A 55,060-nucleotide genomic window follows, 5' to 3' on the forward strand; every position below is an offset into this window, starting at 1 on the left:
ACCGCTTCGATCGATCGGCTCGCGCCGCGCGCGACGTTGCCGACGATGAGCGCGACGGCACCCGCTGCGGCGACACCCGCGGTCCACAGCAGGAATCGTCTCCGGTCCTCGTCGTCGGGTCCGAGCCCTGCGACCGGACGCAGTCGGGCGATCAGGAGGCGCAGGACGACCACTGCGACGAGACCGGCGACCAGCCCGGGCAGCCAGGCGAACGGCCCCGCGCCGGGGCGAACCATCGCCGCGACGACGGCGAGAGCACCGAGCGCCCCCAGGACCACGGCACCGACACCGGACCGTCGTCGCTCCAGGATTCCCGCGACAGCGGCGACGACCACGAGCACCACGGCGATGCCCACGATCAGGGCCGCCTTGTCACCGGTGCCGAACAGCGCGATGGCGGTGTCCTTCGCCCAGCTCGGAGCGAGGTCGATGAGCCCGCTGCCGATCACGGCGAACGGGCTCGCACTCGGCTCCACCACCGCGGCGACGAGTTCCGCCAGGCCGACGGCGAGGAACGATGCGCTCAACCCCGCTGCGGCGGCGCGGAACGTGTCCTCCCTCGTCGCACGCGTCGGGTTCGTCATGACCTGAGGGTAACGCGGCGGACGTTCCCGGATTCCCCGCAATTCTTACGAACCGCAGTCGTGGCGATCTCAGGCACCCGCCCCGGAGCGGGCAGCGAGGGCGGCCTGGTAGAGGTCGCGGGAGGAGAGACCGGTCAGCGCGGCGACCTCGGAGGACGCGTCCTTCAAGCGCACGCCTTCCGCGACCAGCCTCTGCACCTGCGCCAGAGCATCTGCCGGGGAGGCGTCCCGGCGCGCGGCTCCTTCGACGACGACGACGATCTCGCCCTTCACGCCGCTCTCGGCCCACTCCTGGAGCTCGGCCGCGGTGCCACGGCGGACCTCCTCGTACAGCTTCGTGAGCTCACGGCACACCGCGATCCTCCGCTCGTCACCGAACGCAGCGCCCATGTCGGCGAGAGCGCTCGCGAGCCGGGCCGGAGACTCGAAGAAGACCATTGTGCGCGGCTCGGCGGCCAGGGCGCGGAGGGTCGATCGCCGCTCCCCCGGCTTGCGCGGGAGGAACCCCTCGAACGTGAAGCGGTCGGTCGGAAGTCCCGAGATCGCGAGCGCCATCAGCACGGCGCTCGGACCGGGGATCGCGGTGACGGTGACCCCCTGCGCCACGGCCTCGGCCACCAGCCCGTAGCCGGGGTCGCTGACGGTCGGCATTCCTGCATCGCTCATAACCACGATGTCGGTCTCCGCCGCGAGCGCAGCCAGTTCGGCGGCCTTCTGCTTCTCGTTGTGGTCGTGCAGTGCGATCAGACGAGGACGATTGTCGATCTGCAGTGCCTTGAGCAGACGCTGCGTGGTGCGGGTGTCTTCCGCGACGACGACCTCCGCGTTCTCCAGCACCTCCACGAGGCGTCGCGACGCGTCGCCCAGGTTTCCGATCGGGGTGGCGGCGAGGATGATCACCCGCCCAGCTTAGGCGCGCCGGATGCAGCTCCCCCGAAAGGGGCGTTGTCTAGGCTGGAGCGGTGACCGCGCCCGACCCGCTCCTGCCCGCCCCCGAGGCGCGGCTGACGCACTACGGACGGTTGCGGGACCGGCTGCTGCAGGACCCGGACTGGGGCGGCGCGATCCGGTGGCTCGCGCCGCTGGTGATCACCGCGGTGGCGGCGGTGCTGCGCCTGGTCGGCGTGTCCCACCCGCATGAGCTCGCCTTCGATGAGACCTACTACGTCAAGGACGCCTGGTCCCTGTGGACGCTCGGCTACGAGGGCACCTGGGGTGGCGAGGCGAACGAGGCGTTCGCGACCGGGCAGAACCTCCCGCTCTCGGATGCGGGCTCGTTCATCGTGCATCCCCCGCTCGGCAAGTGGCTCATCGCGCTGGGCATGGCGATCGGCGGGCCCGAGAACAGCGGCGGATGGCGTCTGGCCACCGCGATTCTCGGAGCGGGCTCGGTCCTCCTCGTTTATCTGATCGCGCGGCGTCTGAGCGGATCGGTGGTCGTGGCATCCGTCGCCGGAACGCTCCTGGCGATCGACGGCCTGAGCATCGTGATGAGCCGGATCGCGCTGCTCGACGGCATCCTGACGTTCTTCGTCCTGCTCGGCGTCCTGTTCGTCCTCATCGATCGGCAGCGCACGATCCCGCAGCTCGAGCGACGCGATCCCGAGACGCCCGACCCGTTCTGGGGGCCGGTGCTGTGGCGCCGGCCGTGGCTGATCGCCGCCGGTGCCGCCCTGGGTGCGGCTTCTGCCGTGAAGTGGTCAGGCTTGTACGTCCTCGCCGGTTTCGGCCTCTACGTCGTGGTGACCGACGCGTTGGCGAGGCGTCGAGCCGGCGTGGTGCTGTGGCCGACCGCCGCCGCGTTCCGGCAGGGGCCGGTCTCGTTCGTCCTGTTCGTCTTCCCCGCGCTGGCCGTGTACCTGGTCAGCTGGACGGGGTGGCTCCTGACCTCGGGGGGCTACGACCGGCAGAGCGACCCGAACCCGCTGCTCGCGCTGTGGAAGTACCACGAATCGATGCTCGGCTTCCACGTCGGCCTGAGCCGCGGACACCCCTACGCGAGTCCCGCCTGGGAGTGGCCGTTCCTGCTGCGCCCGACGGCGGTCTGGGTGGATTCCGATCCCACCGGCTGCGGCACGGACCACTGCATCGGCGTGATCTCCGCCGTCCCGAATCCGCTCATCTGGTACGGCGGGGTGGCGGCAGCGGTGTACCTGCTCTACCGGCTGGTGCGGAGCTGGATCACCCGACAGCCGATCGCGCCCGCGCTGACCGTCCCCCTGGTCGGCCTGGCGGTGACCTACCTCCCGTGGCTGATGTTCCCCGAGCGCACGATCTTCCAGTTCTACACGGTGGTGATGATGCCGTTCCTCGTGCTCGCGCTCGCCATGACGCTGCGGATCATCGCCGGACGACGCGAAGACCCCTTGTACCGTCGGCAGTCCGGCGAGCGCACGGTGCTGATCTTCCTCGCGTTCGTCGTTCTCGTGTCGGTGTTCTTCCTGCCGCTGTGGACCGGTATGAGCGTGCCGTACCAGTTCTGGCTGCTGCACAACTGGCTGCCCGGCTGGGTGTGAGCACCGCGCTGTCGATCCACCGAATCACCGGGCGCTAGGCTCGCCGCATGGGCAGCCCCTCCGGATTCGAGTTCGCGGTGCGCGGTGACGACGTCGTCATCCGCCATCGCGGCGTCACCGCGACCGTACTGCGCGGCGCACGGGCCCAGGAGTTCCTCGCGCAGGCCGCGAGCGGCGACGCGCAGCTGCTGATGGCGCGCGTGACCGGGAACTACCGCCGCGGCAACGAGCGCACCGCCCGCCGGCATCCGCGCAACCAGAACTGACCGTCACCGCCCGATCGACACCTCGGCCGGGTCGCTCACGGGCAACCGGCACACGAACGCGCGGCAGTCATAGGCGCATTCCTCCACCGCGTCCTTGCCCTCGAACAGGCTGAATCCGGCATCCGTGAACGCCCGCGCCTGATCGGGCGCGACCACGGCGACGACTTCGGCATCCGCACCCCTGCCGGCGAGGCCGAGCGCACTGTCGCGCGCTCCGGTGACCACGACGAGTTGGCGCGGCGGGATCGCGAGGCCCGCAGCCACCCGCAGCAGGGTGCCGTGGGCGAAGGGCTGCTCCAGCGCCCGCGCGGCCAGCAAGCTCACCGTCGACACGGCAGCGGCGCGATACCGGTCCCCCGCTCCCAGCCACCAGGCGGTCAGTGCGGCACCGGCCACGGCCGCGGCATCCGAGGGCAGGTCGCCGTCGGTCTGGTCGGGCGAGGTCGCGATCCCTTGGGCCGACAGCAACGGATCCTCCCCCGCTGTGCCCTCCAGTGCGTCGTCGAGGATCCCGCGGGCCGCCACCGCCCAGGTCGCCTCGCCGGTGGCCAGGGCCAGAGAGAACAGACCGTCGGCGAGAAGGCCACGATCCGCCGCGGTCGCAACCGCGGCAGAGGCCCGCCCCTCGAAGGACGCGCGGACGAGAGCGCCGTCGGCATCGCGGTTGACCCGCAGCACCTCGTCGGCGGCGGACGCGGCGGCATCGATCCAGCTCCGCTCTCCGAAGGTCGCCCCGGCCCGGGCGAGCGCACCGATCGCGAGGCCGTTCCACCCGGTGATCACCTTGCCGTCGACAGCGGGCCGCGCAAGGCCCGCACGTTCGGGCAGCGCACGCCGGTAGTACCCGCCCTCGCTGCGAGCGCCCTCGACCCACGACTCCGAATCCTGGGCGGCACCGAACCCGCCGCCGTCTCGCTGCAGGACCCCGGTCAGGAATGACACGATCCCGCGGACGACGTCCTCCTCCCCCGCGTCGCGCGCGACGTCGAGCAGCTGCGCGTTGTCGGTCAGCATCCGCTCGTAGTGCGGCACCGTCCAGTCGCGCTGGGTGGCGTAGCGGAAGAACCCGCCGTCGGCATCGCGCAGGTCCGATCGGGTCATCGCGGCGAGCGCGCGCCCCGCTGACGCCCCCGCCTCCGGAGCACCCTCCCGCACGAGCGGATGCTGCAGGAATCGCAAGGTGGTGGCGACGGGGAACTTCGGGGCGCCGCCGAAGCCACCGAACTGCTGATCCTCCCGCCGGGCGATCGACTCCGCAGCCGTCGCGATCGCGACCACGTCCGGGAGTTCGGAGGGCGTGGCCTCCGCCGCACGGGTGAGCGCATCGGTCACGGCATCCGCCGACTCCTCGGCCTGCACCCGCCGCAGCGCCCAGGCCTCCCCGACCGCGATGAGGACGTCACGGAACGCCGGCATCGGCGGCTGAGCCTCCGGCGGCCAGTAGGTGCCGGCGAAGAAGGTGCGCCCGCGCGGGGTGGCGAAGACCGTGAGCGGCCAACCGAGGTTCTGGGTGAACGCCGAAGCCGCGGCCATGTAGGCACCGTCGACCTGCGGATGCTCCTCGCGATCAACCTTGACCGCGACGAAGCCCTCGTTGATCCGCGCGGCGGTCGCCGGGTCGGCGAACGATTCGCGTGCCATCACGTGACACCAGTGACAGGTCGAGTAGCCGATCGAGATCAACAGCGGCACATCGCGTCGCCTCGCCTCCGCGAACGCTTCCTCGCCCCACGGGTACCAGTCGACGGGGTTGTCGGCATGCGCACGGAGGTACGGGCTGAGGGTGTCGGCGAGCCGGTTGGTCATGCCTTCACGCTACGCCGCGCGACGGTGACGCGGTCAGCCGACCAGCAGCTCCACCGGACGGGAGGCCGCGTAGCCGACCAGAGGCAGGGCACGATCCGCGGCCAGTGCGATGCGGGCGCGCAGCACGTCGGAAGCGATCTCGTAGCCGTCGAAGTCCGTGTTGCTCGCGTACACCCCGAGCGGAAGCGTGAGCGCCTGGAAGAACGCGAACAACGGCCGCAGCTGGTGCTCGATGATCAGGGCGTGCTTCTCCCCGCCGCCGGTCGCGGCGAGCAGCACGGGCTTTCCCACGAGGTCGTATTGACCGACGAAGTCGAACAGGTGCTTGAAGAGCCCGGTGAACGAGGCTCGGTAGACGGGGCTGCCCACGATGAGCAGGTCGGCGGATTCGATCGCCTGCAACTGCGCTTCGATCTCCGGCGCCAGCTGGTCACGGTGCAGCGCACCCGCCAGCCCGGGGCCGATCTGCGTCAGCTCGATGAGCTGCGCCTCGACGTCGGCGCGCTCGGCGACGGCGGCCGTGATCGCGCGGACCAGGGCGGTGGTCTTGCTGGGCTCGTGCAGGGATCCCGACACGGCGACGACGCGGAACGGAGCTGTCATGCCTCGACGGTACTCACGACGACGCCCCCTGTCGCGCACGGCGACACGGGGCGTCATCTGGGCCCGAGAGCCCCGGTATCACGGGGTCAGTTGACCTCGTCCGGGTGCGACCCCACGCGGCCTGAGCCGTCGAGCGGGTCGAGGGCGTCGATCGCCGCGACCTCAGCGTCGGTCAGTTCGAAGCCGAACACGTCGAGGTTCTCGCGCAGGCGCTCGGCGCGCACCGACTTCGGGAACACGATGATGCCCTTCTGCAGGTGCCAGCGCAGCACGGCCTGTGCCGGGGTGACACCGTGCGCCGCGGCGGCATCCGCGACCGCGGGCGTCCCGAACAGGTCGTACTTGCCCTGCCCGAGCGGACCCCATGCCTCGATGCGCACGCCGTTGGCGTCGGCCCAGGCGACCACGTCGCGCTGCTGGTAGGCCGGGTGCAGCTCGATCTGGTTCACTGCGGGAACCACGCCCGTCTCCTTCACCGTGCGCTCCAGGTGGGGCACGAGGAAGTTCGAGACGCCGATGCTGCGGGTGAGGCCCGCGTCGCGCAGCTCGACCAGCTTCGCGAACGCGTGCACATAGTCGTCCTTAGCCGGCGTGGGCCAGTGCACGAGGTACAGATCGACCTTCTCCAGACCGAGCTTCTCGAGACTCTCGGCGATGGCCGCGCGCGGCTCCTCGTCGTGGTGGCGGTCGTTCCAGAGCTTGGTCGTGATGAACAGGTCGTCGCGTGCGATGCCCGAGGAGGCGATGGCGGCGCCCACGCCCTCTTCATTGCCGTAGATCGCCGCGGTGTCGATGTGGCGGTAGCCGATTTCGAGCGCCTCGCTCACCGCACGCTCGGTGTCTGCCGGCGGCACCTTGAAGACGCCGTAGCCGAGTTGCGGGATGGAGTTACCGTCGTTCAGTTCGAGTGCAGGAATGCTCATCGCCCCAGCCTAGGACCGGTGTGGGACAGTGCGGCCCGGATGAACAAAGGAAGTCAGTCGAGCCCGTGGAGCGACGCGGACATCGCCCGGAACGCCGCGACGGCGCGCGCCGCAGGACGAGGTCCTTCCGGGTCGGCCGCCCACTGCTCGAGCCCCACGCGCACGGCGTCCGTCGCCACCGCGGCCGCCAGCCTCGCGTCCCACTCGGCGACGCCGCGCTCCTGCAGGATCACGCGGAGCCGCCGCTCGGAGTCGTCGTTCACGCGCAGCCACACGTCGCGCAGCGCCGCGTCGTCCTCGAGCCCGCGCAGCACACTGAGCATCGTCTCGAGTTCGAGCCCCTGCCCTTCGCCCTCGATGAGCTGCGACTCGATGACGGCGGGAACCTGCTCCCGCAGCGCTCGTGCGTCGACCTGCGCGAGGGCCTCCTGCCATCGCTGCGCGCCGATCGTGAGGATCGGCGTGATCGCATCTTCCTTGCGGGCGAAGTACCGGTAGAAGGTGCGGACCGAGACGCCGGCGCGAGCGGCGATCTGCTCGGCGGTGACTCCGGCGACGCTCTGCTCGGCGAACAGCCCTGCGGCGGCCGATGCGATGTCGCGTTCGGTCGCGGCCTTGCGACGTTCGGTGAGGGTCGAGGTCTCCACAGTCACAGCGTACGGGAATGCCTCGAGCTCTTGACAGGTTGAGCCTTTTTGGCACATCGTGCCATCTAGGCATAATCTGCCCAAAGATCGTCGACAACACGACACCACCAGAAGGGAAGATCATGAACCGCTACGAAGGACGTCGGGCGCTCGTCACCGGCGGAGGATCGGGCATCGGGCAGGCCACGGTGCTGCGCATGCTCCGCGAGGGCGGCAGCGTCGTCGCCGCCGACGTCAGCCCCGCCGGCCTCGAGGACACGGTGGCCAAGGCCGGCCCGCTCGCCGACCACCTCACGACCGTCACGATGAACATCGCCGACGAGGCGTCCGCCGTCGCGGGCGTCGCCGAGGCCGTCACCGCCCTGGGCGGGCTGGACGTCCTGGTGAACGCCGCCGGCATCCTGCGTTCCTCGCACACGCACGAGACGACCCTCGACCAGTTCGAGGAGGTCATCCGTATCAATCTGGTCGGCACTTTCCTGGTGATCCGCGAGGCCATCCCCGCGCTGATCGAGGGGAACGCGTCCGCCGTGGTCAACTCCAGCTCGACCTCGGCCGGTTTCGCGCACCCGTACATGGCCGCCTACGCGGCCAGCAAGGGCGGGGTGCAGTCGCTGACCCACGCCCTCGCTGCCGAGTACGCGAAGAACGGCATCCGCTTCACCGCGGTGCAGCCCGGCTCGATCTCGTCGGGCATGACCGACGGCTCGGGCCGGAGCAACCAGAGCAACGGCCCCGGCCTGCCCGCGGACGCCGACATGAGCCTGTTCATGAAGCTCTCCCCCGCCATCGGCCAGGGCTTCGCCGGACCGGAGTCGGTCGCCGGAGTCGTCGCGATGCTCGCGAGCGAGGACGGCGCCTTCATCACCGGCACCGAAGTGCGCATCGACGGCGGCACCCACTTCTGAGAGACCGCGGGCGGGGCGCGCCGGACCCGATGACGGCTCGCCCCGCCGGCACTCGGACCGCTACGGGGCTCAGCGCCGCGGGACCGCCGCCATCGCCGCGGCGCCGCGGCCGACCAGCCGCTCCAGCGGACCCCGCCCGAGGAACATCGACCAGACGGTCGTCGCCAGGAGCAGTCCGACCGCCGTCGCCGCCCAGAACGCGTTGCTCGAGAAGAACGTTCCGGGGCCCCCGATCACGACGATCGACAGGACGTGCGCGCTGTATGCCGTCAGTGGCATGGAGCCGAGCGCGCCCAGCGGGAGTGCCACCCAGCGCAGTGGGCGGCTCAGCAGCAGGCACAGTGCGATGACCGCGAGCGCGAAGCCTCCGGAGCCGAGGATCTCGGCCGTGCCGCCGCTGTGCGGCCCGGCCGCGAACACCGCCGTGAGCACGGCGCCGAGCGGATCCGTCTCGGCGAGCGCCTGCGGATAGTCCCCCCATCCGCTCGGCGCTCCGAGAAGGCTGTCGGAGCCGGTGATGCTGCCGCTGCTGGATCCGACGATGCCGGCGCCCTGTCCGATCGCCCCGAGCCCGTCCCCGACCACGGCCAGACCGACCCCGACGCCGAGCGCGATCACGGCGGTGTGCACCCGCTCCACCCGGAGGCGTCCGAGCGCCATGCCTCCCAGCACCAACGCCAGCCAGACCGTGATCGGATAGGTGCCGTACAGCACGAAGCCGATGCCTGACCCGAAGGGGTGCAGCATCACCGCGTTCAGGAAGGAGAGCAGCGCGGGCCCGAGGAGCGCGAGCACGGCCGCTCCGGTCAGCAACTGCCAGGGCCGCCAGCGCAGGAACGGGATCACCGCGACGTACAGGAGCCCATAGAGGGTGAGGATGATCGCGATCGGGGTGTTCAGCATCTCCAACGCCAGGCCGATCACGAAGATCACCGCACCCCGGCCGATGAGATTCAGTCGGATGCCGGGGATGCGCTCGCGCTCAGGCAGCGTGCTGCGCCCGGTCATCAGCGCGATCGAGACTCCGGCGAGCACCGCGAACAGGATCGACGAACGCCCGTTCACCAGAGAGGTCCACGTCGACGGTTCGAACCAGTCGAACGAATCGGTCTCGCCGATGTGCGCTCCGACCATGCCGAGGATGGCCAGGGCCCGGGCGACATCGAGGCCGAGGATGCGCGGAGGTCGCCCGAACTCGCGGAACCACCGGACGGGAGGCAGTGCGTTGATCACCCGTTGATCGTAGGGGGCCGAACCCGTCATACGATGGAGGGCTATGTCCTCCCCTGTGATCTCCTACCCGCCGGAGCTGCCCGTCAGCGCAGCCAGGGCCGAGATCGCCGACGCCATCCGCGACCACCAGGTCGTGATCGTCGCGGGTGCCACCGGATCCGGCAAGACGACCCAGCTGCCGAAGATCGCCCTCGAACTCGGGCGGGAGCGCATCGCCCACACGCAGCCACGCCGCCTCGCGGCCCGCACCATCGCAGAGCGTGTCGCCGAAGAGCTCCAGGTCGAGCTCGGCACCCTGGTCGGCTACAAGGTGCGTTTCACCGACAAGGTCTCCGATGCCACCCGCATCGCGCTGATGACCGACGGCATCCTCCTCAACGAGATCCACCGCGACCGACTGCTCACGCGCTACGACACGATCATCATCGACGAGGCGCACGAGCGCTCCCTCAACGTCGATTTCCTCCTCGGCTACCTCTCACGCATCCTGCCCGAGCGCCCCGACCTCAAGGTGGTCATCACCTCGGCGACGATCGATCCGGAGAGCTTCGCGAAGCACTTCGCGGCGGCCGACGGCACCCCGGCTCCGATCATCGAGGTGTCCGGGCGCACCTATCCCGTGGAGATCCGTTACCGCGGACCGTCGGAGGACCCCGACGACGACGATCAGGCCGGCGACCCGGAGGACGAGGTGTCGGCGATCGTCTCGGCGCTGCGCGAGCTCGACCGGGAGGCGCCGGGCGACGTGCTCGTGTTCCTGCCCGGCGAAGCCGAGATCCGCGACGCGGCCGACGCCGTTCGCGGCGCCTACGCGAACGACCGCGCCCCCACGGAGGTGCTTCCGCTGTTCGGACGCCTCTCCGCCGCAGATCAGCACCGGGTGTTCGAGCGCAGTCGGGTGCCTGGCGTGCGCCGCCGGGTGATCCTCGCGACCAACGTCGCCGAGACGAGTCTCACCGTTCCCGGCATCAAGTACGTGATCGATACCGGCACCGCCCGGATCTCGCGCTACAGCAACCGATCCAAGGTGCAGCGCCTGCCGATCGAGGCGATCTCGCAGGCCTCGGCGAACCAGCGCTCGGGCCGCGCGGGCCGCACCAGTGACGGCATCGCGATCCGCCTCTACTCGGAGGAGGACTTCGACCGGAGGCCGGAATTCACCGAGCCCGAGATCCTGCGGACGTCACTCGCATCGGTCATCCTGCAGATGCTCTCGCTCGGCTTCGGCGACATCAGCGCCTTCCCGTTCCTGACCCCGCCCGACTCCCGCGGTGTGAAGGCGGCGTTCGACCTGCTCACCGAGCTCGGCGCAGTCGAGCCCTCCCGCCGTGACGGCTCCCCGCACCTCACGCGCACGGGGCGTGAGATCTCGCGCATGCCGATCGACCCGCGGTTCGCGCGGATGCTGATCGAGGCGGGACGCACGGGATCGGGCGGCTCGGTCACTCGCGACGTGCTCGCGATCGTCTCAGGAATGACGATCCAGGACGTGCGCGAGCGGCCGGAGGAGCGCCGCGAGGAGGCCGACCGCCAGCACGCACGCTTCGTCGACCCGACGAGCGACTTCCTGACCTTGCTGAACCTGTGGAATCACCTGCGCGAGCAGCAGCGCGAGCTCGGCTCGAGCGCGTTCCGCCGACTCTGCCGCTCCGAGCACCTCAACTACGTGCGGGTGCGGGAGTGGTTCGACGTGCACCGTCAACTCCGCACCCTCGTGAAGACCCCCGACCGCCCGCGCGACGAGACCGGGACGAGCGACCCCGACGCCATCCATCGCGCCCTGCTGTCCGGCCTGCTCTCGCAGATCGGCATCCTGGACGAACGCACGGCACCCGCCGGCAAGTCGCACTCCCCCGCGAAGGAGCCGAAAGGCCGCCGCATCGCGGAGTATCGGGGCGCCCGCGGCATCCGCTTCTCGATCTTCCCCGGGTCAGGGCTGCGCAAGAAGAGTCCTCGCGCGGTGATCGCCGCCGAGATCGTCGAGACCTCGCGCACGTTCGCCCGCACGGTCGCCGCGATCGACCCGGCCTGGGCCGAACCCCTGGCGGGCGACCTCGCCAAGCGGCAGGTCACCGAGCCCCACTGGTCGAAGGATGCCGGGGCCGCGGTCGCCTTCGAGAAGGTGACGCTGTTCGGGCTCGAGATCATCCCGCGACGGCGCGTGCAGTTCGCGCGCATCGACCGGGCGGCGTCGCGCGAACTCTTCGTACGGCATGCGCTCGTCGAGGGCGAGTGGGATCCGACGCGCATCGACAAGCGGGTGAGTGCGTTCTGGCGCAGCAACGCCGAACTGCGCAAACGCCTCGAGAAGCTCGAGGAGCGTGAGCGCCGTCGCGACATCCTCGCCGGCGACGAGGCCGTGTTCCGGTTCTACGACGAACGCATCCCCGCCGAGGTGTTCGATGTGCGCTCCTTCGAGAGCTGGTGGCGCGATGCCATGGCCACCACGCCGAAGCTGCTCGTGATGCGCGAGAGCGACCTGATCGACGACGAGGAACGCGCGGATCAGCGCGAGTTCCCGACGCGGTGGACGCAGGGCGACCAGGTGCTCGGTCTCGCGTACCGGTTCGAGCCGGGCGCCGACGACGACGGCGTCAGCGTGGTCGTTCCGTTGCCGCTGCTCGCACAGATCGAGGACCGCGGTTTCGACTGGCAGGTTCCGGGGCTGCGCGCCGAACTCGTGACGGGGCTGCTGCGCGCGCTCCCCAAGGCGATCCGGCGCCATGTCGTCCCCGCCGCCGACTGGGCCGAGAAGTTCGGCGCCGAGCTCATCGAGGAAGGCCCGGAGTCGCACGGCGGACTCCCTCCGCGCACGCTCAAGGAAGCGCTCGCCCGACGGATCCAGCCGCTCGCGAACCAGCTGGTGTCCGCGACCGACTTCGACGACGAGCGGGTTCCTCCGCACCTGCGCATGAACTTCCGCGCCGTGGACGAGCGCGGGAGGATCGTCGGCTCCGGCCGCGATCTGCGGGCGCTGCAGACGCGACTCTCCGACCGTGCGCGCAGCAGCGTCGCCCGTTCGATCGCCGCCCCTCCCCGATCCGGGAGCTCCGGTGGAGGTCGCGGACCCGAACGCGTCGCCGCGGCTCCGGTTGAGCAGACCGGACTCACGGGGTGGACCTTCGGAGACCTGCCCGAGGTGCTCGACACCCGGGTCGCCGGCGGTGTCGTGCGCGCCTATCCCGCCATCGTGGACCAGGGCAAGAGCGTGTCGGTGCGGGTCGAGTCGACCCCGGAGGCCGCTGCCGCCTCCACCCGCGACGGCGTGCTGCGCCTGGTACTGCTCGGTGTGCCCTCACCCTCCTCGTATGTGCAGGAGCACCTCACGAGTCAGGAGAAGCTGGCACTCGCCGCCTCGCCGTACCCGTCCGCCGCCGGCCTCATCGAGGACTGCCGGGCGGCCGTCGCCCGCAAGGCGATCGAGCGTGTCGTGCCGGACGGGATCGTGCGCAACGCGGCGGACTTCGCGATGGTGCGCGACGCGGTCTCGGCCACGCTCGTCGATGATCTCTTCGCGTGCGTCTCGCTGGTCGCGCGCATCCTCACCCGATCCCGCGACGTCGAACGCGGCATCAAGTCCCAGAATTCGCTCGCGCTGCTCGGACCGCTCAACGACATCCGCACCCAGCTGAGCGGCCTACTGCATGCCGGTTTCGTCTCCGCCGCCGGCGTCGACCGTCTCGCACAGTTCCCCCGCTACCTGGAGGGGATGCTCGACCGCCTGAAGACCCTCGCCAGCGAGCCGGGGAAGGACCGCGCCCGCATGACCGAGTACGAGCGCATGGCGAACGCGTTCGAGGACGCCGGCGGCACGATCCCCCTCCGCCGCGACGCGACGCCTTCGCTCGTCGAGGTGCGCTGGCTGCTGGAGGAGTACCGCGTGAGTGTGTTCGCGCAGCGCCTGGGTACCGCGCAGCCGGTGTCGCCGCAGCGCATCATGAAGGCGCTCTCGGGTCGCTGACCCGCGAGCACGGGCGCCTGGCGCGGGCCCGGCGCGGGTGTATCGCCCCGTCCTGCGCACGCGATGTGAAGGAGATCTCCTGATCCGAAGGACCGATTCAGGCAAAGGCTCCTTCGAACCACGTGATCTCCTTCATCTCACGCGGCCGGGAGGCCGGGAGGCGCTCTCCGTGAAGGTCGCGGGTAGCCTGAACTCATGGCTCGCGCGATCGTGTACACCGAAATCGGCTCCCCGGACGTCCTGCACCTGATCGAGATCCCCGACCCGGTTGCGGCCCGCGGTGAGGTCGTCGTGCGGATCGAGGCGGCGGGTGTGAATCCGATCGACGCGAAGCTCCGCGGCGGCAAGCGGCCCTCTGCGCCGATCATCGAGCCGCGTCCGGTCGGCTTCGACGGCGCCGGGGTGATCGAGGTGCTCGGCGAAGGCGTCGACGATCTCCGGGTCGGCGACCGGGTGGCGATCCGAGACGGGGTCGGCACGTACGCCTCCGCACTCGCCGTCCCCGCGGAGAACCTCGCCCCTCTTCCGGACGCGGTCACGATGGCCGAGGGCGCCGCGATCGGCATTCCGGCAGGAACCGCCTACCAGGCCCTTCGCTCTCTCGATGTCGTCGCCGGCGACGTGCTTCTCGTGCACGGAGGCTCGGGGGCGGTCGGGCAGGCCGCCGTGCAGTTCGCCGTCGCCTGGGGCGCGACCGTGATCGCGACCGGAAGCCCCGCCCGCCACGACCAGCTACGCGACCTCGGCGCGCTCCCCGTGGCCTACGGCGACGGGCTGATCGACCGGATCCGCGACACCGCCACCTCCGCCGTCACGGTGGTGCTCGACTGTGCCGGCACCGACGAGGCGATCGAGACGTCCCTCGCGTTGGTGTCCGACCGCGACCGTATCGCGACGATCGTTCGAGGACCGGATGCCGCGTCGTTCGGCATCCGCGCCTTCTCCGGCGGCTCACCGGTGCCGCTCACCGACCAGGAGCTCGCATGGCGCGCCGAAGCGCTGCCTCAGACGATCGCGCGCCTGGAGACCGGGGACTTCACGGTCGAGCTCGGGCCGCAGTTGCCGCTTGCCGAGGCGGTGCGGGCCCATGAGCTCCTGGAGTCCGGCGCCGCCTCCGGAAAGATCATCCTGGTGCCGTAGGCGGGCCGCTGTCGATCGGGGCGCATGCCCGTGAAGAATGCGGCGTCGCGTCCGCGGCACCCCGTACGCTGAGACCATGACAGGTCTTCGGTGGGGAATCCTCGCGACCGGCGGTATCGCCGGCGCATTCGCGTCCGATCTGCGAACCGCGGGGCTCGACCTCGTGGCCGTCGGGTCCCGCTCGCAGGAGTCGGCTGACGCCTTCGCCTCGCGCTTCGACATCCCCCACGCCCACCCCTCGTACGACGCTCTCGTCGTCGACCCCGACGTCGACATCGTCTACGTCTCGACGCCGCACCCGATGCACCACGAGAACGCCCGGCTCGCACTCGAGGCCGGCAAGCACGTGCTGGTCGAGAAGGCGTTCACCCTGAACCGCGCCGAGGCCGAGGATCTGCAGGCACTCGCGGCCGAGCGGGGACTGCTCGTCATGGAGGCCATGTGGACGCGCTATCTGCCGCACATGGTGCGCATCCGCGAGCTCATCGCCGAGGGTGCCCTGGGCGACATCCGCGCGGTCAGCGCGGATCACACCCAGCTGTTGCCCACCGACCCGGCGCACCGGCTCAACGCCCTCGAGCTCGGCGGCGGTGCCCTGCTCGATCTCGGCATCTATCCGATCTCCTTCATCTGGGACATCCTCGGCGCTCCGACCAGCATCCGCGCCGTGGGTAGGCTCATCGACACGGGCGCCGATTCCGAGGTCGCGACCGTGATGACACATGAGGGCGGTGCGGTCTCCACCAGCCTCTCGTCGTCCCGGGCAGCGGGCCCCAACGTCGCGAGCATCCTCGGCACCGCGGCCCGCATCGACATCGACACGGTCTGGTACAGCCCGACCACGTTCCGCGTGATCCTCCCGGACGGCACGGTGCAGGAAGAGTACGTCTCCTCGGTCACGGGCCGCGGCATGCAGTATCAGGCTCATGCCGCCGAGCGCCTGGTGCGCGACGGGATCCTCGAAGGCGACATCCTGCCGATCGCCGAGAGCGTCGCGATCATGGGCGCGCTCGACGAGATCCGTGCGCAGATCGGCGTCCGCTACCCCCGTGAGGAGGCCTGATCATGGCCGAGACCACCGATGCCCGCGTCGCCGTCTATCTCGACTTCGACAACATCGTCATCTCCTGGTACGACCGCGTGCACGGGCGCAACGCCTATGGCAAGGACCGGCAGCGCATCACCGAGAACCCGAACGATCCGGAGGTCGTCGACCGTCTCGGCCGCGCGATGATCGAGGTCGGGGCGATCATCGACTACGCCGCGTCTTTCGGCACACTGGTGTTGACGCGCGCATACGCCGACTGGTCGTCGCCGGTGAACGCCGAATACCGCTCGCAGCTCGTGGCCCGCGCGGTCGACCTCGTGCAGCTCTTCCCTGCCGCCGCCTACGCCAAGAACGGCGCCGACATCCGGCTCGCCGTCGATGCGGTCGAAGACATGTTCCGGCTGCCCGACCTCACGCACGTCGTGATCGTGGCGGGTGACAGCGACTACGTGCCGCTCGCGCAGCGCTGCAAGCGGCTCGGTCGCTACGTGATCGGGGTCGGGGTGTCGGGCTCGACCGCGAAGTCGCTCGCGGCGGCCTGCGACGAGTTCGAGTCCTACGACTCGCTGCCCGGAGTCGTGCGCCCCGTCAAGACCACTCCCCCGCCTGTCGCGGCGAAGGCAGAAGCCGTGGTCGAGGCCACCGCCGATGCCGCCGACACTGCCGAGGCGAGCACCGATACGGCCAAGGCCAAGACCCCGCGCCGGGCCAAGTCGAAGGCGGCGGCCCCTGCTCCGACGAAGATCGATGAGCAGGGCGAGGCGACGCAACTGCTCGAGCGCGCCCTCCGCCTCGGTCACGACAAGGCGGATGCCGACGAATGGCTGCACAGCTCCGCAGTGAAGACGCACATGCGCCGCATGGACCCGTCGTTCAGCGAGAAGGCGCTCGGCTACCGGTCGTTCTCCGACTTCCTGAAGTCGCGCGACGACATCGCCGAGCTGGAGGAGACCGGACACGAGCGTCTGGTCCGCCTCCGCGAGCCCGCCGTCTGACAGCGCGCGGGCTCCGCCGAGTTCGTCACTGGTTGCGAAACGCCGCGTCGAAAGACGCCGCAGGAGGCGGCCACAGCAGGGAGCGCACGAAGCCGAGCGCTTCGGCCGCTCCGTGCAGACGATCCATCCCGGCGTCCTCCCACTCGATCGAGATCGGACCGCCGTAACCGATGGCGTCGAGGGCGCGGAAGGCGTCCTCCCAGGGCACATCCCCATGCCCGGTGGAGACGAAGTCCCATCCCCGTCGCGGGTCTCCCCACGGGAGATGCGAGCCGAGCACCCCGGCCCGACCGTTGTGCGGTCTCATCCGGGTGTCCTTGCAGTCCACGTGGTAGATGCGGTCCGCGAAGTCGACGATGAACCCGACCGGATCGATGTTCTGCCACATCATGTGCGACGGATCCCAGTTGAATCCGAACGCCTCACGGTGATCGATCGCCTCGAGAGCACGCACACTCGACCAGTAGTCGTAGGCGATCTCCCCGGGGTGCACCTCGTGCGCGAACCGCACGCCCTCACCGTCGAAGACGTCGAGGATCGGATTCCACCGTTGCGCGAAATCCTCGAATCCACTCTCGATCACGGATGCCGGCACCGGCGGGAACATCGCCACGTAGGGCCAGATCGATGAGCCGGTGAACCCGACCACCGTATCGACGCCGAGCTTGCGTGCGACGCGGGCCGCGCGCTTCATGTCCTCGGCAGCGCGTTGCCGCACCCCCTCCGCATCACCGTCGCCCCACACGTGATCGCGCAGGATCGCCTGGTGACGGAAGTCGATCGGCGCATCGCACACCGCCTGTCCGGCGAGATGATTCGAGATCGCGAAGACCTCGAGTCCGTGGCGATCGAGGATCTCCTTGCGCGAGGCCAGGTAGGCGTCGTCCTCGTCGGCTCGGCGCAGATCGAGGTGGTCCCCGGAAGCGGCGACCTCGAGACCGTCGTAGCCCCATCCCGCCGCGAGACGCGCGACCTCCTCGAAGGGCAGATCAGCCCATTGGCCGGTGAACAGGGTGACCGGGTGGCTCGTCATGGATACTCCTTCGTATCGTTGCGGGCGTGTCGCGTGTCGGTGGTCAGGCTCCGAAGGCTCGGAGGGCGGCGATACTGCGGGAAGCGAGTTCGTCCTGGCTCGGGGCGAGTGGGCGCCAGACGGAGGCAGCGACCGCGATCGTGGCGTTCTCGCCGGTGAAGCTCTCCAGTCCGAGCGGACCTCGATAGTCGGCGTCGTCGAGCGCCTGAAGAATGCCCGGCCAGTCGGCGTGGTCGTCACCGACGGCGCCGCGGTCGGTGCCGCAGACCTGCACGTGCGCGATCGCCGACCCCGCAGCGCGGATCGCATCGGCCGGCTGCTTCTCCTCGATGTGGAGATGGTAGGTGTCGAGTGCCAGACCGACACCGGCGCCGAGCAGCGGGCTGAGCGCGTCGAGACTCTGCTCGACCGTGTTGAGCACACTCGTCTCGTAGCGGTTCAGAGGTTCGACGGCCAGCGTCACTCCCCTGTCGGATGCCTCGTCAGCGACCACCGCGAGGTTCTCGCGCACCTCAGCGACCACCGCGCGGCGCTCATCGGCGTCCATCCGCCAGGCGACTCCGGTCGGCGCGTAGAACGGTCCGGCCACCACGTCGGCGCCGACCGTCGTCGCCGCCGCGATACACGCACGAAGATAGTCCTGAGTGGCCCCGACATCGCCGACGCGGGCGACCAGCGAGCGACCGGGCCCCATCGCGCCGACCACGATCGCACCGAGTCCCCCCGCGTCGAGCACATCGCGAGTCCGCTCAGGGTCCCAATCGCCGACGTTCTCGAGCGGCAGCTCCAGAGCGTCATAGCCGAGGTTCGCGGCTTTGCAGGCGAGTGGTCCGAGAGTCGCATCCGTCAACGGAGACGTCCACACCCAGGTGTTGACGGCGATCGTGCGGGGCATCGTTGTCCTCTTGCTCATGACCGTGTTCTCCCACCCTCCCATTCCGCGGATGCGGAGCGGAAGGGCGGGAGAGCACATCGGTTACGGGATCTGCCGTTCCTGCCAGACGGTGGGGTAGCCGGGAAGGTTCTCCCCGCCGAACTTGGCGTAGTGGCCGTCGGGCATGCCCTCGTTGGCTTCGAGGTAGTCGTCGAGCTCGGGCGCCGTGATCGGCTTCTGCGGGAGCACCCACTCCTTCGGGACCTCTTCGCCGGCGAAGATCATCTGCGCGGCGAGGAGCGGGGTACGCCACTGGAAGTTCGAGTACACCGGGGCCAAGCCCGTGAGACCCGTGTCCTTCCACTTGCGCAGGAAGCTCATCTCGTCTTCACCCGTCATGACGGGGTAGTCCGCGCCGGCGTCTTCGAACGCCTCGATGGCCGCGACCGCTCCGTCACCGGCGTCCATCCAGATGCCGTCGACATCTCCCTTGGCCAGCTCGTCACTGATGATGCTCTTGATCTCAGCCGGGTCCGCGCCCGTGAAGTGGTCCACGGCGTCGATCCCCGCCTCGTCGAACAGCTTCTTCGCTCCAGCCCAGCGGTGCTCGAGCACGTCCACGCCCGGGAGGATGCGCAGTGCCACGACCTTGTCGCCCTCTTCGAGGTTGTCGATCAGGAACTCGGCGGTGTCGATACCCCAGGCGAAGCCGCCGATCGGGTGGATGAAGGTGACAGGGCAGTCGGTGTTGACGCCGCGGTCGAAGACCACGACCGGCTTGCCCGTCTCACACGCCCGCTCCACGGCCGGGGTCATGGCCGCCGTGCTGTTGGGCGAGATCAGGAACACGTCGCAGTTGCCCTCTGAGATGAAGTAGTCGATGTCGGCGATCTGCGTGTCATCGGAGTCCTGCGCGTCGCGCGTCTCCATCTCGCTGATCGCTCCGTCGGCCTGCAGCGCCTTCAGCTGTTCGTTCATCGTGATCCAGCCGGTCTGGCGCCACGGGTTCGAGATCGACGCGTTGGCGAAGCAGGCCTTCTTGGCCCCTTCGGCGGCAAACTCGGAGGTGTCGACCATCTCTGCGTTGATGTACTGCAGATAGGGTTCGTCGGCGGGACCCTGCGGATCGACGCCGCGCTCCTCGTCCTGCTTGTCGAAGAGCTCCTGATCGAACCACTCCGTCGTCTCCGCTGCCGCATCGGGGTTCTCCGAGTCGGCCGGCGCCACGGACGGGTCGGTCGTGCACCCGGCGAGCGCGATGAGGCCGAAGAGAGCCACCCCTGCGGTGGCGATCTTCATTGATCGTCGCATTGTTAATCTCCTCTGGTTTCTGTGTGGATGGTGCTGGTGGAAAGGGGTTCTGCGGGAGGGACATCGGAAGACTGCGGACTTCGTCGCCGGCGGGCACGGAACGCGACGGCGGAGTAGGCGACGGCGGCGATGATGATGACGCCCTGGACAGCGTCTCGGAGCGTGGACGGGACCCCTGCGATGTTGAGCAGCATGAACAGGGCCTCGAGGGCGAAAGCTCCGGCGACGGCACCGACGATCCAGCCGCGACCGCCGCCGAGGACCACTCCGCCGAGCACGACCGCCGTGATCGCCGTGAATTCGTAGCCGCGACCGACCGACGGGTGCACACCTGCGTAGCCGACGAGGAGTACCGCCGACAGCGATGCCGACAGCGACGAGATGATGAAGGCACGCGTCGTCGCCCAGGCCCGACGCGCTCCGGCGTAGTCGACCGCGACCGCGTTGTCGCCGACGGCGATGAGCGTCTTTCCCAGCGGACGCTTCGTGATCCAGATGCCCAGCGCCAACCAGACGATCAGCAGCAGCACCGCCCACGGGATGAAATCGAGGAACGGCACGTCGCGGATCCCGCCACGACCGATCTCCCGGAAGCTGTCGGCGGGATTGCCCGTGGCCGCGCCTCCCGTCCACCACATGACCCCGCCGAGGAGGGCGAGCATCATTCCGAGGGTGACGATGAACGAAGGCACCTTGAGCCGGGTGGTGATCAGTCCGTTGACGAGCCCGACGGCCACGGCGAACACGATCATGAGCAGCAGCACCGGAATCGTGCGGGCGTCGTCCTGCCCGACCAGATTCCCGGCGATGATGACCTGTGCCGTGATGAGCGATCCCTGCGACAGATCGAACTCGCCGGCGATGATCACGAAGTACTGGCCGATCGCGACGATGGCGATCGGTGCGACCCGCTGGAGGAACCGCATGAACTGTCCCGGTTCGGCGAAGCTCGGGTTGAGGATCGTGACCGCCACGAGCAGGATCGCCAGCAGCAGGAACACCGCCCCACGGGGGCTGACGAGTGTGCGCAGCGTATTCATGCGCGCCCTCCTTGCGAAGCGGAGCCGGCATCGGGAGTGGTCTCGACGAGCTGCGATGCGGCCGCGGCCATCTCCGCGTCCGCAGCCTTCGCGGCGTCATCACCGCCGGTCCGTGTACCACCGGCGCCGAATCGCGGGCGCCGTCGGATGATCGAACGACGGCTGTACACGGCGACGGCGGCCACGATCACGATGCCGCGGACGACATCCTTGAAGAACGGATTGACCTGCATCACGCTCATCACGTTGTCGACGACGGCCAGGATCGCGACGCCGCCGATCGTGCCCCAGACCGAGCCGCGCCCGCCGAGCAGGAGCGTGCCGCCGAGGACGACCGCCGCGATCGAGAGGAGCGCGTAGCCACCCTGCTGGCCCACCGTGGGGCTGCCGACGCCGAGCCGGCTGGCGAGGAGCAGACCCGCGAGTCCCGCGAAGACCGAGCACAGGACGTGGGCCCAGATGAGCGGCATCCGCGTGCGGACTCCCGAAAGTCGGGCGATCTCGGGGTCGCCGCCGACGGCGAAGAGGTGGGCGCCGGTGCGGGTGCGATTGAGCAGGATCCACACCACCACGGCCAACGCGATCATGATGAGCGTCGAAACCGGGATCGGGCCGAGTCCGGTGGCGCCGATGAGCTGGAAGGCCCAGGGGACGTCGCCTGCCGAGCCCTCGAAGTTCGTGTTCAGGATGCCCTGCAGGATGAGACCGACGCCGAGAGTGGCGATGAAGCCGTTCACCTTGAGGACGGTGACGATGAGACCGTTCGCGAGCCCGATGCCGGCGCACACGAGGAGCGTGACGACCACGGCGAGAGGGATGTTCCCCGGGTTGCCGTTCATCGTCGTGGCCGCCAGCAGGCTCGACAGGCTGATCACGTAGGTGACGGAGAGATCGAGCGATGCACCGATCACGACCAGCGTCTGCCCGATGGCCACGAGCCCGAGGACGCTCATCCCGGTCAGGATGTCCCGGATGTTGCCGGGACTGAAGAAGTTTCGCCCCACCGTCGCGACGAGGATCGCACCGACGATGAGCACGAGCAGGAGAATGGCGAGGACGATGACGGTCGAGTCGACCCGCAGACGCTTCATCGCGTACCCCCGTCCCCTGCGTTGTCGGAATCATTCGCACCCGTCGCCGCCCCGAGGATCTCGTGCTCCGCAGAGCCCGCGGGGAGTTCGGCGACGAGCTCGCCGTCGTGCATCACGAGGATCCGATCGCTCATCCCGATGACCTCCGGCAGTTCGCTCGACACCATCAGCACGGCCTTCCCCTGCGCTGCGAGTTCGCGCATGAGCTGGTACACGGCGTATTTCGCCCCCACATCGATGCCGCGGGTCGGTTCGTCGAAGAGGACGATCTGCGGTTGGGTGAGCAGCCACTTCGCCAGCACGACCTTCTGCTGGTTGCCGCCCGAGAGGAAGCGCACTTCCTGATCGACGCCCCGAGAGCTGACTTCGAGCGAGGTGAGGACGCCGGGCACCTCGCGACGGGACGCCGTCGTCCGGCCCGCGAAGACGCTGCGCACGACCAGAAGGGCGTTGTCGAGGACCGATTGGCCGAGCGCGAGCCCCTGCGCCTTGCGATCCTCGGACACGAGGGCGAGTCCGGCGCGGACCGCAGCCCGCGCACCGGTGATGCGTGCCGGTTTCCCGTCGATCCGCATCGAGCCCCGGGTGAACGCCTGGATGCCGAAGATCCCTTCCACGAGTTCGGTGCGACCGGACCCCTGGAGACCGGCGATGCCGACGATCTCCCCGGCACGCAGCGTGAGCGACACCCCGTCGACGTAGGCGTTGCCGCACCCGTCCAACTCCAGCCGTGGCCGGCCCACGACCGTTCCCTCGAGCGCATCGGGGAAGTACGACTGGATCGACCGCCCGACCATGCGCCGGACGAGTTCATCGGTCGTGAGCGCCGCGGTGTCGTCGGTCGAGACGAGAGCACCGTCCTTGAGGATCGTGATGCGGTCGCAGAGATCGAAGATCTCCTTGAGCCGGTGCGACACATAGATCACGGCGACCCCACGGGAGGTGAGCCGGCGGATGATCGCGTACAACAGCTCGACTTCGCGGTCGCTCAGCGCGGCGGTCGGTTCATCCATCGAGATGACCCGGGCGTCGAAGGAGAGCGCCTTGACGATCTCGACGATCTGCTGTTCGGCGACGGTGAGGGAACCGACACGCGCGGACGGCTCGATGAACGAGACGCCCAGGTCGGTCAGCAGGGCCTCGGTCCGCGTGTGCATCTCCCGCTGGTCGACGAAGCCGCCGCGGCGGGGCTCGCGCCCGAGATAGACGTTCTGCGCGACGGTGCGCTCGGGCAAGAGGGTGAATTCCTGGAAGACTGTCACGATGCCGGCATCCATCGCCTGTCGGGGGTGCGCGTGGTGCACCTCTTCTCCGCGGTAGGAGATCGTCCCCTCGTCGGCCGGCTGCACCCCCGCGATGATCTTCATGAGGGTCGACTTCCCCGCGCCGTTCTCACCGACGAGACCGTGCACCTCTCCTGGCCGCACATCGAAGTCGATACCGCTGAGCACTTCGACGCCGTAGAACGACTTGCGGATACCCTCCACCCGCAGCACGGGGTCGGTCGTGGTCGCGATCATGCCGTCGCCTTCACCCATCGTCCGCCCTGCGCCGCCGAGTCGAGCACCGCTTCCGTCAGCACCGCCGACCGGAATCCGTCAGCGAATGTGGGGAGTCCGTCGGGCTGTGCACCGGCGATGGCCGCATAGACGTCGGCGACGAAACCGTTGAAGGCGTCCTGATAGCCCATCGCGTGGCCGGCGGGGACCCGCTGGAGTCGCGCCGAGTCGGCGACGGATGACGCGGGGTCGCGCAACAGCGACCGGGATTCCTCACGCATGCCGATCCAGAGCTCCTCGGGTCGTTCCTGCTCGAAGCGGAGGGTCTGCTGCGAGCCGTGGAGTTCGAGGGTGAGGGCGTTCTTGCGGCCTGCCGCCATCTGCGAGATGAGGAGCGTGCCCAGGGCACCGGACTCGGTCTCGACGAGAAGGGCGACGATGTCCTCGGTGTCGACCGTCTGCCCCGATCGCTCGGAGAACACGCGTCGGGTGCGGGCGCTCAGCGTGCGGATCCGCTCGCCGGCCACGAACTCGACGAGATCACACAGGTGCGAGCCGATGTCTGCGAAGGCTCGGGACGCACCCCCGGACTCGGAGCGCACCCGCCAGTCGTCGTCGCTCGGCAGGAGCATCCAGTCTTGAAGATACGAGCAGTCGAGGGTGAGCAGATCACCGGCGTCACCGCGGGCGATCCGCGCTCTCGCCTCGCGCACCATCGGGTGGTAGCGGTAGATGAAGGGCACAGCGGCCACTCGACCCCGAGCCTGAGCGGTCTCGGCGAGAATCCTGGCGTCCTGCGCGGTCGTGGCGAGCGGCTTCTCGCACACGACGTGCTTCCCGGCGTGGAGTGCTCGGAGCGCGAGGTCGGCATGTGTGGCGTTCGGGGTGCAGATGTGGACGACGTCGATGTCTGTGGCCTCGAGCACGCCGGCCGCATCGCTCTCCGCCCTCTCCGCGCCGAGGGCGTTCGCCGCATCGCGCCCTCCTGCCGCGGATCGGGTGGCGACCGCGCGCAGTTCTCCTCCGGCGTCGCGGGCCGCGGTGCGATGCACGCGGGCCATGAACCCTCCGCCGAGGATCCCGGTTCGGATCGTCCCGAGACCGGTGTCAGTGACATCCGTTGTCATGTCGCCGATTCTGACACAGAGCTTCCAACTTTTGCTACCCCATCGTCAAAAGTCGTAGAATCCAAATCAGAAGCCGATCGCCGAAAGGCCGAAGTGCTGTGGTTTACTGACGCCATGGTTGACGTTCTGAGGCCGGCTCCGGCGATCTCCTCCGGTGCGGGCGAGATCTTCCAGATCCTTCGCGACGGCCATGCCAGAACCAAAGCCGAACTCGCCGCGCTCACCGGACTCGCCCGCTCCACGGTCGCCCTGCGCGTGGATGCGCTCCTCGCTGCCGGGCTCCTGCGTCCCGCCGGCGAGGCGGCATCGACCGGAGGGCGCCCGCCCGCCCGAGTCGGCTTCAACCCCCGTGCCGGTCTCGTCCTGGCGGTGGACCTCGGCGCGACGCACGCCACGGTGGCCGTGGCAGACCTGGCCGGGGTCATCCTCGACTCCCGCACGCGCACGATCGACATCGGCGACGGGCCCGAGAGGTTGCTCGACACCATTCTCACCGATGGCGGCGAACTCCTCAGGGCCACGAGCGACGAGGGACTCCCCCTGGTCGGCGTCGGCATCGGGGTGCCCGGACCGGTGGAGCACTCCACCGGTCGACCGACCAATCCGCCGATCATGCCCGGATGGGACCGATTCGACGTTCCGGCCTACGTGCAGCGGACTTTCGACGTGCCGGTGCTGGTCGACAACGATGTGAACATCCTCGCTCTCGGCGAGCAGGCGACGAGCTGGCCACAGGTCGACGACCTGATCTTCGTGAAGGTGTCCACCGGTATCGGTGCCGGCATCATCGCGGGTGGTCAGCTGCAGCGCGGCGCGCAGGGTTCCGCGGGCGACATGGGGCACGTCCAGGTCCCGAGCGGTGCCGGATCGACCCGCGAGCCGGATGACGACCGCGACCTCGAGGCCCTCGCCAGCGGGTCCGCCCTGGCGATCGCCCTCCGTGCGGAAGGACTCGACGCCCACAGCCCCGCGGATGTCGTCGCCCTCGTGCGATCGGGGAACACCTCAGCGATCGAAGCGACGCGTCAGGCCGGCCGTCATGTGGGCGAGGTTCTCGCCACCGTCGTCAACCTCCTGAACCCGTCGATCATCGTGCTGGGTGGCAGCATCGCACGCGCCGGAGAGCATCTCCTCGCCGGCGTCCGAGAGATCGTCTATCGTCGATCGATCCCCCTCGCGACCCAGCATCTGGCGATCGTGCAATCGCAGGCGGGTGATCGCGCGGCTGTGTTGGGCGCCGCGATCATGGTCGCTCGGGAAGTCCTCTCGCCGGCGAGCGTCGACCGCTACGTGGCGGCGAAGGCGCGGTGACTCGCACCGTCGCCGCCACGGGCGGTGCCCGTCAGAGCGTGGCTTCGAACGGATCGAAGTCCGCGGCGAGCGCACCGACCTGACCGGCGGAGCTCTCCACGGAAACGAAGCTGCGCGATGCCGCGGCCTCCTCGATCGACAGGAGCGTGTCCAGCACGTGGTAGCCGAACTCCCCCGTGGCGACGTGCGGGCGACCGGCGGCGATTGAACGCGCCATGTCGAGCAGCCCGAGGCCGCGCCCGGAGAGCACGCCTTCCTGCGCGACGTCGATGACCTCTTGCTGGACCGGCTCCGGGGGGACGAACAGGCGGGTGAGCGGTCGGGTGATCGTGATCGCGCCACCGAACGTATTGGGATCGGGGATCACGATCGTGCCCTCGGTGCCGGTGATCTCGACGATTCCCTGTCGCAGCATCGGCGAATCGGTGCTGTACAGGCTCTGGGCCTGACCGCCCTGCTCGAAGTCCATCAGGACGCTGAGCGTCGAGGGGATCTCGACCGGGAACTCCTGCCCGGCGAGCTCGCCGACCTGAACGCGCCGCGTCGGCGATCCCTGCAGCCCGAGAGCCGCGACCGCAGCCACCGAGCCGAAGACATGCACGAGCGTCGAGACGTAGTACGGCCCCATGTCGAGCAGGGGTCCGCCGCCCTTGGCATAGAGGAACGCCGGATTCGGGTGGAAGATCTCCGGCCCCTGCCACTGGAACGTGGTCTGACCGAACAACGGCCGCCCGATGTCACCGCGCGCGATCGCCCGTTTCGCCGTCTGCACCCCCGGGCCGAGCACGGTGTCCGGAGCCACGCCGACGCGAAGGTCCGCGGCCTGCGCCCTCTCGAGCAGCCGATGGGACTCCTCCCGACTGACCCCGATCGGCTTCTCGGTCCAGACGTGCTTGCCCGCGGCGATGATCGCCTCGGAGACCTCGACGTGCGACGCAGGGATCGTGAGATTGACCACGATGTCGATGTCGGGGTCGTCGAGCACCACGTCGACCCCACCGAAGCGCGGGACGCCGTACTTCTCGGCCTGCGCCTTCGCCCGCTCCTCGAGGAGATCCGCGACCGCGAGGACGCGGACGTCCGGGAAGGTGGTGAGGTTCGACAGGTACTGATCGCTGATGTTCCCGGCACCGATGATGCCGACACCCACGGGGCCCGCCATCAGCCGGCGACCTTCTCATCGAGGTAGACCCGGCTGCGCTCGATCGCGTCGAAGAGCTCCCCCTCGTAGTGGTCGAACTCGACGATGGCGAGTTCGAGCGCCGGGGCCGCAGCGATGGCCTCGACCAGCGGCACGGCGCCGTCCCCCGCGGCCACCTGGTCGGCGGGAGGGTACGCACCGGCGAGCGCCGGGTCGAGGGTGCCGTCCTTCGCATGCACCGCGATCACCCGGTCCCCCAGACGCTCGAGCAGCGCGACCGGGTCGACGCCCCCGCGCGCAACCCAGTAGAGGTCGACTTCGAGGACCACGCGCTCATCGAGGAGTCCGGCGAGGACCTCGAGCCCGGTGACGCCGTCGAAGACCGCCTCCAGCTCGTGAGCGTGGTTGTGGTATCCGACGCGCACGCCGACACCTGCACCGATCTCGGCGGCCGCGTTCAGCAGCCGTGCGGTCTCCTCGATCTGCTCGACCGACTCCCAGCGCGCGGGCTCGGTGTAGGGATCGATGACCGTGCCCATGCCGAGCACCTTCGCAGCCTCGAAGACCTCGGCGGGAGTCGGGACCGGCACCGTGGTGCCGCTGCCATCCGGATTCACGAACGACTCCGAGGCGAGGAACGCGTGCCCCGACGGCGCGGTCAGGCCCGCGGCCGAGAGCGCCGCGGCGAGGGGCTCGGCACGCCGGACGAAGTCGTACGGCTCGACGGCGGTGAAGCCGCGAGCGGCGACGGCCGCGAGCGAACCGTCGAGGTCGGCCTCCAGCTCGTCCTTGATCGTGAACAGCTGGAGGGAGGTCTGGATCGTCATCGTCGTGCTCCTTCGGTCTTCGGCGACGGAGGGGTCGCAACCCCTTGGCAGGCACGCTATCACCAAATACCTCCACTCGGAAGTTTTGGTTCGCTAGACTCCTCTCATGGCCGCCGATACGCCCGAGCGCTCTGCGCCTCCCCGCCCGCGCGGCGCCTACGCCAAGGGGATCGCTCGACGACAGGAGATTCTCGATCGCGCCATCGAGGTCTTCGCCGAACGCGGCGCCGACCGCACGAGTCTGCGCGCCATAGCCCGTGAAGTCGGGGTCACGCACGCCGCCCTCACGCACTATTTCGGGTCGCTGGAGGAGCTCCTCGTCGCGGTCTACGAAGAGAGCAACGCGCCGGGTCGGCAGGCCGGCTCCCCACCGGAAGACGCGACACCGGTCGAGATGATGATCGAGTCGGCGCGCACCAACCGCGCCATCCCGGGACTCGTGCAGCTGTACTCGACGCTCGTCGCCTCGGCGCTCGAAGAAGGGCACCCCGCTGCTCGCACGTTCGCCACGGGGCGTTTCACGCGGCTCCGTGCACGGCTCGCCGAGACCGTCCGACAGCAGCAGGCGGAAGGGCGGATTCGCGCGGATGTCGACGCGGACGCTGTCGCCGCACTCGTCGTCGCCGCCTCCGACGGCCTGCAGACGCAGTGGTTGCTGGACGAGTCCGCCCCACAGCATGAAGCGCTCGCGCTCCTCGACCGCCTGCTGCGTCCGACAGACTGAACGCCCGGAGCCGTCGGACGGGACCCGCCGACCATCGAGTTAGGCTCGAGGGGTGACGCTCGTGCCGCAGTCCCCGTACGCCCGGGCCCTCGGTGAACGGATCGACGAGCTGCACCCCCGCCTGCGCTCCTACTTCGCCGCGATCCCCGACGGCGCGGTCGGCATCGGCGAGGGCGTGTTCCAGCGGGTCGGCACTCCCCGTCGCTGGCTCTGGCCTCTGCTGCGCCCCCTCGAACACCGCGGCGTGGTCGCCTCCGGGTGGGAGCACGACGTGCCTTTCCACATCGAGAACCGCACGGTCGCCTCACGCGCCATCGGGGAACGTACCTTCCGTTTCGCCCGAGGAACGTGGGTGATGCGCGATGCCGTGGCCCTCACGCAGCGCGGGCGCGTGGTCGACGAACTCGGAGAACCCGGCCTCATCGCCGCGTGCTTCGACGTCGAGACGAAGGACGGCGCGCTCCGGCTCACCAGCACGGCTGTCGGGGTGCGTCTCGGACGGCTCCGGCTTCGCATCCCGCGCCTGATCTCGCCGACCATCCGCCTGACCGAGCGCTTCGACGACGCCCTCGACCGCCAGCGTGTGAGCCTCACCGTCCACGTTCCCCTGATCGGCCGCGTGTACGAGTACCGGGGCCACTTCCGCTATCGCGTCGAGCCGGCCACCACGAAGGAGCAGACCGCATGAGCACAGACGACGTCAGCACGGGACGGGTCGTCATCGGCGGGTCCACGGGGTTCATGGGGACCTATCTGGCTCCGCGCCTCCGCGCCGCAGGTCGCGAGGTGGTGACGATCTCGCGCTCGGGCGCCGACATCCGGTGGGGTGACCAGGTCGAGATCGATCGCGCGGTCGACGGCGCGACCCTGGTGATCGGCCTCGCCGGCAAGAGCGTCAACTGCCGCTACACGCCCGAGAACCGGGCCGAGATCTTCCGCTCACGACTCGACACCACGGCCTCCGTGCGCACCGCGATCGCGCGGGCCACGACGCCTCCCCCGCTGTGGGTGAACTCCTCGACCGCCACGATCTACCGGCACGCCGAGGACCGCCCGATGACCGAGTCCACGGGCGAGATCGGCACCGGCTTCTCCGTCGAGGTCGCGAAGGCGTGGGAACAGGCACTGTTCGCCGAAGAGCTCCCGGCCACACGTCGGGTCGCTCTGCGCAGCACGATCGTCCTCGGTCACGGCGGCGTGCTCGAACCGTTGAAAACCCTCACACGCCTCGGCCTCGGCGGTCCGCAGTACGACGGGCGCTGGCCGGTGAGCGCCGCTCGCCGCGCGGCAGGAACGGGACATTTCCCCGGGGCACGCAGAGGTCGTCAGCGCTTCAGCTGGGTGCACATCGAAGACGTCGCCCGCATCATCGACTTCCTCGAGCGGACGCCGGCACTGGAGGGACCGGTCAACGCGGCCGCTCCGCATCCCGTCGACAACGTCGAGTTCATGGCGACCGTGCGCCGCGTGCTGGGCGCTCGGATCGGTCCGCCGATGCCCCGCTGGATGCTGGAGCTCGGCGCCATCGGCATCCGGACCGAGACCGAGCTGGTCCTGAAGAGCCGATGGGTGCTCCCCGAGAAGCTCACCGCCGCCGGGTTCGAGTTCCGTCACCCGCAGCTGGAGGAAGCGATCCGCGAATCGTTCGACCGCCCGCACGCCGCCTAGGAGGTCGAGCCGACGGATCCTGACGGGGCTTCGCCGTCGCGTCGGCGCTTCTCGATCTCTTGCCGAAGACGCCATTCCTCGATTTCACGGTCGAGATCGGCGATCTGCTCCTCCGTGGTCCGCCGATCCACCGGCGGGGCCGGTCGCACATCGGTCTGCGGCGAGGACCTTTCCGCTCGCCGCATCCGCGGGATCGGGATGCCCGAATCGCCGTACTCGCGGCCGATCGCGAACCACAGTGCGCTTCCGATGAGCGGCAGCAGGATGACGATGATGATCCAGACCATCTTCGGCAGGTGCTTCACCTGCGAGTTGTCGCGGGTGATGATGTCGATCAGCGCACCGATCATCAGGGCGATGACGAGGAGCGAGAACAGGAACGGCATGAACTCAGGGTAGACGACGCCGGGCCGTCTCGCCCCGCCGGCTACCGCCCGGATCCCCTGCCTCGAACGGCTACGGCAGCAGGTGCCCGGCCGCGCGGAACAGTTCGTACCACTCGGGCCGCGTGAGCACGACGTCGGCACCTGCCGCCGCATCGTGCACCCGCTGCGGCGTCGTGGTCCCGAGCACGACCTGCATGCCGGCCGGATGCCGGGTGATCCACGCGGTCGCGATCGCGATCGGTGTCACGCTGTGCGCTGCCGCGAGACGATCGATCACGGCGTTCAGCTCGGGGTACTCGGGGTTGCCGAGGAAGACACCGTGCGAGAATCCGTCTTGGAACGGCGACCACGCCTGGATCGTGATGCCGTTGATCCGGCAGTACTCCACGAGACCTCCGCCGTCGCGGACGACGCTCTGCTCGTGGCCGGCCATGTTCGCCGCCACCGGTTGCGCGAGCAGGGGCGCATGGGTGAGCGACAGCTGCAACTGGTTCGCGACCAGCGGTTGCCGGACTGCCGTGCGGAGAAGGTCGATCTGCCGCGGCGTGTGGTTAGAGACGCCGAACGCCTTCACCTTGCCCGCGGCTTCGAGGTCGTCGAACGCGCGAGCGACCTCTTCGGGTTCGACCAGGATGTCGGGGCGGTGGAGCAGCAGCACATCGAGACGATCGGTGCGCAGCGCCGCCAGAGACCCCTCGACCTGACCCACGATGTGCTCGTAGGAGAAGTCGAACATGCCCTGCGCCGGCACGATGCCGCACTTGGTCTGCAGCACGATCTCATCGCGCTCGGATGCGCTGAGCTGCAACGCGTCTGCGAAGCGCGCCTCGCAGTGGTGCATGCTCCCGCCGTAGATGTCCGCGTGATCGAAGAAGTCGATGCCCGCGTCTCGCGCCGCCGCGTACAGCGTCCGGACGTGCGCATCGTCTTTGTCGTGGATGCGCATCATGCCGGCGATGACGGCGGGAGCGGTGGTGGATCCGAAAGGCACGGTCTTCATGCGGACCACGCTACTCCGCACGACCGACTTCACCCATCGTCGGCGGCCGACGCCGGCAGAAGCGCGGTCACCGTCACCTCCAGCACCTCGGCGATGGCCGCCAGATCGACCACGGTGAAGTCCACCTTCGCGTCGAGGAGATTCGCCAACCTGCTCGTGCCGATCCCCGAGCGGTGTGCCAGGTCTGCGAAGGCCACGCCGGCGTGCAGACGTGCTCCTTCCACTTCGTATGCCAACAAATGACGCAGATCTGTCCCCATACGCCTACGCTACCGCTCCGCACGGACACTCACCGCCGCCGAGTGAACCAGAATGGCAGCATTCTGGCTTCAGAGCGCTGCTATCGTGAGCCGGGTGAAGACAGCTGCCGAGGAGTTCAACGAAGCCGTGGGCCGCCAGATGCGCGCGGAGATCGCCGCCTCCCGGAGCAGCATCGCCGCGATGGCTCGCGGGATCGGGATCGCACGCAGCGCCCTCGACAACTACGTCACCGGCAAGCGCGCGATCCCCATTCCGGTGGTCTACTCCGTCTGCGCCACGCTCGGTGTCGATCCCCACGTGCTGCTCGCCCGTGCGGAGGAGCGACTCCGCGCGGACGGCGAACCCACCGCCCGCATCACGCCGCTCCGCCGCACACCCGATGTCACCGGTCCACGCGAAGATAGCCGCGAAGTCGCCTTCGAATCCCGCGTCCGCCACGACGCCGACTCGGACGACCTCTACGACTGATCCGGCCATCAGGGGCCGGCACGGACCGGGACGAGGAGGAGCATCATGCAGCACCTCGTCCGCCTCGCCGAGCAGCGGCGCTTGCGCATCGTCGAACGCCCTGGCCGCACCCGGGGTGGCTTCAACCCCGAGACACGCACGATCCGCCTCGCGCCGGGGATGAGCGGCCGAACGATGCGCAGCGTCCTCGCGCACGAACTCGGCCACGCCTACCTGGGGCACCTTCCCACTTCGGCTCCCGTGCTCCGCGCACAGCAGGAACGTCGCGCCGATGAGTGGGCGGCGCGCCAGCTCATCACCTCGCGCGCCTACGCCGAGGCCGAAGCCGTCCGCGGCCCGCACCTCGCCAGCCTCGCGTTCGAGCTGGGCGTCACGGTCGAGCTGGTCGCCGCGTTCCAGCGCTTGCTGAGCGAGGGCGCCGTCCCGCTCGCGGTCTCCTGACGCGCTGGTTGAATATCCTCATGGCTTTCCTCGTCGCTCCCGCCCCTGTCATCCTCACCGGAGAACTCGTCGAGCTTCGTCCGCTCGCACGCTCGCACGTCGACGGCCTCATCGACGCGGTGCAGGAAGGCGACCTGTGGAAGACGGCGTGGTACACCTCGGTTCCCGCGCCGGATGGGGTCGCCGCCGAGGTCGAACGGCGGATGGGACTCATCGACAAGGGCGAGATGGTGCCCTTCACCGCCTTCGACGCCGCGGGCCGCATCCTCGGGCTCACCTCGTACTACGACATCGTCGCGGATGTCCCGCGGCTGCACATCGGCTACACCTGGAACCGGCCATCCGCGCACGGGACCGGCACGAACGCGGAGTCGAAGCTGCTGTTGCTCCGTCACGCGTTCGAGTCACTCGGGGCGTTCCGTGTCGGGCTCACCACACAGTGGGTGAACTTCCAGTCCCGCGCGGCCATCGAACGACTCGGGGCCAAACAGGACGGCGTGATGCGCGCGATGAGCCGCTATCGCAACGGCGCGTTGCGGGACAGCGTGGAGTACTCGATCATCGAGCCGGAATGGCCCGCCGTCAGGGCGAACCTCGAGGCGAGACTCGCCAAGCGGCGGTGAGGGGTCACTCGGTGGGGTTGCCCGACCAGTTCTTCGACCGGCGGGTAGCCGAACCGCCCTCGCGGAGCATGAACGCCATGGCCAGAGTCACCAGCAGGAGGCCGCCGCAGAACGCGAGCGCCTGGAACGCCGGCAGCCCGAACGAGATGCCCATCAGCAGGATTCCTCCGATGAAGAGGATCATGAAGAAGAGGAAGCTGAGGATCACGGGATCTCCTGTCGTCGGTGCCGTTTACCAGGATAGCCCGGACACGGGAAGCCCCTGTGCACCCGCCGTCGATTCTGGTCTGCTCGGAGCATGAAGACACCACTCTCCGCGGTCGCCGTCTCCTGCACGCTGAAGCCGTCGCCCGCTGCCTCCAGTTCCGACCTGCTCGCGACCCAGGTGCTCGACGCCCTCGCCGCGCACGGCGTCACCGGCGACCTCGTCCGCGCGGTCGACCTCACCCTGAGTCCCGGCGTGGAGAAGGACATGGGCGGCGACGACGAGTGGCCGAGCATCCGACGGCGTGTGCTGGACGCCGACATCCTCGTCTTCGTCACCCCCACCTGGATGGGACAGCACTCGAGCATCGCCCAGCGCGTGCTCGAGCGGCTCGACGCCGAGCTCGGCGAGACCGATGCCCGCGGCAGGCCGACCCTGTTCGACAAGGTCGCCGTGGCCGGCATCGTGGGGAACGAGGACGGGGCTCACCACATCGCGGCGATCCTGTTCCAGTCCCTGAACGACGTGGGTTACACGATTCCCGCCCAGGGCTCGGTCTACTGGAACGGCGAGGCCATGCACACGACCGACTACAAAGACCTGGAGGAGACTCCGGAAAAGGTCGCGTCGGCGATCAGCACGGCCGCGCGCAACGCCGCCCACCTCGCGAGGGCGCTCAAGGCCCAGGAGTATCCGGCGGGCTGACCTCTGACGTGCTGGTGAGTGGCAGCACCCACTCGTTCATGGTCAGCTCCGCGCCGCGGAACCGCTCGGTGACGGTCCCCGCCAAGGTGAAGCCGTTGCGCCGGCAGACCCCGTTCGACGCCGCATTCCCGACCTCGGGGAAGGCAGTCAGGAAGCGCCGGCCCGCTCGATGCGCACGAGCGTCGTCGACGACGAGCGCCAAGGCGTTCGACGCCACCCCGCGTCCTTGCGCTTCGGGCAGGACGAACCATCCGCTCTCCAGTGCCGGCTCCTTCCGCCACTCCACGTGCCAGTGGCCGATCGATCCGAGCGCCGAGCCCCGGGCGTCCTCGATCACGAACATCCGCGCCTCACCGGCCTCAACCAGACGCAGATAGCGGGCGTGGCGCTCCGTGATCTGGTCTTCGGTCTCCGGGCCGCCCAGATGATCGGTCATCGCCGGGGTGTTCGCGGCGTGCATCAGATCGAGGTCGTCTTCCGACCAGAGCCGGAGTCGCAGGGGATCCATCCCCGGATGATCGCAGGCGCCTCCGACATCAGCGCCTCGTCCGCGCGCTAGCGTGAGTCGCATGGGCGAGGGGCCACCGATGGAACCGAATCGCGCCGAGTGACGGATATCCAGTGTGACCAACGACAACGACATCATCCGCGAATCGATCCGGGCTGCGGAGAGGTTCTCCGAGATATTCGAACGACATATCGAGGTGGTCTCGGCCTATGTGGCCCGCCGCGTCGGCCCAGCCGCCAGCGACGACATCGTGAGCGAGACCTTCCTCATCGCGTTCCGCAAGCGCAGGCACTTCGATCTGGATCGCACGTCCGCGCTCCCCTGGTTGATGGGCATCGCGACGAAAGTGCTCAGCCAACACCGCCGAGCCCAGGCTCAGCACTGGCGTGTGCTACAGGCGGCCTTCGCCCACAGCGACCCGATCGCTCCGGACGATCACGACCGGTCATCCGCTCAACTCGACGCGGCGGAGGCGATCGAACGCCTCTATCCACGGATTGCCGCGCTATCGACTCGTGACCGCGAAGTCCTTTTCCTGCATGCCTGGGGCGACCTCACCTACGAGCAGATCGCGACCGCGTTGCGCATCCCCGTCGGCACGGTCCGATCGCGATTGAGCCGTATCCGGGCGAAGCTCGCGGCACCCCCACCGTCGCCGGAGGCTGACCACGCGCCTCGTCCCGCGACCACACACATCCGACTCGCTGAGAAAGAGATCATCCATGGACATCCTTGACACGGTGCGCGAGATGAAGCCCACCTACGCCACCTCGTCGCAGGCTCCGCGACGTGCGCTCCACCGGGAGATCGGTCGTACCCGACGTCGCCCCGTCGGACGCGTCGTGGCGGTATCGGTCGGTGGCACTGCGGTGGCCGCCGTTGCCGTCACGGCCTCCCTCTTGATCCCACCAGGGGTCGTCGGCGTGCCGCAAGCCGCCTCCGCTTCGACGTACCTGAACGAGACCGCAGCCTCGATCCGTGACGCCGTCGTCCAGCCGATGCAGGTGACCATCACCACGCATCACCTGGGGATGATCGGCGGCCCGAACGAGAAGTTCCTGCCCTTCGGGAGTTTCCGAACGGGAGCGACCGCCGCTGTCGTCACGGAGGCGAGCGACACGTACGTGAGCAACACGGACCACACGTACTCGCAGACGTCGCACACGGAGCTCCACGCCGCGGCGCAGTACGGCGACGAGTCGGCGGTCGAACGAGCGTGGACTTCCTACTACGGCTCGGAGTATCCGATCGGTGCGGCGCCCGCGACTTCCACCGAAGTCCTCGAATACGAAGCAGCGCTCGAGTTCCTCCCCGTTTCCCCGTCTGATTTCCCCGCCGATCCCGCAGCCTTCCTCGCCGCATGGGAGGAAGGACTGGAAGCGAAGTTGGTCGCAGAGAAGGCAGAAGCGGCCAAGATGCCCCAGGACGGCGAGCCCGAGAACAACGGCCTGTACGAGAGCATCGAGGCCGAGTACGCGGTGCCTGCCGCCGAGCACATGCTCAACGCGCTCGGACACTCCGTCGTCATCCTGACCGCGTCAGCGGAGTACCGGGCGACCTTCCTCGAAGCCCTCGCTCTCGCCGGGGGGATCACGGTCGAGGAGGGCTCCTCAGCGAACAAGGTGCTCGGCTACGAGACCGACGACGCCCGGTTCCGCTTGACCGTCAACCCTGAGGACGGAGCGATCGTCAAGATCGAGAAGTTCCTCCTTCGCGCCCTCCCGGAGCTCTGGAACACGCACACGAAGGACGACCCGCTCGTCGACGTCGGGTCTGCTCCGTTCCTGCCCGCGAACGTGCCGGACTTCTCCGCTTCCTTCACGTCGCTGCCGCTGGGCTGATCACGCGAAAGCCCCCGGCCCGCCGCTCGACGTGAGCTGCGGGGCGGGGGCTTCGTGGTGACCGACGACCCGGCTTCCTCGCACCGCTCCTACACCGCGACGGTACGGAAGCCGAGGTTGCCAGACGTCGATTCCGGGGCGCTCGCGCTGCGCGCGGACACGCGATAGCGGTTGCAATACGACTCGTGGCAGAGGTGCGAGCCGCCACGCATGACGCGGAACTCGCCCGTCGCAGGGCCGATCGGATCTCGTGAGGACGACCGCGCGTAGTAGTCGGCGGCGAACCAGTCCTGACACCACTCCCAGACGTTGCCCGCGACATCGTGCAGCCCATACCCGTTCGCGGCGAATGAGCCGACCGGCGAGGTCCCGACGAAGCCGTCATCCCCCTCGTCTCTGAGAGGGAATCGGCCCTGCCAGATGTTGCAGCGGTGCTCGCCCGCGGGTGTGAGCTCATCTCCCCAGGCATAACGTGCCCCGGATAGGCCGCCTCGCGCCGCGTACTCCCACTCAGCCTCGGTGGGCAGACGCCGTCCGGCCCACAGGCAGTAGGACACGGCGTCGGAGAACGCGACGTGCGTGACCGGGTGGTCACCTCGGGCGTCCCCCGATCTCGGGCCGGCCGGATGCCGCCAACTCGCGCCGGCGACCTCCGACCACCACGGGGCAGCAGAGGATCGACCGAGGATCGCCTCCCCCGCAGCCACGAAAGCGTGGAACACTGCGGAACCCCCGAGACGCTCCGCGAGCGTGACGTAGCCGGTGGCCTCGACGAAGCGCGCGAACCGATCGACGGTGACGGGTGCGGCATCGATGCGGAAACTACTCACCTGCACCTCGTGCACGGGACGTTCGCCGTCGCCGGGGTATCCCTCGTCGAGCGCATCGCCCATCGCGAATGCCCCTGCCGGAACCTCGCGCTCGTCGACCGGGCCGGGGCGCAAGGCCGATAGCCGCAGCGGCCGGGCGGGGACAGACTCCTGCCCGGAACGCTGCGGCGTACAGCATCCCTGCTCGTGATGCACTATGCCCCCGCGACAGCGATCGGCGACGACAGTGCACCGAGCCGAGCATCCAGCGCGATGAGTGATTCGGCATCGACCTCCACCTTCATCGCCGCCACCTCGAGCAGAGTCATCGCCCCGGCCATGTGTGCCATGTACGGGTTGTCGAGGAAGGGGAGCACGTCGAGGACCGTCGCCTTCACCGCGTCGTCCGCGAACAGCTCGCCGATCGTCGCCGTCGCGACCACGGAGTGCTCGCCCAGGACCGCGACCGTCGGCGCGGCCGCCAGCCCGCGCTGCACCTGCTCCCACTGGGCTTCGACGAGCAGATGCTCGGCCGTCACCTCGCCATGTGCCGGTAGCCCGAGACGTTCGAACTGCTCCGGCGGTGCGTCGCTCGCGCGCATCTGCTCCACGAGCATCGTCGCCATCCGCAGTTCCAGCGCTTCGTCGCGCAGCGGGTGATCCTGCTGCGGATCCTCCTGCAGATCGAACAGCAACGTGCCGTACGACCACGGGCTGCCGAAGGCGAATCCGGGGACTTTGAGCACCGGAGCGCCCTTCGTGAAAGAGAACCCGGGATGCAGTTCCGCCTGCGCGAGCTCCGACGGAGCGAAGCGTCCTCCCATGTGCGTCGGCATGAGCGTGTAGTCGAACAGCGGAGAGTTGGACTCGTCCGCGCAGGCACGCATGTACACGTACCGCCCGTCCGTGACGTTGACGTGTCCGCCCGCGTTCCCGAAGAGCCCGGCACTGCGGACCGGCTCGTCGGAGCGCACCGTCTGCGCGAGAGCGCGTCCCTGCATGTCGGGGGTTGCCGGAATGCCGAAGAACTCCAGCAGCGTCGGACCGAGATCGATCGTCTGCACCAGCGCCGCACGCCGCTCCCCCGCAACCCCCGAGCGCGGATCCCACACGAAGAGCGGGATGTGGATGTTCTCATCGAACCACGGCTGCACGTTCTTCCCCCACCAGTTGTGCTCGCCGAGGAGCAGGCCGTGGTCGGTGCAGACGATGAGCATCGTGTCGTCCCACATATCGTTCTCGTCCATGAAGTCGAGCACGCGTCCGAGCGAGTTGTCGCACATCGTCACCAGTGCCATGTACTCGTTGCGCAGCTGCTCGACCTCGGCGTCGTCCTCGATCACCCGACGATAGGCGGGCCAGTCGAAGTTCGGGCCCTCGTAGCCGGAGTCGTACAGCCGCCGGTACTGCTCGTAGCTGAAGAAGGGTTCGTGGGGGTCGAACGCCTCGATCTGGAGGTACCAGTCGTCGGCGTCGACGTTCGTGCGCAGGAATTCCATGCCGGCGTCGAACGTGAGCGTCTGCGGGTGATCCGCCTCATCCTGCAGATGCGTGCGATTGACCCAGTCCTGTCGCCAGACCTTGTCGCTGCGGTTGACCACGTTGTCGGGGATGTCAGGGTCGGCGACCTGCCCCTTCCAAGCATCGCCTTCCTGTCCGCGGAAGAACTCGAACGTGGAGAAGCGCCCGTGATACGTCGCACCGCCGTCGCCCCAGTAGTGCCGGTTATCGGTGACCAGGTGCGTATAGACCCCCGCGCCACGGAGCATCTCGGGCACGGAGTCATCGAACGGCTCGAGCGGCCCCCAGGAGCGGTGCAGGAAGTTGTAGCGTCCGGTGTGCATTTCGCGGCGGGCGGGTACACACGGCATCGAGCCGGCGTAGCAGTTGTCGAAGGTCGCCGTGCGCTCCGTGAGTCGGGAGAAGTTCGGCGCGACGACCTGATCGGCACCGTAGGGAGGCAGCAGCTTCCGGTTGAGGGTGTCGTACATGACCATGATGGCTTTCATCGTTGCTTCTCCTTGCGTGCATCGTCGCCCGAGAGGCTCGGGCGAGCGGTCGTCGTGTCAGTCATCGGCGTCGTCCTCCGCCCACCAGCGCACCGACATGACCTTGGGGTCGAGGCTGATGCGCTGAACGGCACGTTCGAGCACCCCCGCATCCGCGTTCGAGCTGGCGAGCAGGTCGGCATGGACGACCACGCGCGAGTTCTTGCCGCTCGAGGAGCGGAGTGAGCGGAGGGTGAGCTCCGGGCGGCTGACCGCCTGCAGGACGAGGGCTCGCACCCGTTGCTCGCTCTTGTCGTTCGTCTTCGCCTCGAGCATGTACTCGATCGGCTGCAGCGGACCGTCATCGTCCTCGGCGCTCTCCCCGTCGGGCGAGCGGCGACGGCTGTTGACGAGTCTGCTCACGGGGCGCATGACCGTGTTCGCGCCGATGATGAAGGCGGCGCCCACGATCGCGAGGATGTAGAGACCTGCCCCAGCGAGGGATCCGATCGCCGCGGCGCACCAGAGCGTCGCCGCCGTGTTCAGCCCGCGGATGTTCAACCCCTCGCGAAGGATCACCCCCGCGCCGAGGAACCCGATGCCGGAGACCACCTGGGCGGCGACCCTGGTCGGATCGGCCGTGACTCCGTCGAACCCATAGGCACCGAGCACCACGAACAGCGCCGAACCGCCCGAGACGAGCGCATTCGTGCGGATACCCGCCATCCGCGATCGCCACTGCCGCTCCAGGCCGATCGCCGCGCCGAGCAGGATCGCCGCGGCGATACGCAGCGCCAGATCGAGCGTCTCCATCGTCAGTTGCATGAGCGCGCCTCGGTCATACGGCCTCGATCATGGCCTGTGCCTCGGACTCGAGGATGCGACGCCGCTCAGCGCGACGCTCCTGCTGCTCCGCCGGATGCGGCACCGGTGCCGCCATCAGCAGACGACGGGTGTACGCATGCTCGGGGTCGGCTGTGACGGTCTCTCCTCGTCCGAACTCCACGATGTCCCCCCGGTACATCACAGCGACGCGGTGGCTGACGTGTCGCACGACGGCCAGGTCGTGCGACACGAACAGCAGGGCGACGCCGGTGCGTTCCTGGATCTCGACGAAGAGGTCGAGCACCCGAGCCTGGGTCGAGAGGTCGAGTGCGGAGACGGGCTCATCGCACACGATCAGCTTGGGCTGCAGTGCCAGAGCACGCGCGATCGCGACACGCTGACGTTGACCGCCGGAGAATTCACGGGGCAGTCGATTGCCGGCATCCTCGGGAAGCCCCACCTGCGTGAGAAGCTCGGTGACGCGTTCTCTCGCGATCTCCCGACGAATGCCTTGCGCCCGCAGCGGCTCGGCGAGGATGTCCTCGATGCGCAGAGCCGGATTCAGCGATCCGTAGGGATCCTGGAACACGACCTGGATGTCGCGGGCCAGCTGTCGGCGCTGGGAGCGGTCCGCGCTGGTGATGTCCGCTCCCTCGAAGCGGATGGCACCTCCGGTGATCGGCGCGAGACCGAGGATCGCTCGGCCGAGTGTCGTCTTGCCCGACCCCGATTCGCCGACGAGACCGACGGTCTCACCGGGACGGACGTCGATCGAGACGCCATGCAGGATCTCGACGGGTTCCCGGCGCCATCCCTTGCGCGGGTAGGCGACACGGAGATCGGAGACTTCCAACAGCGGATCGGTCACAGTGCGACCTCCTTCGGGGTGGGCTCGGAAGCTCCGTCAGCGCCCTCGTAGTCCGGCCGTGCCGGGCCGCCGTCGAGGATCGAACCGAGGAGCATCTTGGTGTACGCGTGCTGAGGATCGTCGAAGATCCGCGCGACGGGCCCTGCCTCGACGACACGTCCGGTCTGCATCACGACGACGCGGTCGCAGAGGTCGGCCACGACGCCGAAGTTGTGCGTGACGAGCATCATGGCCATACCGCGCTCCGATTGGAGGTCGCGCAGGATGTCGAGGATCTCGGCCTGCACCGTGACGTCCAGCGCGGTCGTCGGTTCGTCGGCGATGATCAGATCCGGTTCCCCGGCGATCGCTCCGGCGATGAGCACACGCTGCGCCATGCCGCCGGAGATCTCGTGCGGATAGGCATCGAACACGCGCTTCGGGTCCGAGATGCCCACCCTCGCCAGCAGCGCCAGCGCTCGTTCCTTCGCCTTCGCCTTGCTGAGCTTCGAGACGATCACGAGGGGCTCCATGAGCTGAGCGCCGATCCGATACGCGGGGTCGAGATTGCTCATCGGCTCCTGCGGGATGTAGGCGATGCGCGTGCCCCGGAGACGGGCCGCACCGGCGCGCGGGTCGAGTTCGGTCCCTTCGAAGAGGATGCGTCCACCGGTCACCCGTCCGCCGGTCGGCAGCAAGCCCAGGATCGAGAAGGCCGTCTGCGACTTGCCCGATCCCGACTCCCCCACCACGCCGACGACCTCGCCGGGGCGGACGGAGAAGGAGACCGACTCGACGACGGATTTCACCTCCCCCTCACGCGACGGGTATCCCACCGACAGGTCCTCGACCTGCAAGAGGGCGCCTGCGTCCGCGGAGTCGTCGGTGAGCACGGGCTCGTCGACCGTCTTCACCGCGGTCGTCGAGACGGTCGCGGCGGGCGTCGCCGCGGTCAGGGCCGCATCCGTGCCCTCGAGCGCATCGCGCACCGCGTTGCCGAGGAGCACACAGGCTGCGACGAACAGACCGATCGCGAGGCCGGGCCAGATCAGCATGGTCGGCGACTTGTACATGGCAGCGAAGGCATCCTGCAGCATGCCGCCCCACGTCGGAGTGTTCGGGTCGCCGAGGCCGATGAATTCCAGGCCGGCCTGGATCACGACGGCGATGCCCGCCACGAACGCAGCCTGGATGATGATCGGCGCCCGCACCGCGAAGAGCACGTGCCGTCCGATGATCGCGGCGTCGGAGAGCCCCGAGACGCGGGCGGCATCCACGTAGAGCTCGTTCTTGACGCCCATGACGAGGTTGCGAACCAGACGGTAGAACTGCGGCGCGACCATCACCCCGAGGACGGCCATGGTCACGAGGGTGTTCGGTCCGATCACGGCGAACAGCGCGACGAGGACGATCTTGCTCGGCAGGACCAGCACGAGGTCGGAGACCCATCCCGCCGCGAGATCGAACGTCTTGCCGAAGTATCCCGAGATCAGACCGACGCTCACACCGAGCAGCACGGCGATGATCACCGTGACCGCGGCCCCCGCGAGCGTGAGCTGACCGGCGACGAGGAGACGACTGAACACGTCCCGCCCCGAGGCGTCGGCGCCGAGCAGGTGACCGTCGGTGCCGGGCGGCACGTTCGCGGCCGTGATGTCGACGTAGGCGGGGTCGAAGGGGGCGATCAGGGGCGCGGCCACGCTGATCAGCACGATGAGGACGATCGTGACGAGGGAGGCGGCACCGAGCGGGTTGCGCAGAACCGCACGCATCACGCTGGGCCTGTCGCGACGGCGTGCGGTCACGATCGCCTGGGTTGTGGGAATGGTCATTGCACACGCACCTTCGGGCTCGCCCAGCCGTTGACCAGGTCGATGAGGAGATTGACGACGATCACGACGACGGCCATCGTCATGACCACGGCCATCACGATGGGGATGTCGCCGCGCAGGGTGGCGTTGAGCGCCAGCATGCCGAGGCCGGGGATAGCGAAGACCTTTTCGATCACGACGGAACCGCCGACCATTGCGATGAACTGGAGACTGAGCACCGTCATCGCCGGACCGAGTGAGTTGCGCAGGATGTGGTTGGTGATCACTCGGCGCTCCGGGAGGCCCCGCGAGCGGAGGGTGCGGACGAAGTCCTGCCGAGACACGTCGAGCACCGATCCGCGGATCTGCTGTGCGGCTCCGGCGATTCCTCCGATCGTGATCGCGATCACGGGGAGGGTGATGGAGAGCAGCCATCCGCTGACGCTCTCCTTCGGTTGCACGTAGCCGGTGGCGGGGAACAGCGGGATGCTGATCGCGAGGGTGAGCACGAGGACGAGCGCGACCCAGAAGTTGGGAAGGGCGACGCCTACGACGGACACGACCTGGACCACCTTGTCGACCCAGCCACGGCGGATGGCGGCGACGACGCCGAGGACGACGCTGATGACGGCGACCGCGATGAGCGAGACGACCACGATCGACAGCGTCACGCCGAGACGCGAGACGACGGCGTCTGTGACCGATTCGGCGGTGAACCACGAGCGCCCGAAGTCGCCCCTGATCATGTGCGTGAACCACTCGCCGTACTGCACCAGCAGCGGCTGATCGATGCCGAGCTCCGCGGCCTTGGCGTCGACCTGATCCTGCGTGGCTTCGGGGCCGAGAATGCTCCGGGCGATGTCGGCGCCGCCCGCGTACATCAACGCGAAAGCGACGAAAGAGATCGCGACGACGAGCACGATGCCCGCCAGGAGGCGTCTCATGAGGAATGTCAGCACGTTCGACTCCTTCAGGGTGCGGGGCCGGCCGGAGCCGGCCCCGCACCGGCTCATCCTGCGGGCGCGTAGCTCGACAGGTAGGGGACGTTGCTTCCGAGTTGCATCTGCGTGGTCGTTCCCGCGTCGGTCAGCTGGATCACCGAAGTGAAGAGCCAGATGCCGAACCAGGCGTTCTCCGTGATGTACTCGTTCACGGCCTGGTAGGCGGCGGTCTGCTCCTCCCCGGTCGTGGCCTGAACCTCGGACAGGAGAGCATCCAACTCCGGTGTCGTCGTGTGCAGCGGGTTCCACGCTCCGTCCGGCGAGATCATCTTGAAGATGTCGCGCCAGGGGTGCCCCGAGCTGGATCCGAAGGAGGCGATGGCGTACGTGCCGCCGAGGAGGTCGCTCACGAGGTTCTCGGAGGCCACCTTGTCCCAGGTCACGGTGATGCCGACGTCAGCGAGCTGCTGCGTGATGTAGGGCTGCGTCAGGTCTCCCTTGACCTCGGGCATCGTGATGTCGAACCCATCGGGGTAGCCGGCTTCCGCCAGCAGCTCCTTCGCCTTCTCCGGGTCATACGGATAGGCGCCGTCGAGGTCGCCGACGTAGGCCGGGCTGTCCGGGTTGAAGATCTGCTGGGACTGCGCGCCGTTGCCGCCGTAGATGTTCTTCACGATCGCTTCGCCGTCGATCGCGTAGTTGAGCGCCTGGCGCACCCGGACGTCACCGAGGGCGGGCACCTGCGCTCCGTCGCGGTCGAAGATGATGAGGCCGAGCCACGTGACCTGTGCTTCGTTGATCGTGAGCCCCGCGGACTCCGCTTCCTTGAGCACACTGGCGTCGACGTCGGTGGTGTTGACCTGTCCGGACTTGATGGCGTTGAGCCGCGCGGTGATGTCCTCCATCGGCTTGACGACGATCTTGTCGTAGGGGTAAGCGTCCGGGTTCCAGTAGTCGGGATTGCGCACGTAGCTGTACTGGCTGCCGCGGATGGTTCCGTCGGCATCGAGCAGGTAGGGGCCGGAGCCGACCGGAGTCGTCGCGAACGACTCGGTACCGAAAGCCTCCGGTGAAGCCATCGCACCCGCCACCAGCGAGAGGTAGTAGGTGAAGGCGGGGTCCGGCGCACTGAGGTGGATCTCGACGGTCAGGTCGTCGACGACGACGACCTCATCCACGAGCCCGACCATGTAGACGGCCACACCCGTCCCGGACTGGAGGTGCTCGATGTTGGCCTTCACGACATCGGCGGTGAAGGGTGTGCCGTCGCTGAAGGTGATGCCGTCACGCAGCTGAAGGGTGAGAACCGTGTTGTCCTCGTTGTAGGTGAACTCCTCCGCCATGTTCGGCTGGATCTCCCCGGTGGGGGTGTAGCGAAGGAGGGTGTCGTAGACCGGCTGCCAGTACTGCACCTGGAATCCGGTGTCGAGTTGGCCGGTGTCGAACGACGCGACATCCTGGCGGGCCGCGACCGTCAGGGTCTGCCCGCCTCCGCCGGATTCGGATCCGCCTTCCGAACCACCGCCTCCACCGCATCCGGCGAGCACGAGTGCCGCGCTCACCGCGACGGCGACACCGCCCGCGAGTTTCTTCCATGACGATCGCATAGGACCTCCTTGTCGACATGCTGCTGTGTATGGGACGGGTTGTGCGTCCGTCTTGGCGATAAAATTACCGTGCACTTGGTCGGTTTATCAATACCCAATCTCATTAAGTTTTCGACGGACCCCCGTCCCTGCCCGCTCCCCGCGCGCCGCTCGCTAGTCTGAGGGCACCGCGAAAGGACGTTTCATGACAGCCGCTTCGGAACCGAGGGCACCCCGCAAACGCCGGAACCCCAAGGGGGAAGCCCGACGGGAGAACATCCTCGACATCGCGAGTGAGATCTTCTCCGAGGGCGGCTACCACTCCGCATCGATCGCGGACATCGCGGCGAGAGCGGGTATCTCACAAGCCGGGTTGCTGCATCACTTCCCGTCGAAGCCCGAACTCCTCCTGGCGGTGCTCAATGCACGGGATGCCGACGCTATCCGCCGCTTGCGAGAGGGCGGGCTCACCGGTGTCGCCTATCTCAACAGCTACCTGCACACCCTGAAGGAACACGAGTCCGACCTCGCCCTGGTGCAGCTCAACGCGATGATCTCCGCGGAAGCGCTCGCCGAGACCCACCCCGCGCACGACTACTTCGTCGAGCAGCATCGGCTGAGGCTCGACGAGTTCACCCGCAGCATCGCCGAAACGTTCGACTTCGACGCGATGCCCACGGGAGTCACCGCCGAGACGGTCGCCCGCTGGGCCATAGCCCTCGCAGAGGGAATGCGACTTCAAGTCCTCTACGAGGAGGAAGGGCGCGCGAACCGCTCCGACACCCTGACGCTCTTCTTCGAGACCCTGCGTCCGTATCTGAAGGACCCCCGGCCGATCTCAGCCGATCAGGTCACCGAGGCCGCAGCCGCCGAATGACCGTCGTCCGCGTCGAGGACGACGCGGGCTGATCACGCGAAAGCCCCCGGCCCGCCGCTCGAGGGGAGCTGCGGGCCGGGGGCTTCGTGGTGGTCGACGAGGGATGACGCCGACGGACAGGGTCCTAGAAGTCCCAGTCGTCGTCTTCCGTGGCCTCGGCCTTGCCGATGACGTACGACGAGCCCGACCCCGAGAAGAAGTCGTGGTTCTCGTCGGCGTTCGGCGAGAGCGCCGACAGGATCGCCGGGTTCACGTTCGTGACGCTGGACGGGAACATCGCCTCGTAGCCCAGGTTCATGAGGGCCTTGTTCGCGTTGTAGTGCAGGAACTTCTTCACGTCCTCGGTCAGACCGACGCCGTCGTAGAGGTCCTGCGTGTACTGCACCTCGTTGTCGTAGAGCTCGTACATCAGCGAGAACGTGTAGTCCTTGAGCTCGTCACGACGCTCCTGGGTCTCGTTCTCGAGCCCCTTCTGGAACTTGTAGCCGATGTAGTACCCGTGCACGGCCTCGTCACGGATGATGAGGCGGATCAGGTCGGCCGTGTTCGTCAGCTTCGCCTTCGACGACCAGTAGATCGGCAGGTAGAAGCCCGAATAGAAGAGGAACGACTCCAGCAGGGTGGAGGCCACCTTGCGCTTGAGCGGGTCATCGCCCTGGTAGTAGTCCATGATGATCTGAGCCTTCTTCTGAAGGTTCGGATTCTCGGTCGACCACCGGAACGCCTCGTCGATCTCCTTCGTCGACGCGAGCGTCGAGAAGATCGAGGAGTAGCTCTTCGCGTGCACCGACTCCATGAACGCGATGTTCGTGTACACGGCCTCTTCGTGCGGCGTGATCGCGTCGGGGATCAGCGACACCGCACCCACGGTGCCCTGGATCGTGTCGAGCAGCGTCAGACCGGTGAACACCCGCATGGTGAGCAGCTGCTCGTCGGGGGTGAGCGTGTTCCACGACTGCACGTCGTTCGACAGCGGCACCTTCTCCGGCAGCCAGAAGTTGTTCACCAGACGGTTCCAGACCTCGAGGTCCTTGTCGTCCTGGATGCGGTTCCAGTTGATCGCCTGCACGCTGGAGACCAGCTTGAGTCTTTCAGGGGTCATGTTCTTCGTCGTTTCTCGGGTTTCAGCCGCGTTCTCGGGTCGACAGGTTCTCAGGTCAGAGCATGCACGAGACGCACTCGGCCATGTCGGTGCCCTCGAGCGCCAGCTGACGCAGACGGATGTAGTAGATCGTCTTGATGCCCTTGCGCCACGCGTAGATCTGCGCCTTGTTGATGTCGCGCGTGGTGGCGGTGTCCTTGAAGAACAGCGTCAGCGACAGCCCCTGATCGACGTGCTGGGTGGCCGCCGCGTACGTGTCGATGACCTTCTCGTAGCCGATCTCGTATGCATCCTGGTAGTACTCCAGGTTGTCGTTCGTCATGAACGCCGCCGGGTAGTACACGCGACCGAGCTTGCCTTCCTTGCGGATCTCGATTTTCGACGCGATCGGGTGGATCGACGACGTGGAGTTGTTGATGTACGAGATCGAGCCCGTGGGCGGTACCGCCTGCAGGTTCTGGTTGTAGATGCCGTGCTTCTGGATCGATGCCTTCAGCTCGACCCAGTCCTCCTGCGTCGGGATGTGCTTGCCGGCGAAGAGCTCCTTGACCTTCTCGGTCGCGGGCACCCACGCCTGATCGATGTACTTGTCGAAGAACTCCCCCGACGCGTACTTCGAGTCCTCGAACCCGTCGAACGTCGTACCGCGCTCGATCGCGAGGTTGTTCGAGGCACGCAGCGCGTGGAACAGCACCGTGTAGAAGTAGATGTTCGTGAAGTCGATGCCCTCTTCCGAGCCGTAGTGCACGTGCTCGCGAGCGAGGTAGCCGTGCAGGTTCATCTGGCCGAGGCCGATCGCGTGCGAACGGTCGTTGCCGTCCTCGATCGAGCGCACCGAGCCGATGTGGCTCTGGTCGCTGACCGCGGTGAGCGCGCGGATCGCCGTCTCGACGGTCTGGCCGAGGTCGTCGGCATCCATCGACAGCGCGATGTTCATCGAGCCGAGGTTGCAGGAGATGTCCTTGCCGATGTTGTCGTACGACAGGTCGTCGTTGTACGTGGTCGGCGTGTTCACCTGCAGGATCTCGCTGCAGAGGTTGGACATGTTGATCCGACCCTTGATCGGGTTGGCCTTGTTCACCGTGTCCTCGAACATGACGTACGGGTAGCCGGACTCGAACTGGATCTCGGCGACGGTCTGGAAGAACTCGCGCGCGTTGATCTTGGTCTTCTTGATGCGCGGGTCGTCGACCATCTCGCGGTACTTCTCGGTGACCGAGATGTCGCCGAAGGGCACGCCGTAGACCTTCTCGACGTCGTACGGCGAGAACAGGTACATGTCTTCGTCGTTCTTCGCGAGTTCGAACGTGATGTCGGGGACGACGACGCCCAGCGACAGGGTCTTGATGCGGATCTTCTCGTCGGCGTTCTCACGCTTCGTGTCGAGGAATCGCATGATGTCGGGGTGGTGCGCGTTGAGGTACACCGCTCCCGCACCCTGACGGGCACCGAGCTGGTTGGCGTAGCTGAAGCTGTCTTCGAGCAGCTTCATCACGGGGATGATTCCGGACGACTGGTTCTCGATCTGCTTGATCGGCGCACCCGACTCGCGGATGTTCGACAGCAGCAGTGCCACGCCGCCACCGCGCTTGGACAGCTGCAGCGCAGAGTTGATGCCGCGGGCGATGGACTCCATGTTGTCCTCGATGCGCAGCAGGAAGCAGCTGACGAGCTCACCGCGCTGCGCCTTGCCCGCGTTGAGGAACGTCGGGGTGGCCGGCTGGAAGCGACCGGAGATGATCTCCTCGACGAGGGCGACGGCGAGCTTCTCGTCGCCGTCCGCGAGGCCGAGGGCGGTCATCACGACGCGGTCCTCGAAGCGCTCGAGGTAGCGCTTGCCGTCGAAGGTCTTGAGCGTGTAGCTCGTGTAGTACTTGAACGCACCCAGGAACGTCTCGAAGCGGAACTTCTTGCCGTAGGCGAGGTCGTTGAGCTTCTGGATGAACTCCATCGAGTACTTCTCGATGACGGCACCCTCGTAGTACTCCTTCTCCACGAGGTAGTCCAGGCGCTCCTTGAGCGAGTGGAAGAACACCGTGTTCTGGTTCACGTGCTGCAGGAAGTACTCCCGCGCGGCCCGCTTGTCGGCGTCGAACTGGATCTTCCCGTTCGCGTCGTACAGGTTGAGCATCGCGTTGAGGGCGTGATAGTCGAGTCCCTCGTAGGAGGGGTTCGCCTTGAATGCCACTGTCTCGGTCACTGAAGCTGCCACCGTCGTTCCAATCCGTCGCTCACGCGATCCACATCGTCCTGTGTGCCGAAGATCTCGAGCCGATACAAGTGAGGCACGTGGCACTTGCGGCTGATGATGTCACCGGCGAGGCAGAAGGCATCGCCGAAGTTGGTGTTGCCCGCGGAGATCACACCGCGGAGGTGACGCCGGTTGCGCTCGTCGTTGAGAAACCGGATCACCTGCTTGGGAACGGCGCCCTTCTCGACGCCTCGTCCCGCGCCCCCGCCATAGGTGGGGGTGACCAGCACGAAGGGCTCGTCGATGACGAGGTCTTCTTCGTTCCGGTGGAGGGGGATTCGTCGGGCGGGGAGCCCGAGCTTCTCGACGAACCGCGCGGTGTTACCCGACACGCTCGAGAAGTAGATCAGGAGCGGCGCTGCGGTCGCGACGGCGCTCATGGGAGGTCACGCCAGACGAGAGGCGAGCTCGTCGATCTTGTCGGGACGGAAGCCCGACCAGTGGCCCTCGTCGGTGACGACGACAGGCGCCTGCAGGTAGCCGAGCGCCTTGACCTGCTCGAGGGCCGTCGGGTCCTCGGAAAGGTCGAGAACCTCGTACTCGATGCCCTTGGCATCCAGGGCACGGTAGGTCGCGTTGCACTGAACGCAGGAAGGCTTGGTGTAGACCGTGATCGACATCTTTTCGTAACCCCTCAAATCTCTGGCCTGCTTCTCATCAGGCTGTTTCCCGGTAGACCCCCTGCCGGGACTTCAATACTACATATGGGGACCGACATTGGGGGCGACCACAAGGGGTAGTAGTTACATCCGTGTAGTTATCCACCGTTCTCCACGGCCTCAACACAGGTTCTCCACCGTTTCCTCCACAGGCGAAGGCCCCGTCCTGAGGGGCGCGAACCGCGTGAAATCGCGGCTGGGAAGCCCCTGTGAACGATCCATCCACAGGGGGCACCGTACGCCGGTCCTCGGACATTCGGATTCCTGTGGAATTCGTCGTTCGGCGTGTCGCGGCGTGTCGCCGCACGAGCGCTTCCACGACCGCCTCCGAGGCCCGGTACCGTTGTCTCGTGGCGGGATATCGGGATCTTCTTCGCACGCCTGGTGTGGCGCGCATGATCGCGGCTCAGCTGACCGCGCGCTTCCCCAACGGCATGATGTCGCTGGCGATCCTGCTGCACGTCGAGCAGCAGACCGGGTCGTACGGATCGGCCGGACTCGTCCTCGCGGCGACCAGCGTCGGTCAGGCCGTCGCAGGTCCCGTCACGAGTCGGTGGATGGGCGCCTGGGGGATGCGGCGGGTGCTCACCCTGACGCTCGCCGTGTGCGTCGTCGCGGTGCTCGGCCTCGCGGTCCTTCCCCTCGATGTGCCCGGCTACATGGCCCTCGGGATGGTCGCCGGGCTGTCCACCCCACCGGTCCAGGCCGCGGTCCGCACGATCTACCCGAAGCTCGTCAACTCCTCCCACCTCACTCCGCTGTTCTCCCTCGACGCATCGCTGCAGGAGATCATCTGGGTGCTGGCGCCGGTCGTCATCACGCTCGTGTCCACCCAGGTCGGGACCACGGAGGGCCTTCTGCTCGTCGCGATCGTCCTCGTCGCCGGTGGAGCCTGGTTCATCCTCTCCCCCGAAGTCGGACGCGTGCGCATCCCGCGCAGCCGCCATGCACTGGGCAAGGTCGTCCTCAAGCCGCCGGTTCTGCTGGCGACGGTGATCGGCTTCCTGCTGATCGGCGCCTGTGCCGCCGTGGAGGTGGGCGTGGTGGCCACCTTCGAACACGGAAGCCTGGCGGCCGGACTCATCCTCGCCGTGTTCTCGGCCGGGAGCCTGGCGGGCGGCCTGGCGTTCGGGCACATCCCCATCGGCCCCTGGGCCATGGCGCGCCGTCTGCTGATCGTCACGATCGGACTCGGCCTGACGATGGTCATGCTCAACGTGTTCTGGCTCGGCGGCACCCTGATCCTCGCGGGCATCGGCATCGCCCCCGCCCTCGCCGTCCTCTTCGCCATCACCACCGCGAGTGTGAAGTTCAGCGAGACCGCGGAGGCGTTCGGCTGGGCCGGCACCGGCCAGCTGATCGGCGCGGCCGCCGGTTCCGCCGTCGCCGGCTTCCTCGTCGATGTCAGCGACTGGCGAGGCGCGTACCTCGCCGCCACGATCTTCGCGGCGGTCGGGCTGATCGTCTCCGTCGTCTTCGTCCGTTCCTTCCCTGATCTGCGTCATCGCGACGCGAGCCCGCATCCCGACACCGAACCCTTGGCGGTCACTCCTTCATGAACTCCCCTTCCACTCCGAGCTCCGCCCCCGAGATCGTCTGCGTCGGCGAGTCCATGGTGTTGATCACCCCGACCGACGCCGGACTCGCCGATGCCGCACAGGCGACGCTCGATCTCGCCGGCGCGGAGGCGAATGTGTCCGTCGGCGTCGCCGCCAGCGGACACCGCGCCGCCTGGGCCTCGCGACTCGGGGCGGACCCGATGGGCGACCGGATCACCTCGGAGCTCGAACGTCGTGGCGTGGAGCTGTGGATCGAACGCGACGAGGACTCCCCGACCGGAGTCATGTTCAAGGACCCGGGCGTCGAGACGTCGACCGTCTACTACTACCGCCGAGGATCGGCCGCCTCGCTCATGGAACCCGGCTTCCTGGCGCCGTCACGGCTTGAGGGTGTGCGCATCGTGCACACGACCGGGATCACCCCCGCCCTCTCCGCGTCCTGCCGGGAGATGACCGATCGGCTCTTCATCGATGCCCGTACGGCGGGCGCTCTCGTGTCCTTCGACGTGAACGACCGCCGTCAGCTGTGGAGCAGGGAAGACGCGGCCGAGACCCTCGCCCGCCTGGCCGACGCCGCCGACATCGCTTTCGTCGGGCGCGACGAGGCGGAGCGCATCTGGGGGACGGTCTCACCTGCCGAGATCCGTGCGTTCCTGCCGAACTGCGGCCTGCTGGTCGTCAAGGACGGCGACGTGGGGGCAACCGCCTTCGAGGGCGAGTCCGAGCCGGTGTTCGTCCCCGCCCCGGTGGTCGAGGTCGTCGAGCCGGTCGGGGCCGGAGACGCCTTCGCCTCCGGCTTCCTGAGTGCGACCCTCGACGGCGACGACCTCGCCACGTGCCTCTCCGCGGGTCATGCCGCAGCCGAGCGCGTTCTGACGATCGCGGCCGACCTGCCACCTCTGGTTCCGCGCGGCTGACCGCGCCCCCTCCGGTCGTAGGCTGGTGCCATGCCCGCACCGCTCACCCTGCCTCGCATCGCCTGGGGCTCCCCCGCGGCCCCTCGGCGGGCCCTCCTGGTCCACGGTCTCGGTTCCTCCGGCGCTCTGATGTGGCGCCTCGGCGATGCTCTCGCCACGGCAGGCTGGCATGCGACGGCCGTCGACCTCCGCGGACACGGCGACGCCCCGCGGTCCCTCGATTACAGCGTCGCCGCCTACGGTGCCGATCTCGCGGCGACACAGCCCGATGACGGCGGCCCCTGGGACGCGGTCATCGGCCATTCGCTCGGAGGTGCCGCCAGCACGGTCGCCGCGGCAGCCGCTCCGGAGTGGACGCGGCGCCTGGTCCTGATCGATCCCGCGATCCACGTCGACGGGCGCGATGCCGCCATCGTCAGGAAGAGCCAGGAGCGCGCGTTCGCGGACACACGACTCGAGGTCGTGCAGGAGGAGCATCCGCACTGGCACCCGCAGGATCACGAGCTCAAGGTCGACGCGGTACGGCGCGCAAGCGCATGGGCGGTGGAGCAGACCAGCGCCCAGAATCAGCCGTGGGACGTGCGAGCCGATTCCGCGCGCCTCACGGTGCCGACCCATGTGATCGGCGCAGACCCCGCCGTCTACAGCATCTTCGCGGGTGCCCTCGCGAAGGAGGTCCTCGCGGCGAACCCACTGATCACCCTGTCCGTCGTCGAGGGTGCCGGACATTCCCTGCACCGCGACCGCCCCGACGAATCCATCCGGCAGCTTCTGGAGGCACTGGCATGAACGACTTCGATCCCACGACCTTCCTGCCCGACGACCTCCTCGACCGCATCCGCGAACGCGCTCCGATCCACGACCGCGAGAACACCTTCCCCCAACAGGACCTCGAGGAACTGCGCGACGCGGGCTACCTGTCGATCCTGGTGCCGACGGAACGCGGCGGCGCGGGGCTCGGTCTCGCCGAGGCCGCGATCCTGCAGCAGCGCCTCGCGGGCGCCGCACCGGCGACGGCCCTCGCGATCAACATGCACCTGGTGTGGACCGGCGTCGCGAAGGTCTTCTCCGATCGCGGGGTCCCCGGCCTGGAGTTCGTGCAGGACGGCGCGGTCGCGGGCGAGGTCTTCGCCTTCGGCATCAGCGAAGGAGGCAACGACCTGGTCCTGTTCGGCAGCGACACCGACGCGGTGCCGGACGGCGACGGGGGCTATGCGTTCACCGGAACCAAGATCTTCACCTCCCTCGCTCCGGTGTGGACGCGACTCGGCCTGCACGGACTCGACACCACGAGCGCCGATGCCCCGCAGCTCGTGTTCGCCTTCATCGACCGGACGGATGCGGTGACGACGTCCGACGACTGGGACACGCTGGGCATGCGGGCCACGCAGAGCCGCACCACGCGACTGGACGGCGCCGTGGCGGAGGCCGATCACGTGGTGCGCCGCATCCCGCCCGGGCCCAGCCCCGACCCCATCGTGTTCGGCATCTTCTCGGTGTTCGAGATCCTGCTGGCCTCGGTCTACACCGGCATCGCGCACCGTGCCCTCGAGCTCGCGGTCGCGACCGCGCAGAAGCGGCACTCCAAGAAGACCGGCGCGGCATACAGCCAGGATCCCGACATCCGCTGGCGCATCGCCGACATGTCGATCGCCTACGACGCGCTCCCTCCCCAGATCGCCGCACTCGCCCGTGACGTCGACGACCGCGTCGATCACGGGGCGCGCTGGTTCCCCCTGCTGTCCGGCGTCAAGCACCGCGCGATCACGATGGCGAAGCAGGTCGTGGACGAGGCGATGCTGGTCGCGGGCGGCGGCTCCTACTTCTCGGCGAACGAGCTGTCGCGGCTCTACCGGGACGTCCTGGCCGGCGCGTTCCACCCGTCCGACCCGGAATCCGCGCACTCCACTGCGGCGAGCGCGTTGCTGGGACCGATCGAAAGCTGAGCCTGGACAGCCGATTCCGCCGAGATTCGCCCTCAATACGGCGGAATCGGTTGCCAGAGGCGCACTCGAGTGCGAAGATCGCACCATGGGTTCGGTGAAGAAGCATCCCCCTCTCGATGCGATCTCCAAGACGATCATCGAGTTGCTCCAAGAAGACGGCCGTCGCTCCTACTCCGACATCGGACGTGTCGTCGGGTTGAGCGAGGCTGCCGTACGTCAGCGGGTGCA

The 55,060-nt window shown here is 68.3% G+C and carries 55 protein-coding genes (2 of these 55 running past the window's edge); 23 read left to right on the forward strand and 32 right to left on the reverse strand.

Going from position 1 to position 55,060, the window contains the following annotated elements:
- Together LVJ59_RS15665 and rsmI are read right to left on the reverse strand one after the other, a co-directional pair.
- On the reverse strand, nucleotides 1-584 hold the 5' portion of the coding sequence (locus LVJ59_RS15665) for a molybdopterin-dependent oxidoreductase (protein ID WP_232763718.1). The gene continues 958 nt to the left of window position 1, outside the view; only the first 584 of its 1,542 coding nucleotides appear in the window; the start codon lies at nucleotides 582-584; its stop codon lies beyond the left edge, outside the window.
- Nucleotides 585-653: 69 nt separating this feature from the next.
- Nucleotides 654-1,484 (reverse strand): 16S rRNA (cytidine(1402)-2'-O)-methyltransferase, encoded by an 831-nt coding sequence (rsmI, locus tag LVJ59_RS15670; protein WP_232763719.1) that lies wholly within the window; start codon nucleotides 1,482-1,484, stop codon nucleotides 654-656.
- A gap of 62 nt (nucleotides 1,485-1,546) precedes the next feature.
- Here rsmI and LVJ59_RS15675 point away from each other — a divergent pair, with 62 nt between their 5' ends.
- Together LVJ59_RS15675 and LVJ59_RS15680 are read left to right on the forward strand one after the other, a co-directional pair.
- Complete coding sequence (locus LVJ59_RS15675; RefSeq protein ID WP_232763720.1) at nucleotides 1,547-3,100, forward strand: dolichyl-phosphate-mannose--protein mannosyltransferase; 1,554 nt, start codon at nucleotides 1,547-1,549, stop codon at nucleotides 3,098-3,100.
- A gap of 47 nt (nucleotides 3,101-3,147) precedes the next feature.
- Nucleotides 3,148-3,366, forward strand: coding sequence for a hypothetical protein (locus tag LVJ59_RS15680; protein WP_131491560.1), 219 nt, complete (start codon nucleotides 3,148-3,150; stop codon nucleotides 3,364-3,366).
- Nucleotides 3,367-3,369: 3 nt separating this feature from the next.
- Here the strand turns inward: LVJ59_RS15680 and LVJ59_RS15685 are convergent, their stop codons facing one another.
- The 4 genes from LVJ59_RS15685 to LVJ59_RS15700 form a co-directional block, all read right to left on the reverse strand.
- Entirely contained in the window at nucleotides 3,370-5,172 is a 1,803-nt protein-coding gene (locus tag LVJ59_RS15685) for a thioredoxin domain-containing protein (protein ID WP_232763721.1), read from the reverse strand.
- A gap of 33 nt (nucleotides 5,173-5,205) precedes the next feature.
- The gene (msuE, locus tag LVJ59_RS15690) at nucleotides 5,206-5,775 is read right to left on the reverse strand and encodes an FMN reductase (RefSeq protein WP_232763722.1); all 570 of its coding nucleotides are present in this window, start codon (nucleotides 5,773-5,775) and stop codon (nucleotides 5,206-5,208) included.
- Nucleotides 5,776-5,861: 86 nt separating this feature from the next.
- Nucleotides 5,862-6,698, reverse strand: coding sequence for an aldo/keto reductase (locus LVJ59_RS15695; protein ID WP_131491557.1), 837 nt, complete (start codon nucleotides 6,696-6,698; stop codon nucleotides 5,862-5,864).
- Nucleotides 6,699-6,751: 53 nt separating this feature from the next.
- Nucleotides 6,752-7,345: a TetR/AcrR family transcriptional regulator gene (locus tag LVJ59_RS15700; RefSeq protein WP_232763723.1), complete on the reverse strand. Its 594-nt coding sequence runs from the start codon at nucleotides 7,343-7,345 to the stop codon at nucleotides 6,752-6,754.
- A 122-nt stretch (nucleotides 7,346-7,467) separates the two neighbouring features.
- Here LVJ59_RS15700 and LVJ59_RS15705 point away from each other — a divergent pair, with 122 nt between their 5' ends.
- Nucleotides 7,468-8,253, forward strand: coding sequence for an SDR family NAD(P)-dependent oxidoreductase (locus LVJ59_RS15705; RefSeq protein WP_232763724.1), 786 nt, complete (start codon nucleotides 7,468-7,470; stop codon nucleotides 8,251-8,253).
- 69 nt (nucleotides 8,254-8,322) lie between these two features.
- On the opposite strand, the gene LVJ59_RS15710 is transcribed toward LVJ59_RS15705, so the two are convergent.
- Nucleotides 8,323-9,486: a heparan-alpha-glucosaminide N-acetyltransferase domain-containing protein gene (locus tag LVJ59_RS15710; protein ID WP_232763725.1), complete on the reverse strand. Its 1,164-nt coding sequence runs from the start codon at nucleotides 9,484-9,486 to the stop codon at nucleotides 8,323-8,325.
- A 43-nt stretch (nucleotides 9,487-9,529) separates the two neighbouring features.
- Between LVJ59_RS15710 and hrpA the strand changes: the two genes are divergently transcribed.
- From hrpA to LVJ59_RS15730, 4 genes are all read left to right on the forward strand, one after another.
- The gene (gene hrpA / locus LVJ59_RS15715) at nucleotides 9,530-13,447 is read left to right on the forward strand and encodes an ATP-dependent RNA helicase HrpA (protein WP_232763726.1); all 3,918 of its coding nucleotides are present in this window, start codon (nucleotides 9,530-9,532) and stop codon (nucleotides 13,445-13,447) included.
- Between the two features lie 195 nt (nucleotides 13,448-13,642).
- Nucleotides 13,643-14,587, forward strand: coding sequence for an NADP-dependent oxidoreductase (locus LVJ59_RS15720; protein WP_232763727.1), 945 nt, complete (start codon nucleotides 13,643-13,645; stop codon nucleotides 14,585-14,587).
- A gap of 76 nt (nucleotides 14,588-14,663) precedes the next feature.
- On the forward strand, nucleotides 14,664-15,650 hold the full coding sequence (locus LVJ59_RS15725) for a Gfo/Idh/MocA family protein (RefSeq protein ID WP_232763728.1): 987 nt from the start codon (nucleotides 14,664-14,666) through the stop codon (nucleotides 15,648-15,650).
- A 2-nt stretch (nucleotides 15,651-15,652) separates the two neighbouring features.
- Nucleotides 15,653-16,630 carry an NYN domain-containing protein gene (locus LVJ59_RS15730; RefSeq protein WP_131491551.1) on the forward strand — a complete coding sequence of 326 codons (978 nt, stop codon included), beginning with the start codon at nucleotides 15,653-15,655 and terminating at the stop codon, nucleotides 16,628-16,630.
- A gap of 25 nt (nucleotides 16,631-16,655) precedes the next feature.
- On the opposite strand, the gene LVJ59_RS15735 is transcribed toward LVJ59_RS15730, so the two are convergent.
- The 7 genes from LVJ59_RS15735 to LVJ59_RS15765 all read right to left on the reverse strand — a co-directional run bounded on the left by LVJ59_RS15735 (nucleotide 16,656) and on the right by LVJ59_RS15765 (nucleotide 24,605).
- Nucleotides 16,656-17,663: a sugar phosphate isomerase/epimerase gene (locus tag LVJ59_RS15735; RefSeq protein ID WP_131491550.1), complete on the reverse strand. Its 1,008-nt coding sequence runs from the start codon at nucleotides 17,661-17,663 to the stop codon at nucleotides 16,656-16,658.
- A 43-nt stretch (nucleotides 17,664-17,706) separates the two neighbouring features.
- Nucleotides 17,707-18,558 (reverse strand): sugar phosphate isomerase/epimerase, encoded by an 852-nt coding sequence (locus LVJ59_RS15740; RefSeq protein WP_232763835.1) that lies wholly within the window; start codon nucleotides 18,556-18,558, stop codon nucleotides 17,707-17,709.
- Nucleotides 18,559-18,639: 81 nt separating this feature from the next.
- On the reverse strand, nucleotides 18,640-19,836 hold the full coding sequence (locus LVJ59_RS15745) for a substrate-binding domain-containing protein (RefSeq protein WP_374199088.1): 1,197 nt from the start codon (nucleotides 19,834-19,836) through the stop codon (nucleotides 18,640-18,642).
- Between the two features lie 14 nt (nucleotides 19,837-19,850).
- Entirely contained in the window at nucleotides 19,851-20,888 is a 1,038-nt protein-coding gene (locus tag LVJ59_RS15750; protein ID WP_232763730.1) for an ABC transporter permease, read from the reverse strand.
- Nucleotides 20,885-21,979, reverse strand: coding sequence for an ABC transporter permease (locus tag LVJ59_RS15755; protein ID WP_131491546.1), 1,095 nt, complete (start codon nucleotides 21,977-21,979; stop codon nucleotides 20,885-20,887). Before LVJ59_RS15755 ends, LVJ59_RS15750 begins: the two co-directional genes overlap by 4 nt.
- Nucleotides 21,976-23,499: a sugar ABC transporter ATP-binding protein gene (locus tag LVJ59_RS15760; RefSeq protein WP_232763731.1), complete on the reverse strand. Its 1,524-nt coding sequence runs from the start codon at nucleotides 23,497-23,499 to the stop codon at nucleotides 21,976-21,978. Before LVJ59_RS15760 ends, LVJ59_RS15755 begins: the two co-directional genes overlap by 4 nt.
- Nucleotides 23,496-24,605: a Gfo/Idh/MocA family protein gene (locus LVJ59_RS15765; protein ID WP_232763732.1), complete on the reverse strand. Its 1,110-nt coding sequence runs from the start codon at nucleotides 24,603-24,605 to the stop codon at nucleotides 23,496-23,498. Before LVJ59_RS15765 ends, LVJ59_RS15760 begins: the two co-directional genes overlap by 4 nt.
- A 114-nt stretch (nucleotides 24,606-24,719) precedes the next feature.
- On the opposite strand from LVJ59_RS15765, the gene LVJ59_RS15770 reads away from it, so the two are divergent.
- Nucleotides 24,720-25,916: an ROK family transcriptional regulator gene (locus LVJ59_RS15770; protein ID WP_232763733.1), complete on the forward strand. Its 1,197-nt coding sequence runs from the start codon at nucleotides 24,720-24,722 to the stop codon at nucleotides 25,914-25,916.
- Nucleotides 25,917-25,947: 31 nt separating this feature from the next.
- On the opposite strand, the gene LVJ59_RS15775 is transcribed toward LVJ59_RS15770, so the two are convergent.
- Together LVJ59_RS15775 and LVJ59_RS15780 are read right to left on the reverse strand one after the other, a co-directional pair.
- Nucleotides 25,948-27,078: a Gfo/Idh/MocA family protein gene (locus LVJ59_RS15775; RefSeq protein ID WP_232763734.1), complete on the reverse strand. Its 1,131-nt coding sequence runs from the start codon at nucleotides 27,076-27,078 to the stop codon at nucleotides 25,948-25,950.
- Nucleotides 27,078-27,884, reverse strand: coding sequence for a sugar phosphate isomerase/epimerase (locus LVJ59_RS15780; protein WP_232763735.1), 807 nt, complete (start codon nucleotides 27,882-27,884; stop codon nucleotides 27,078-27,080). The genes LVJ59_RS15775 and LVJ59_RS15780 overlap by 1 nt, the downstream gene beginning before the upstream one ends.
- A 106-nt stretch (nucleotides 27,885-27,990) precedes the next feature.
- Here LVJ59_RS15780 and LVJ59_RS15785 point away from each other — a divergent pair, with 106 nt between their 5' ends.
- From LVJ59_RS15785 to LVJ59_RS15795, 3 genes are read left to right on the forward strand one after another with little or no spacing between them, the layout of a single operon-like run.
- Complete coding sequence (locus tag LVJ59_RS15785; protein WP_232763736.1) at nucleotides 27,991-28,608, forward strand: TetR/AcrR family transcriptional regulator; 618 nt, start codon at nucleotides 27,991-27,993, stop codon at nucleotides 28,606-28,608.
- A 52-nt stretch (nucleotides 28,609-28,660) separates the two neighbouring features.
- Complete coding sequence (locus LVJ59_RS15790; protein WP_232763737.1) at nucleotides 28,661-29,296, forward strand: DUF4166 domain-containing protein; 636 nt, start codon at nucleotides 28,661-28,663, stop codon at nucleotides 29,294-29,296.
- Nucleotides 29,293-30,276 carry an epimerase gene (locus tag LVJ59_RS15795; protein WP_232763738.1) on the forward strand — a complete coding sequence of 328 codons (984 nt, stop codon included), beginning with the start codon at nucleotides 29,293-29,295 and terminating at the stop codon, nucleotides 30,274-30,276. Before LVJ59_RS15790 ends, LVJ59_RS15795 begins: the two co-directional genes overlap by 4 nt.
- Here LVJ59_RS15795 and LVJ59_RS15800 read toward each other — a convergent pair.
- From LVJ59_RS15800 to LVJ59_RS15810, 3 genes are all read right to left on the reverse strand, one after another.
- Entirely contained in the window at nucleotides 30,273-30,662 is a 390-nt protein-coding gene (locus LVJ59_RS15800) for a PLDc N-terminal domain-containing protein (RefSeq protein ID WP_134351840.1), read from the reverse strand. The genes LVJ59_RS15795 and LVJ59_RS15800 overlap by 4 nt on opposite strands.
- 70 nt (nucleotides 30,663-30,732) lie before the next feature.
- Nucleotides 30,733-31,662 carry an aldo/keto reductase gene (locus LVJ59_RS15805; protein WP_232763739.1) on the reverse strand — a complete coding sequence of 310 codons (930 nt, stop codon included), beginning with the start codon at nucleotides 31,660-31,662 and terminating at the stop codon, nucleotides 30,733-30,735.
- Nucleotides 31,663-31,691: 29 nt separating this feature from the next.
- Complete coding sequence (locus LVJ59_RS15810) at nucleotides 31,692-31,886, reverse strand: helix-turn-helix transcriptional regulator (RefSeq protein ID WP_227991723.1); 195 nt, start codon at nucleotides 31,884-31,886, stop codon at nucleotides 31,692-31,694.
- A gap of 130 nt (nucleotides 31,887-32,016) precedes the next feature.
- Here LVJ59_RS15810 and LVJ59_RS15815 point away from each other — a divergent pair, with 130 nt between their 5' ends.
- The 3 genes from LVJ59_RS15815 to LVJ59_RS15825 are packed head-to-tail and all read left to right on the forward strand — an operon-like array spanning nucleotide 32,017 to nucleotide 33,455.
- Nucleotides 32,017-32,391 (forward strand): helix-turn-helix domain-containing protein, encoded by a 375-nt coding sequence (locus tag LVJ59_RS15815; protein WP_232763740.1) that lies wholly within the window; start codon nucleotides 32,017-32,019, stop codon nucleotides 32,389-32,391.
- Between the two features lie 45 nt (nucleotides 32,392-32,436).
- Nucleotides 32,437-32,832, forward strand: coding sequence for an ImmA/IrrE family metallo-endopeptidase (locus LVJ59_RS15820; RefSeq protein WP_232763741.1), 396 nt, complete (start codon nucleotides 32,437-32,439; stop codon nucleotides 32,830-32,832).
- A gap of 20 nt (nucleotides 32,833-32,852) precedes the next feature.
- A complete protein-coding gene (locus tag LVJ59_RS15825) occupies nucleotides 32,853-33,455 on the forward strand; it encodes a GNAT family N-acetyltransferase (protein WP_232763742.1) in 603 nt (200 codons plus the stop codon).
- Between the two features lie 4 nt (nucleotides 33,456-33,459).
- Here the strand turns inward: LVJ59_RS15825 and LVJ59_RS15830 are convergent, their stop codons facing one another.
- Nucleotides 33,460-33,663, reverse strand: a complete 204-nt coding sequence (locus tag LVJ59_RS15830; protein ID WP_047519089.1) for a hypothetical protein — start codon at nucleotides 33,661-33,663, stop codon at nucleotides 33,460-33,462.
- Between the two features lie 90 nt (nucleotides 33,664-33,753).
- Here LVJ59_RS15830 and LVJ59_RS15835 point away from each other — a divergent pair, with 90 nt between their 5' ends.
- The gene (locus LVJ59_RS15835) at nucleotides 33,754-34,365 is read left to right on the forward strand and encodes a flavodoxin family protein (RefSeq protein WP_232763743.1); all 612 of its coding nucleotides are present in this window, start codon (nucleotides 33,754-33,756) and stop codon (nucleotides 34,363-34,365) included.
- On the opposite strand, the gene LVJ59_RS15840 is transcribed toward LVJ59_RS15835, so the two are convergent.
- Nucleotides 34,337-34,873 carry a GNAT family N-acetyltransferase gene (locus tag LVJ59_RS15840; protein ID WP_232763744.1) on the reverse strand — a complete coding sequence of 179 codons (537 nt, stop codon included), beginning with the start codon at nucleotides 34,871-34,873 and terminating at the stop codon, nucleotides 34,337-34,339. The two genes, LVJ59_RS15835 and LVJ59_RS15840, sit on opposite strands and share 29 nt — an antisense overlap.
- 115 nt (nucleotides 34,874-34,988) lie before the next feature.
- On the opposite strand from LVJ59_RS15840, the gene LVJ59_RS15845 reads away from it, so the two are divergent.
- Both LVJ59_RS15845 and LVJ59_RS15850 read left to right on the forward strand, forming a co-directional pair.
- A complete protein-coding gene (locus LVJ59_RS15845) occupies nucleotides 34,989-35,609 on the forward strand; it encodes an RNA polymerase sigma factor (RefSeq protein ID WP_232763745.1) in 621 nt (206 codons plus the stop codon).
- Nucleotides 35,596-36,714 carry a hypothetical protein gene (locus LVJ59_RS15850; protein WP_232763746.1) on the forward strand — a complete coding sequence of 373 codons (1,119 nt, stop codon included), beginning with the start codon at nucleotides 35,596-35,598 and terminating at the stop codon, nucleotides 36,712-36,714. Before LVJ59_RS15845 ends, LVJ59_RS15850 begins: the two co-directional genes overlap by 14 nt.
- A gap of 89 nt (nucleotides 36,715-36,803) precedes the next feature.
- On the opposite strand, the gene LVJ59_RS15855 is transcribed toward LVJ59_RS15850, so the two are convergent.
- The 7 genes from LVJ59_RS15855 to LVJ59_RS15885 form a co-directional block, all read right to left on the reverse strand.
- Entirely contained in the window at nucleotides 36,804-37,658 is an 855-nt protein-coding gene (locus LVJ59_RS15855; RefSeq protein WP_232763747.1) for a formylglycine-generating enzyme family protein, read from the reverse strand.
- Between the two features lie 80 nt (nucleotides 37,659-37,738).
- Nucleotides 37,739-39,532, reverse strand: a complete 1,794-nt coding sequence (locus tag LVJ59_RS15860) for a sulfatase (protein ID WP_232763748.1) — start codon at nucleotides 39,530-39,532, stop codon at nucleotides 37,739-37,741.
- A 57-nt stretch (nucleotides 39,533-39,589) separates the two neighbouring features.
- Nucleotides 39,590-40,336: an MgtC/SapB family protein gene (locus tag LVJ59_RS15865; protein WP_232763749.1), complete on the reverse strand. Its 747-nt coding sequence runs from the start codon at nucleotides 40,334-40,336 to the stop codon at nucleotides 39,590-39,592.
- 13 nt (nucleotides 40,337-40,349) lie between these two features.
- Nucleotides 40,350-41,204, reverse strand: coding sequence for a dipeptide/oligopeptide/nickel ABC transporter ATP-binding protein (locus LVJ59_RS15870; protein ID WP_232763750.1), 855 nt, complete (start codon nucleotides 41,202-41,204; stop codon nucleotides 40,350-40,352).
- Nucleotides 41,201-43,015 (reverse strand): dipeptide/oligopeptide/nickel ABC transporter permease/ATP-binding protein, encoded by a 1,815-nt coding sequence (locus LVJ59_RS15875; protein WP_232763751.1) that lies wholly within the window; start codon nucleotides 43,013-43,015, stop codon nucleotides 41,201-41,203. Before LVJ59_RS15875 ends, LVJ59_RS15870 begins: the two co-directional genes overlap by 4 nt.
- Nucleotides 43,012-43,953 (reverse strand): ABC transporter permease, encoded by a 942-nt coding sequence (locus LVJ59_RS15880; RefSeq protein WP_134351862.1) that lies wholly within the window; start codon nucleotides 43,951-43,953, stop codon nucleotides 43,012-43,014. Before LVJ59_RS15880 ends, LVJ59_RS15875 begins: the two co-directional genes overlap by 4 nt.
- Nucleotides 43,954-44,003: 50 nt before the next feature.
- Nucleotides 44,004-45,542 (reverse strand): ABC transporter substrate-binding protein, encoded by a 1,539-nt coding sequence (locus tag LVJ59_RS15885; RefSeq protein WP_232763752.1) that lies wholly within the window; start codon nucleotides 45,540-45,542, stop codon nucleotides 44,004-44,006.
- A gap of 184 nt (nucleotides 45,543-45,726) precedes the next feature.
- On the opposite strand from LVJ59_RS15885, the gene LVJ59_RS15890 reads away from it, so the two are divergent.
- Nucleotides 45,727-46,398, forward strand: a complete 672-nt coding sequence (locus LVJ59_RS15890; RefSeq protein WP_232763753.1) for a TetR/AcrR family transcriptional regulator — start codon at nucleotides 45,727-45,729, stop codon at nucleotides 46,396-46,398.
- Nucleotides 46,399-46,522: 124 nt separating this feature from the next.
- Here LVJ59_RS15890 and nrdF read toward each other — a convergent pair whose 3' ends face one another.
- Genes nrdF through nrdH form a run of 4 tightly spaced genes read right to left on the reverse strand, consistent with a single transcriptional unit; the run spans nucleotide 46,523 to nucleotide 50,371 of the window.
- Nucleotides 46,523-47,500, reverse strand: a complete 978-nt coding sequence (gene nrdF / locus LVJ59_RS15895) for a class 1b ribonucleoside-diphosphate reductase subunit beta (protein WP_017828866.1) — start codon at nucleotides 47,498-47,500, stop codon at nucleotides 46,523-46,525.
- Nucleotides 47,501-47,555: 55 nt separating this feature from the next.
- The gene (nrdE, locus tag LVJ59_RS15900) at nucleotides 47,556-49,700 is read right to left on the reverse strand and encodes a class 1b ribonucleoside-diphosphate reductase subunit alpha (RefSeq protein ID WP_047519077.1); all 2,145 of its coding nucleotides are present in this window, start codon (nucleotides 49,698-49,700) and stop codon (nucleotides 47,556-47,558) included.
- Nucleotides 49,697-50,131: a class Ib ribonucleoside-diphosphate reductase assembly flavoprotein NrdI gene (nrdI, locus tag LVJ59_RS15905; RefSeq protein WP_131491526.1), complete on the reverse strand. Its 435-nt coding sequence runs from the start codon at nucleotides 50,129-50,131 to the stop codon at nucleotides 49,697-49,699. The genes nrdE and nrdI overlap by 4 nt, the downstream gene beginning before the upstream one ends.
- A 6-nt stretch (nucleotides 50,132-50,137) precedes the next feature.
- Nucleotides 50,138-50,371 (reverse strand): glutaredoxin-like protein NrdH, encoded by a 234-nt coding sequence (gene nrdH, locus LVJ59_RS15910; protein WP_047519073.1) that lies wholly within the window; start codon nucleotides 50,369-50,371, stop codon nucleotides 50,138-50,140.
- Nucleotides 50,372-50,805: 434 nt separating this feature from the next.
- Here nrdH and LVJ59_RS15915 point away from each other — a divergent pair, with 434 nt between their 5' ends.
- The 5 genes from LVJ59_RS15915 to LVJ59_RS15935 all read left to right on the forward strand — a co-directional run.
- Nucleotides 50,806-51,969 carry an MFS transporter gene (locus tag LVJ59_RS15915; protein ID WP_052193221.1) on the forward strand — a complete coding sequence of 388 codons (1,164 nt, stop codon included), beginning with the start codon at nucleotides 50,806-50,808 and terminating at the stop codon, nucleotides 51,967-51,969.
- Nucleotides 51,966-52,886: a sugar kinase gene (locus LVJ59_RS15920; RefSeq protein WP_232763754.1), complete on the forward strand. Its 921-nt coding sequence runs from the start codon at nucleotides 51,966-51,968 to the stop codon at nucleotides 52,884-52,886. The genes LVJ59_RS15915 and LVJ59_RS15920 overlap by 4 nt, the downstream gene beginning before the upstream one ends.
- A 30-nt stretch (nucleotides 52,887-52,916) precedes the next feature.
- On the forward strand, nucleotides 52,917-53,675 hold the full coding sequence (locus tag LVJ59_RS15925; RefSeq protein ID WP_232763755.1) for an alpha/beta fold hydrolase: 759 nt from the start codon (nucleotides 52,917-52,919) through the stop codon (nucleotides 53,673-53,675).
- Nucleotides 53,672-54,832: an acyl-CoA dehydrogenase family protein gene (locus LVJ59_RS15930; RefSeq protein WP_232763756.1), complete on the forward strand. Its 1,161-nt coding sequence runs from the start codon at nucleotides 53,672-53,674 to the stop codon at nucleotides 54,830-54,832. Before LVJ59_RS15925 ends, LVJ59_RS15930 begins: the two co-directional genes overlap by 4 nt.
- A gap of 85 nt (nucleotides 54,833-54,917) precedes the next feature.
- On the forward strand, nucleotides 54,918-55,060 hold the start of the coding sequence (locus LVJ59_RS15935; RefSeq protein WP_047519065.1) for an Lrp/AsnC family transcriptional regulator. Its footprint extends 325 nt past the window's final position; 143 of the gene's 468 nt are visible here — the first part of the coding sequence; it begins with the start codon at nucleotides 54,918-54,920; the stop codon falls past the right edge of the window.

The sequence above is a fragment of the Microbacterium sp. KKR3/1 genome (assembly GCF_021272365.1).
Classification (GTDB): Bacteria; Actinomycetota; Actinomycetes; order Actinomycetales; family Microbacteriaceae; genus Microbacterium; species Microbacterium aurugineum.

What these genes read in the sequence shown, in the direction of transcription:
- LVJ59_RS15885 (WP_232763752.1), bottom strand. Translation starts at nt 45,542, where the DNA reads ATGCGATCGTCATGGAAGAAACTCGCGGGCGGTGTCGCCGTCGCGGTG.
- LVJ59_RS15825 (WP_232763742.1), top strand. Translation starts at nt 32,853, where the DNA reads ATGGCTTTCCTCGTCGCTCCCGCCCCTGTCATCCTCACCGGAGAACTC.
- LVJ59_RS15920 (WP_232763754.1), top strand. Translation starts at nt 51,966, where the DNA reads ATGAACTCCCCTTCCACTCCGAGCTCCGCCCCCGAGATCGTCTGCGTC.
- msuE (WP_232763722.1), bottom strand. Translation starts at nt 5,775, where the DNA reads ATGACAGCTCCGTTCCGCGTCGTCGCCGTGTCGGGATCCCTGCACGAG.
- LVJ59_RS15740 (WP_232763835.1), bottom strand. Translation starts at nt 18,558, where the DNA reads ATGCCCCGCACGATCGCCGTCAACACCTGGGTGTGGACGTCTCCGTTG.
- LVJ59_RS15765 (WP_232763732.1), bottom strand. Translation starts at nt 24,605, where the DNA reads ATGACAACGGATGTCACTGACACCGGTCTCGGGACGATCCGAACCGGG.
- LVJ59_RS15755 (WP_131491546.1), bottom strand. Translation starts at nt 21,979, where the DNA reads ATGAAGCGTCTGCGGGTCGACTCGACCGTCATCGTCCTCGCCATTCTC.
- LVJ59_RS15735 (WP_131491550.1), bottom strand. Translation starts at nt 17,663, where the DNA reads ATGACGAGCCACCCGGTCACCCTGTTCACCGGCCAATGGGCTGATCTG.
- LVJ59_RS15760 (WP_232763731.1), bottom strand. Translation starts at nt 23,499, where the DNA reads ATGATCGCGACCACGACCGACCCCGTGCTGCGGGTGGAGGGTATCCGC.
- LVJ59_RS15730 (WP_131491551.1), top strand. Translation starts at nt 15,653, where the DNA reads ATGGCCGAGACCACCGATGCCCGCGTCGCCGTCTATCTCGACTTCGAC.
- LVJ59_RS15795 (WP_232763738.1), top strand. Translation starts at nt 29,293, where the DNA reads ATGAGCACAGACGACGTCAGCACGGGACGGGTCGTCATCGGCGGGTCC.
- LVJ59_RS15850 (WP_232763746.1), top strand. Translation starts at nt 35,596, where the DNA reads ATGGACATCCTTGACACGGTGCGCGAGATGAAGCCCACCTACGCCACC.
- LVJ59_RS15750 (WP_232763730.1), bottom strand. Translation starts at nt 20,888, where the DNA reads ATGAATACGCTGCGCACACTCGTCAGCCCCCGTGGGGCGGTGTTCCTG.
- LVJ59_RS15775 (WP_232763734.1), bottom strand. Translation starts at nt 27,078, where the DNA reads ATGGCGGGCCCCGTGGGTGTCGGCATCATCGGTGCCGGGAACATCAGC.
- LVJ59_RS15685 (WP_232763721.1), bottom strand. Translation starts at nt 5,172, where the DNA reads ATGACCAACCGGCTCGCCGACACCCTCAGCCCGTACCTCCGTGCGCAT.
- LVJ59_RS15745 (WP_374199088.1), bottom strand. Translation starts at nt 19,836, where the DNA reads ATGAAGATCGCCACCGCAGGGGTGGCTCTCTTCGGCCTCATCGCGCTC.
- LVJ59_RS15915 (WP_052193221.1), top strand. Translation starts at nt 50,806, where the DNA reads ATGATCGCGGCTCAGCTGACCGCGCGCTTCCCCAACGGCATGATGTCG.
- LVJ59_RS15875 (WP_232763751.1), bottom strand. Translation starts at nt 43,015, where the DNA reads ATGACCATTCCCACAACCCAGGCGATCGTGACCGCACGCCGTCGCGAC.
- LVJ59_RS15705 (WP_232763724.1), top strand. Translation starts at nt 7,468, where the DNA reads ATGAACCGCTACGAAGGACGTCGGGCGCTCGTCACCGGCGGAGGATCG.
- LVJ59_RS15680 (WP_131491560.1), top strand. Translation starts at nt 3,148, where the DNA reads ATGGGCAGCCCCTCCGGATTCGAGTTCGCGGTGCGCGGTGACGACGTC.
- LVJ59_RS15840 (WP_232763744.1), bottom strand. Translation starts at nt 34,873, where the DNA reads ATGGATCCCCTGCGACTCCGGCTCTGGTCGGAAGACGACCTCGATCTG.
- LVJ59_RS15800 (WP_134351840.1), bottom strand. Translation starts at nt 30,662, where the DNA reads ATGCCGTTCCTGTTCTCGCTCCTCGTCATCGCCCTGATGATCGGTGCG.
- LVJ59_RS15780 (WP_232763735.1), bottom strand. Translation starts at nt 27,884, where the DNA reads ATGACGATCCAGACCTCCCTCCAGCTGTTCACGATCAAGGACGAGCTG.
- LVJ59_RS15930 (WP_232763756.1), top strand. Translation starts at nt 53,672, where the DNA reads ATGAACGACTTCGATCCCACGACCTTCCTGCCCGACGACCTCCTCGAC.
- LVJ59_RS15820 (WP_232763741.1), top strand. Translation starts at nt 32,437, where the DNA reads ATGCAGCACCTCGTCCGCCTCGCCGAGCAGCGGCGCTTGCGCATCGTC.
- LVJ59_RS15925 (WP_232763755.1), top strand. Translation starts at nt 52,917, where the DNA reads ATGCCCGCACCGCTCACCCTGCCTCGCATCGCCTGGGGCTCCCCCGCG.
- hrpA (WP_232763726.1), top strand. Translation starts at nt 9,530, where the DNA reads ATGTCCTCCCCTGTGATCTCCTACCCGCCGGAGCTGCCCGTCAGCGCA.
- LVJ59_RS15720 (WP_232763727.1), top strand. Translation starts at nt 13,643, where the DNA reads ATGGCTCGCGCGATCGTGTACACCGAAATCGGCTCCCCGGACGTCCTG.
- nrdF (WP_017828866.1), bottom strand. Translation starts at nt 47,500, where the DNA reads ATGACCCCTGAAAGACTCAAGCTGGTCTCCAGCGTGCAGGCGATCAAC.
- LVJ59_RS15890 (WP_232763753.1), top strand. Translation starts at nt 45,727, where the DNA reads ATGACAGCCGCTTCGGAACCGAGGGCACCCCGCAAACGCCGGAACCCC.
- LVJ59_RS15865 (WP_232763749.1), bottom strand. Translation starts at nt 40,336, where the DNA reads ATGCAACTGACGATGGAGACGCTCGATCTGGCGCTGCGTATCGCCGCG.
- nrdH (WP_047519073.1), bottom strand. Translation starts at nt 50,371, where the DNA reads ATGTCGATCACGGTCTACACCAAGCCTTCCTGCGTTCAGTGCAACGCG.
- LVJ59_RS15770 (WP_232763733.1), top strand. Translation starts at nt 24,720, where the DNA reads ATGGTTGACGTTCTGAGGCCGGCTCCGGCGATCTCCTCCGGTGCGGGC.
- LVJ59_RS15695 (WP_131491557.1), bottom strand. Translation starts at nt 6,698, where the DNA reads ATGAGCATTCCTGCACTCGAACTGAACGACGGTAACTCCATCCCGCAA.
- LVJ59_RS15725 (WP_232763728.1), top strand. Translation starts at nt 14,664, where the DNA reads ATGACAGGTCTTCGGTGGGGAATCCTCGCGACCGGCGGTATCGCCGGC.
- LVJ59_RS15785 (WP_232763736.1), top strand. Translation starts at nt 27,991, where the DNA reads ATGGCCGCCGATACGCCCGAGCGCTCTGCGCCTCCCCGCCCGCGCGGC.
- LVJ59_RS15805 (WP_232763739.1), bottom strand. Translation starts at nt 31,662, where the DNA reads ATGAAGACCGTGCCTTTCGGATCCACCACCGCTCCCGCCGTCATCGCC.
- nrdI (WP_131491526.1), bottom strand. Translation starts at nt 50,131, where the DNA reads ATGAGCGCCGTCGCGACCGCAGCGCCGCTCCTGATCTACTTCTCGAGC.
- LVJ59_RS15860 (WP_232763748.1), bottom strand. Translation starts at nt 39,532, where the DNA reads ATGAAAGCCATCATGGTCATGTACGACACCCTCAACCGGAAGCTGCTG.
- LVJ59_RS15835 (WP_232763743.1), top strand. Translation starts at nt 33,754, where the DNA reads ATGAAGACACCACTCTCCGCGGTCGCCGTCTCCTGCACGCTGAAGCCG.